The sequence below is a fragment of the Microbacterium bandirmense genome, assembly GCF_037204185.1.
GTDB lineage: Bacteria > Actinomycetota > Actinomycetes > Actinomycetales > Microbacteriaceae > Microbacterium > Microbacterium bandirmense.
The window spans coordinates 1-57,164 of sequence record NZ_JBBDGM010000008.1; the positions used below are offsets into that span (position 1 = coordinate 1).

At 69.3% G+C, this 57,164-nt stretch carries 51 protein-coding genes (1 of these 51 running past the window's edge); 11 read left to right on the forward strand and 40 right to left on the reverse strand.

Annotated elements, in window-relative coordinates; all coding sequences use genetic code 11:
- Positions 1-144: 144 nt before the first annotated feature.
- Positions 145-1,332 carry a PrsW family intramembrane metalloprotease gene (locus tag WDU99_RS10695; RefSeq protein WP_337332447.1) on the reverse strand — a complete coding sequence of 396 codons (1,188 nt, stop codon included), beginning with the start codon at positions 1,330-1,332 and terminating at the stop codon, positions 145-147.
- A 59-nt stretch (positions 1,333-1,391) separates the two neighbouring features.
- On the opposite strand from WDU99_RS10695, the gene WDU99_RS10700 reads away from it, so the two are divergent.
- On the forward strand, positions 1,392-2,261 hold the full coding sequence (locus WDU99_RS10700) for a fumarylacetoacetate hydrolase family protein (protein ID WP_337332448.1): 870 nt from the start codon (positions 1,392-1,394) through the stop codon (positions 2,259-2,261).
- A 75-nt stretch (positions 2,262-2,336) separates the two neighbouring features.
- On the opposite strand, the gene WDU99_RS10705 is transcribed toward WDU99_RS10700, so the two are convergent.
- From WDU99_RS10705 to WDU99_RS10720, 4 genes are read right to left on the reverse strand one after another with little or no spacing between them, the layout of a single operon-like run.
- On the reverse strand, positions 2,337-3,797 hold the full coding sequence (locus WDU99_RS10705; protein ID WP_337332449.1) for an aspartate ammonia-lyase: 1,461 nt from the start codon (positions 3,795-3,797) through the stop codon (positions 2,337-2,339).
- Between the two features lie 52 nt (positions 3,798-3,849).
- Entirely contained in the window at positions 3,850-4,767 is a 918-nt protein-coding gene (locus WDU99_RS10710) for a phosphodiesterase (protein WP_337332450.1), read from the reverse strand.
- Between the two features lie 52 nt (positions 4,768-4,819).
- Positions 4,820-5,155 (reverse strand): peptidase, encoded by a 336-nt coding sequence (locus tag WDU99_RS10715; protein ID WP_337332451.1) that lies wholly within the window; start codon positions 5,153-5,155, stop codon positions 4,820-4,822.
- Positions 5,152-6,615: an inorganic phosphate transporter gene (locus WDU99_RS10720; protein WP_337332452.1), complete on the reverse strand. Its 1,464-nt coding sequence runs from the start codon at positions 6,613-6,615 to the stop codon at positions 5,152-5,154. Before WDU99_RS10720 ends, WDU99_RS10715 begins: the two co-directional genes overlap by 4 nt.
- Before the next feature lie 163 nt (positions 6,616-6,778).
- On the opposite strand from WDU99_RS10720, the gene WDU99_RS10725 reads away from it, so the two are divergent.
- Entirely contained in the window at positions 6,779-8,884 is a 2,106-nt protein-coding gene (locus WDU99_RS10725; protein WP_337332453.1) for a S9 family peptidase, read from the forward strand.
- A 201-nt stretch (positions 8,885-9,085) separates the two neighbouring features.
- Complete coding sequence (locus WDU99_RS10730) at positions 9,086-9,934, forward strand: type IV toxin-antitoxin system AbiEi family antitoxin domain-containing protein (protein ID WP_337332454.1); 849 nt, start codon at positions 9,086-9,088, stop codon at positions 9,932-9,934.
- Between the two features lie 167 nt (positions 9,935-10,101).
- On the opposite strand, the gene WDU99_RS10735 is transcribed toward WDU99_RS10730, so the two are convergent.
- The 7 genes from WDU99_RS10735 to WDU99_RS10765 all read right to left on the reverse strand — a co-directional run bounded on the left by WDU99_RS10735 (position 10,102) and on the right by WDU99_RS10765 (position 17,030).
- A complete protein-coding gene (locus tag WDU99_RS10735; RefSeq protein ID WP_337332576.1) occupies positions 10,102-11,130 on the reverse strand; it encodes an ATP-dependent 6-phosphofructokinase in 1,029 nt (342 codons plus the stop codon).
- A gap of 224 nt (positions 11,131-11,354) precedes the next feature.
- A complete protein-coding gene (locus WDU99_RS10740) occupies positions 11,355-13,493 on the reverse strand; it encodes a DEAD/DEAH box helicase (RefSeq protein WP_337332455.1) in 2,139 nt (712 codons plus the stop codon).
- Between the two features lie 203 nt (positions 13,494-13,696).
- Entirely contained in the window at positions 13,697-14,641 is a 945-nt protein-coding gene (locus tag WDU99_RS10745; RefSeq protein ID WP_337332456.1) for a bifunctional riboflavin kinase/FAD synthetase, read from the reverse strand.
- Positions 14,638-15,057, reverse strand: coding sequence for a hypothetical protein (locus tag WDU99_RS10750; protein WP_337332457.1), 420 nt, complete (start codon positions 15,055-15,057; stop codon positions 14,638-14,640). The genes WDU99_RS10745 and WDU99_RS10750 overlap by 4 nt, the downstream gene beginning before the upstream one ends.
- 44 nt (positions 15,058-15,101) lie before the next feature.
- Entirely contained in the window at positions 15,102-15,470 is a 369-nt protein-coding gene (locus tag WDU99_RS10755) for a hypothetical protein (protein WP_337332458.1), read from the reverse strand.
- Entirely contained in the window at positions 15,467-16,360 is an 894-nt protein-coding gene (truB, locus tag WDU99_RS10760) for a tRNA pseudouridine(55) synthase TruB (RefSeq protein WP_337332460.1), read from the reverse strand. The genes WDU99_RS10755 and truB overlap by 4 nt, the downstream gene beginning before the upstream one ends.
- A 19-nt stretch (positions 16,361-16,379) precedes the next feature.
- Positions 16,380-17,030, reverse strand: coding sequence for a hypothetical protein (locus tag WDU99_RS10765; RefSeq protein WP_337332461.1), 651 nt, complete (start codon positions 17,028-17,030; stop codon positions 16,380-16,382).
- A gap of 36 nt (positions 17,031-17,066) precedes the next feature.
- Between WDU99_RS10765 and WDU99_RS10770 the strand changes: the two genes are divergently transcribed.
- The gene (locus WDU99_RS10770; RefSeq protein ID WP_337332463.1) at positions 17,067-17,960 is read left to right on the forward strand and encodes an HhH-GPD family protein; all 894 of its coding nucleotides are present in this window, start codon (positions 17,067-17,069) and stop codon (positions 17,958-17,960) included.
- A 19-nt stretch (positions 17,961-17,979) separates the two neighbouring features.
- Here WDU99_RS10770 and rbfA read toward each other — a convergent pair whose 3' ends face one another.
- The 4 genes from rbfA to nusA all read right to left on the reverse strand — a co-directional run bounded on the left by rbfA (position 17,980) and on the right by nusA (position 22,715).
- On the reverse strand, positions 17,980-18,408 hold the full coding sequence (gene rbfA, locus WDU99_RS10775; RefSeq protein WP_337332464.1) for a 30S ribosome-binding factor RbfA: 429 nt from the start codon (positions 18,406-18,408) through the stop codon (positions 17,980-17,982).
- Between the two features lie 133 nt (positions 18,409-18,541).
- A complete protein-coding gene (infB, locus tag WDU99_RS10780; RefSeq protein ID WP_337332465.1) occupies positions 18,542-21,310 on the reverse strand; it encodes a translation initiation factor IF-2 in 2,769 nt (922 codons plus the stop codon).
- Positions 21,311-21,404: 94 nt separating this feature from the next.
- Positions 21,405-21,677, reverse strand: coding sequence for a YlxR family protein (locus tag WDU99_RS10785; protein ID WP_337332466.1), 273 nt, complete (start codon positions 21,675-21,677; stop codon positions 21,405-21,407).
- A gap of 48 nt (positions 21,678-21,725) precedes the next feature.
- Positions 21,726-22,715 (reverse strand): transcription termination factor NusA, encoded by a 990-nt coding sequence (nusA, locus tag WDU99_RS10790; protein WP_337332467.1) that lies wholly within the window; start codon positions 22,713-22,715, stop codon positions 21,726-21,728.
- A 124-nt stretch (positions 22,716-22,839) separates the two neighbouring features.
- Here nusA and WDU99_RS10795 point away from each other — a divergent pair, with 124 nt between their 5' ends.
- A complete protein-coding gene (locus WDU99_RS10795; protein ID WP_337332468.1) occupies positions 22,840-24,180 on the forward strand; it encodes a flavin monoamine oxidase family protein in 1,341 nt (446 codons plus the stop codon).
- Positions 24,181-24,187: 7 nt separating this feature from the next.
- On the opposite strand, the gene WDU99_RS10800 is transcribed toward WDU99_RS10795, so the two are convergent.
- The 4 genes from WDU99_RS10800 to WDU99_RS10815 form a co-directional block, all read right to left on the reverse strand.
- Complete coding sequence (locus WDU99_RS10800; RefSeq protein WP_337332469.1) at positions 24,188-25,222, reverse strand: LOG family protein; 1,035 nt, start codon at positions 25,220-25,222, stop codon at positions 24,188-24,190.
- An 81-nt stretch (positions 25,223-25,303) separates the two neighbouring features.
- Positions 25,304-26,590, reverse strand: coding sequence for a glycosyltransferase (locus WDU99_RS10805; protein WP_337332470.1), 1,287 nt, complete (start codon positions 26,588-26,590; stop codon positions 25,304-25,306).
- Positions 26,591-26,693: 103 nt separating this feature from the next.
- Positions 26,694-28,448, reverse strand: coding sequence for a proline--tRNA ligase (locus WDU99_RS10810; RefSeq protein ID WP_337332471.1), 1,755 nt, complete (start codon positions 28,446-28,448; stop codon positions 26,694-26,696).
- Between the two features lie 9 nt (positions 28,449-28,457).
- A complete protein-coding gene (locus WDU99_RS10815) occupies positions 28,458-29,228 on the reverse strand; it encodes an isocitrate lyase/PEP mutase family protein (RefSeq protein WP_337332472.1) in 771 nt (256 codons plus the stop codon).
- Between the two features lie 73 nt (positions 29,229-29,301).
- Between WDU99_RS10815 and WDU99_RS10820 the strand changes: the two genes are divergently transcribed.
- Both WDU99_RS10820 and WDU99_RS10825 read left to right on the forward strand, forming a co-directional pair.
- Positions 29,302-30,720, forward strand: coding sequence for an RNB domain-containing ribonuclease (locus tag WDU99_RS10820; RefSeq protein WP_337332473.1), 1,419 nt, complete (start codon positions 29,302-29,304; stop codon positions 30,718-30,720).
- Positions 30,717-31,580, forward strand: a complete 864-nt coding sequence (locus WDU99_RS10825; RefSeq protein ID WP_337332474.1) for a phosphotransferase family protein — start codon at positions 30,717-30,719, stop codon at positions 31,578-31,580. Before WDU99_RS10820 ends, WDU99_RS10825 begins: the two co-directional genes overlap by 4 nt.
- A 7-nt stretch (positions 31,581-31,587) precedes the next feature.
- Here the strand turns inward: WDU99_RS10825 and WDU99_RS10830 are convergent, their stop codons facing one another.
- From WDU99_RS10830 to ispG, 4 genes are all read right to left on the reverse strand, one after another.
- Positions 31,588-32,307: an alpha/beta fold hydrolase gene (locus WDU99_RS10830; RefSeq protein WP_337332475.1), complete on the reverse strand. Its 720-nt coding sequence runs from the start codon at positions 32,305-32,307 to the stop codon at positions 31,588-31,590.
- A gap of 4 nt (positions 32,308-32,311) precedes the next feature.
- Complete coding sequence (locus WDU99_RS10835; RefSeq protein WP_337332476.1) at positions 32,312-32,818, reverse strand: hypothetical protein; 507 nt, start codon at positions 32,816-32,818, stop codon at positions 32,312-32,314.
- Between the two features lie 63 nt (positions 32,819-32,881).
- Positions 32,882-33,742, reverse strand: coding sequence for an alanyl-tRNA editing protein (locus tag WDU99_RS10840; protein WP_337332477.1), 861 nt, complete (start codon positions 33,740-33,742; stop codon positions 32,882-32,884).
- Between the two features lie 26 nt (positions 33,743-33,768).
- On the reverse strand, positions 33,769-34,920 hold the full coding sequence (gene ispG, locus WDU99_RS10845) for a flavodoxin-dependent (E)-4-hydroxy-3-methylbut-2-enyl-diphosphate synthase (protein WP_337332478.1): 1,152 nt from the start codon (positions 34,918-34,920) through the stop codon (positions 33,769-33,771).
- A 218-nt stretch (positions 34,921-35,138) separates the two neighbouring features.
- Here ispG and WDU99_RS10850 point away from each other — a divergent pair, with 218 nt between their 5' ends.
- On the forward strand, positions 35,139-37,019 hold the full coding sequence (locus WDU99_RS10850) for a chorismate-binding protein (RefSeq protein ID WP_337332479.1): 1,881 nt from the start codon (positions 35,139-35,141) through the stop codon (positions 37,017-37,019).
- A 20-nt stretch (positions 37,020-37,039) separates the two neighbouring features.
- On the opposite strand, the gene WDU99_RS10855 is transcribed toward WDU99_RS10850, so the two are convergent.
- Positions 37,040-38,356 (reverse strand): M50 family metallopeptidase, encoded by a 1,317-nt coding sequence (locus WDU99_RS10855; RefSeq protein ID WP_337332480.1) that lies wholly within the window; start codon positions 38,354-38,356, stop codon positions 37,040-37,042.
- A gap of 96 nt (positions 38,357-38,452) precedes the next feature.
- Between WDU99_RS10855 and WDU99_RS10860 the strand changes: the two genes are divergently transcribed.
- Positions 38,453-40,084: a Mur ligase family protein gene (locus WDU99_RS10860; RefSeq protein ID WP_337332481.1), complete on the forward strand. Its 1,632-nt coding sequence runs from the start codon at positions 38,453-38,455 to the stop codon at positions 40,082-40,084.
- Between the two features lie 9 nt (positions 40,085-40,093).
- On the opposite strand, the gene dxr is transcribed toward WDU99_RS10860, so the two are convergent.
- Together dxr and WDU99_RS10870 are read right to left on the reverse strand one after the other, a co-directional pair.
- Positions 40,094-41,176 carry a 1-deoxy-D-xylulose-5-phosphate reductoisomerase gene (dxr, locus tag WDU99_RS10865; protein WP_337332482.1) on the reverse strand — a complete coding sequence of 361 codons (1,083 nt, stop codon included), beginning with the start codon at positions 41,174-41,176 and terminating at the stop codon, positions 40,094-40,096.
- 35 nt (positions 41,177-41,211) lie between these two features.
- Entirely contained in the window at positions 41,212-42,195 is a 984-nt protein-coding gene (locus WDU99_RS10870) for an FKBP-type peptidyl-prolyl cis-trans isomerase (protein ID WP_337332483.1), read from the reverse strand.
- Positions 42,196-42,300: 105 nt separating this feature from the next.
- Here WDU99_RS10870 and WDU99_RS10875 point away from each other — a divergent pair, with 105 nt between their 5' ends.
- Positions 42,301-43,095, forward strand: a complete 795-nt coding sequence (locus WDU99_RS10875) for a lysophospholipid acyltransferase family protein (protein WP_337332484.1) — start codon at positions 42,301-42,303, stop codon at positions 43,093-43,095.
- Positions 43,096-43,098: 3 nt separating this feature from the next.
- Here WDU99_RS10875 and WDU99_RS10880 read toward each other — a convergent pair whose 3' ends face one another.
- Positions 43,099-43,572, reverse strand: coding sequence for an OsmC family protein (locus WDU99_RS10880; RefSeq protein WP_337332485.1), 474 nt, complete (start codon positions 43,570-43,572; stop codon positions 43,099-43,101).
- A gap of 40 nt (positions 43,573-43,612) precedes the next feature.
- Here WDU99_RS10880 and WDU99_RS10885 point away from each other — a divergent pair, with 40 nt between their 5' ends.
- Positions 43,613-44,608, forward strand: coding sequence for an asparaginase (locus WDU99_RS10885; protein WP_337332486.1), 996 nt, complete (start codon positions 43,613-43,615; stop codon positions 44,606-44,608).
- A gap of 26 nt (positions 44,609-44,634) precedes the next feature.
- Here WDU99_RS10885 and WDU99_RS10890 read toward each other — a convergent pair whose 3' ends face one another.
- The 12 genes from WDU99_RS10890 to atpE all read right to left on the reverse strand — a co-directional run.
- Entirely contained in the window at positions 44,635-47,424 is a 2,790-nt protein-coding gene (locus WDU99_RS10890; RefSeq protein ID WP_337332487.1) for an FtsK/SpoIIIE domain-containing protein, read from the reverse strand.
- Between the two features lie 58 nt (positions 47,425-47,482).
- On the reverse strand, positions 47,483-48,289 hold the full coding sequence (locus tag WDU99_RS10895; protein ID WP_337332488.1) for a PP2C family protein-serine/threonine phosphatase: 807 nt from the start codon (positions 48,287-48,289) through the stop codon (positions 47,483-47,485).
- 72 nt (positions 48,290-48,361) lie between these two features.
- Positions 48,362-49,345, reverse strand: coding sequence for an aldo/keto reductase (locus tag WDU99_RS10900; RefSeq protein WP_337332489.1), 984 nt, complete (start codon positions 49,343-49,345; stop codon positions 48,362-48,364).
- 71 nt (positions 49,346-49,416) lie between these two features.
- Positions 49,417-50,280, reverse strand: coding sequence for a DUF5684 domain-containing protein (locus WDU99_RS10905; RefSeq protein ID WP_337332490.1), 864 nt, complete (start codon positions 50,278-50,280; stop codon positions 49,417-49,419).
- A 130-nt stretch (positions 50,281-50,410) separates the two neighbouring features.
- Positions 50,411-51,151, reverse strand: a complete 741-nt coding sequence (locus WDU99_RS10910; RefSeq protein ID WP_337332491.1) for a YaaA family protein — start codon at positions 51,149-51,151, stop codon at positions 50,411-50,413.
- A gap of 92 nt (positions 51,152-51,243) precedes the next feature.
- Positions 51,244-51,504, reverse strand: a complete 261-nt coding sequence (locus tag WDU99_RS10915) for a F0F1 ATP synthase subunit epsilon (RefSeq protein ID WP_337332492.1) — start codon at positions 51,502-51,504, stop codon at positions 51,244-51,246.
- A gap of 2 nt (positions 51,505-51,506) precedes the next feature.
- Positions 51,507-52,961, reverse strand: coding sequence for a F0F1 ATP synthase subunit beta (gene atpD, locus WDU99_RS10920; RefSeq protein WP_337332493.1), 1,455 nt, complete (start codon positions 52,959-52,961; stop codon positions 51,507-51,509).
- Positions 52,962-52,987: 26 nt separating this feature from the next.
- On the reverse strand, positions 52,988-53,884 hold the full coding sequence (locus WDU99_RS10925) for a F0F1 ATP synthase subunit gamma (RefSeq protein ID WP_337332494.1): 897 nt from the start codon (positions 53,882-53,884) through the stop codon (positions 52,988-52,990).
- A 19-nt stretch (positions 53,885-53,903) separates the two neighbouring features.
- On the reverse strand, positions 53,904-55,544 hold the full coding sequence (gene atpA / locus WDU99_RS10930; protein ID WP_337332495.1) for a F0F1 ATP synthase subunit alpha: 1,641 nt from the start codon (positions 55,542-55,544) through the stop codon (positions 53,904-53,906).
- A gap of 50 nt (positions 55,545-55,594) precedes the next feature.
- A complete protein-coding gene (locus tag WDU99_RS10935; RefSeq protein ID WP_337332496.1) occupies positions 55,595-56,383 on the reverse strand; it encodes a F0F1 ATP synthase subunit delta in 789 nt (262 codons plus the stop codon).
- Positions 56,383-56,922 (reverse strand): F0F1 ATP synthase subunit B, encoded by a 540-nt coding sequence (locus WDU99_RS10940; protein ID WP_337332497.1) that lies wholly within the window; start codon positions 56,920-56,922, stop codon positions 56,383-56,385. Before WDU99_RS10940 ends, WDU99_RS10935 begins: the two co-directional genes overlap by 1 nt.
- Before the next feature lie 27 nt (positions 56,923-56,949).
- A protein-coding gene (atpE, locus tag WDU99_RS10945) for an ATP synthase F0 subunit C (RefSeq protein ID WP_337332498.1) crosses the window boundary here: on the reverse strand, positions 56,950-57,164 show its 3' portion. 22 nt of this gene lie beyond the right edge of the window; the window shows 215 of its 237 coding nt (coding positions 23-237); its start codon lies off the right edge, out of view; its stop codon occupies positions 56,950-56,952.

Here is a 57,164-nt window from a genome sequence, read left to right on the forward strand (position 1 = left end):
AACCCTTGACTTCCGCGAGCAGTGGAGGCACCCTGTGTGTAGACCAACTCAGCGCCCGGGAGACTCGCAGGCATCGCCGCAGCACCGGGCGCTGAGTCTGTGTCGCGCTGTCATCGATGCAGGGCGGATGCCTGGACACCGGCGTCAGTAGGCCAGAAGCTGCGCCCTGGTGTGTCGGGTGCGCATCAGCAGCGCATGCTCATCCGCGGTGGCGTGAGGGTCCCTTCCGGTGAGCGCCCGCTGGCGCACGGCGGCGAGCGCGGTCGCGTCCTTGATGAACGAGCGCATCAGCGCGCGGCGATCGCCGCGCAGGTCGCCCGCCCACTGCATTCCGGCCTTGCGTCCGGCGGGCGTGGCGAGCATGACGACCTCCTGCGGGGTGAACCAGCCGGCAGCGGCGTAGTCACTGAGCCGCTGCCGCGTCAGTCTGGCCTCCTCCCGTCGCAGCGCGGCGATGCCGAGGATGAACCCGACGAAGAGCGGGATCTGCGTCGTCAGGTACAGCGCGAAGAAGTCTCCCAGCAGCGATGAGGCGTTCCAGTACGCGTGCAGCGCGATCGCACCGACGAGGCCGATCGCCCCTGAGCCCATCGCCTGTGCGGGCGTGGCGCCGCGTCGTGCGGCCAGCCCCACGGCGAAGCCGGTCAGCGCGGTGAACATCGCGTGCGCGAACGGCGACACGAGCCCCCGCAGGATGAACGTCAGGGTCAGTTCACCCGCCCCACCGCTGATCAGGCTGATCCCGAAGTACTGGATGTTCTCGGTGAACGCGAAGCCCGCGCCGATCAGGGCACCGTACACGACCCCGTCGACGGGACCGTCGAAGGCGCGGCGCCCGATGACGAAGACCAGGAAGACACCGAGGCCCTTCGCGATCTCCTCCACGACCGGTGCCTGGACCACACCGCTGAACAGCTCGCTGCGCTGCCCGACGGCGATCAACAGCAGCAGATCGACCAGCAGCGAGATGCCCACCGAGGCCACGGCACCCCATCCCAGTGCGAAGACCACCAGGCTCTTCGGCTCGGGCTCCCAGCGGTCGATCAGCCGCACCCCGGTCAGCACGATGCCCAGCGGCACCAGCGCGAGAACCAGTCCCACTGCGGCCGCGCCGGCGCCGATGAACACGGCGAAGTACGCGATCAGGGCCAGCAGCGCGAACGCCAGCACGCCGAACACCCACAGTGACACCGTGCGCCCCTTGCGTGCCGGAAGCGGGAGCGCGGGCATGGCCGGTGCCGGCGACGGAGCGGGCGGGGTGGACGGGGCGTGGGCGGTGGGGCGGTCGAATGCCGACACGAACCCCGTGCGGGGTTCTCCTCCAAAGCTCATGGGGAAAGCCTAGAGGGAGCCGCGACCGCGTCCGACGGTGCGGCCGGTAGCGTAGAGGCATGCGATTCGCCCACTTGAGCACTCGCGCGTCCGAGACCCTGCACCTCGCCGTCATCGACGGTGAGGAGGCGATCCTCGTCAGCGACCTCGTCTCCCCTGCCCCGGCCACGCTTCAGCAGCTCATCGAGGGTGGTGACGAGCTGCTCGGCCGCGTACGCGCCGCCGTCACCCAGAACGGCGCACCGCGGCATCCGATCGGTGAGTTCGCGTTCGGCTCAGCCGTCATCGCACCACCGGCGGTGCTCGCGGTCGGTCTGAACTACGCCGCGCACTCCAGCGAGCTGGGGCTGAAGACCGACACCGCACCGACCGTGTTCACACTGTGGCCGAACTCACTCACCGGGCATGAGGGCACCACGTCCTGGCCGCGCTCGCTCAGCGAATCGATCGACTACGAGGCCGAGCTGGGTGTGCTCATCGGCCGTCCCGCCAAAGACGTCACGGCCGACGATGCCCTGGACTGCGTGTGGGGCTACACCGTCGTCAACGACATCACCGCGCGCGACATCCAGTTCGCCGAGGCGCAGTGGTCGCGCTGCAAGTCTTTCGACGGGTTCACGCCCACGGGTCCGGTGGTCGTCACCGCCGATGAGATCCCCGATCCGCAGGACCTGCACATCTGGGCCGTGGTCGACGGGCACACCGTGCAGGACGCGAGCACCGGCCAGATGGTGCGCTCGGTCGCCACGCTGATCGCGCACCTGTCGACCTCGATCACCCTGCAGCCGGGCACCCTGATCTCCACCGGCAGCCCCGGCGGGGCGGGATACTCGCGCGATCCGCAGATCTTCCTGCGCGATCACTCCACCGTGACGGTGGGGGTCGACGGCATCGGCGAGTTGACGACGCACTGCCGCATCATCGACTGAGACCCGCCGAACAGCACGAAGGGGCGCTCCGCGGAGCGCCCCTTCGTGATCGTGGCGGTCAGTCGTCGTGCGGGGTCACTTCTCGGGAAGATCCTCGGCAGCGATCACCGGGATCGCCGCCGTGACGGCCTCGAGCCCCGACAGGCGCGCAGGCGAGATCTGCTTCATGACCTCTTCGCGGGTCATCAGACCGGCTTCGACCACCAGGTCGGCGACGTTGCGGTTGGTCAGCAGGGCGGTCTTCGCCAGCGCCGCCGATGCCGCGTAGCCGATGAACGGGGTCAGTGCGGTCACCACACCCACCGACGCACCGACCATGGCGCCGAGGCGGTCGCGGTTGGCCGTGATGCCGTCGACGCAGTTCACCCGCAGAGTCCACATCGCCTGACGCATCCAGGTGATCGACTGGAAGATCGAATGCGCGATCACCGGCTCGAAGGCGTTCAGCTGCAGCTGGCCACCCTCCACGGCCATGGTGACGGTCATGTCGGCGCCGGCCACCGCGAAGGCCACCTGGTTGACCACCTCGGGGATGACCGGGTTGACCTTTCCGGGCATGATGCTGGACCCGGCCTGCTTGGCAGGCAGGTTGATCTCGCCCAGACCCGCCTGCGGCCCCGACGAGAGCAGACGCAGGTCGTTGCAGATCTTCGACAGCTTGATGGCGTTGCGCTTCAGACTCGACGAGAACGACATGAACGAGCCGGTGTCACTGGTGGATTCGACCAGGTCGACGGCCGTCTGCAGCTCGAGCCCGGAGATGTCGCGCAGGTGGTGCAGCACGGCGGGCGCGTAACCGGGGTGCGTCGTGATGCCGGTGCCGATGGCCGTGGCGCCCATGTTGATCTCGAACAGCAGCGACGCGTTCTCGGTCAGCCGGCTGTGGTCCTCCCCGAGTGTCGTCGCAAAACCGTGGAACTCCTGCCCGAGGGTCATCGGAACGGCATCCTGCAGCTGCGTGCGCCCCACCTTGAGCACGTCATGGAACTCGCCGGCCTTGCCGAGGAACGCCCGACGCAGCAGGTCGAGCTCATCCAGTAGCGAACGCAGGTTCAGCGACAGGCCGATCTTGATCGCCGTCGGATACACGTCGTTCGTGGACTGGCTGCGGTTGGTGTGATCGATCGGCGAGAGGAACGCGTAGTCGCCCTTCTCACGGCCGGCCATCTCGAGCGCGATGTTGGTGATCACCTCGTTCGCGTTCATGTTGGTCGAGGTGCCGGCCCCGCCCTGGATGACACCGACGATGAACTGTTCGTGGAACTCCCCGTCGATCACACGCTGCGCTGCGGCGTCGATGAGATCGGCGCGCTCGGCATCGAGGGTGCCGATCTGCTTGTTCGCCCGCGCGCTGGCCTGCTTCACCATCGCCAATCCGCGGATCAGATCGGGGTAGACCGAGATGGGCCGCTTGGTGATCGGGAAGTTCTCCTCGGCGCGGGCGGTGTGCACCCCCCAGTACGCGTCGGCGGGGATCTCGAGGCTTCCCAGCGAGTCGGTCTCGGTGCGGGTCGGGGCAGGCGCAACAGCGGCCATGTCACATCCTTGTGGGTAGTGGCGAAAGGTGGTTACGGGGGATGAGTCCAGTCTACGCCGTACCGCGCGGGCGCTTCCGCGAGAAGACCTCGAGTCGCTCTTCGGCGGTGAGCTGCGCCATCTTCTCCGCCCACTCCGCCGAGAAGTACTCCCCCGTCGGCGCTTCGACGACGGGCACGACGGTGTGCGTGATGGTGTCGGAATGCACATGCGCGAGCTGGAACGACTGCGCGGCGTCCATGCCGTTGACCTCGAGAGCGGGCCGGGCGACGTTCATCGTGTAGCAGGTGGCTGAGGCGACGCTCACCGGGATGCCCGCGAACGTGCCGTGCGAGGAGTAATGCAGATGGCCTGCAAGGATGCCCCGCACGTCGGTGCCGCGGATGACGTCGGCGAGTTCGTCCTGGTGGCGCAGCTCGAGGATGTCGAACAGCGGCAGATGGCTGGGCAGCGGTGGGTGGTGCATCGCCAGCAGCGTCCCGTGCGGCGCGGGTTCGCGAAGCTGCTCGCGCAGCCATTCGAGCTGCTGGCTGTCGAGGTCGCCGTGGTGCCAGCCGGGCACCGTGGTGTCCAGGGCGATCAGACGCAGCCCATCGAGGTCCCACACCCCGGTGATGGGCTGCTCCGTGGCATCGAGGTCGAACAGGTGCTCCCGCATGGCCGGTCTCTCGTCATGATTGCCGGCCACCCAGACCACCGGGCAGCCGAGCTCGGTCGCGACCGGCTCGACCGCCGCCCGCAGCCGACGATACGCGTCCGGTTCGCCGAGGTCCGCGAGGTCGCCGGTCACGACGATCGCCGACGGCGATGCCTGTGCGCGGCGGATCGCCTGCAAGGTCACTGCGAGGGTGCTGTCGACGTCGTACACACCGCCCAGCCGCGCACCGCCCGCGAGCAGGTGCGGATCGCTCACGTGCACGATGACGTGGGATGCCGGAGCGTGCCTTCCGAAGACATAGGGCGCGGCCATGCGCCCAGCCTAGGACGCCATGGCGTCGGCCGCAGGCTGCGGGCCGCTCCGTTCAGTGGCCGATGACGATGATCAGCACGCCGGCGACGACCGCGGCGCCGCACAGCACGAAGCATGCGTATGCGCCCATCAGTGCCAACCGGCGCTGCGCGGGCGTCAGCTCGCTGCGCTTGGCCGCCTTCGCCGCCGCCTTCTCGGCACGACGGATCTCCTTGTCGGTGACGATCGTGATCGCATCGGTGAACTCCGCCGGTCCGACCACGGGCGCACGACCGCCGCGCACCAGCAGGCGGAGGCCCACCGCGTAGAAGGTGACCACGAGCCCTGCGCCGATCAGGGCCGCGACGAACACGCCGACGAACGCCAGCCAGTCGATCTCGATGCTCATCGCTGCACCTCCTCATCCATCGACAGGTCCCACGAGGCGAGTTCGGCGCGCGCACGACGGCTGGCGCTGAGCACCTCCCACTCCTGCGCGGCCTGCTGGGCCTCGGCGAGCTTGTGCGCGGCCTTCTGAGCCGCTTTGCGCGCGGCCTTGACCTCGGCGGGCGTGCCACCGGACTTCTTGAGCTTCTTCGCACGGCGCGCGGCCTTCTCGGCCTCGTCCGCCTTGCGCTCCGCGCGATCGAGGGCGCGTACGAGCTCCATGCGGCTCGTGCGACGCGTCGGACCGGGCACCTCGGGCACGTCCACCGCATGCCCCGAATCGGCGACATCGCTCATCGCGTTCGACGCGTTGACCGCATCGCGGCGCGAGTACAGGTACAGACCGACGATGATGACAACGGCGAGGATCGCGTCGATCAGCACGCCGAAGTTGCCCCACCACACCACGAGGAGTGCGGCGAGACCGCCGACGGCGCCGGCTGCCGGAAGCGTCAGCAGCCACCCGATGCCGATGCGACCCACGGTCTTCCAGCGCACGATGGCCCCGCGGCGCCCGAGGCCCGAGCCGATCACCGACCCCGAGGCCACCTGGGTGGTCGACAGTGCGAAGCCGAGGGCGCTCGAGGCGAGGATCGTCGCTGCGGTGGAGCTCTCGGCCGCGAATCCCTGCGCGGGCTTGACCTCGGTCAAGCCCTTGCCCAGGGTGCGGATGATGCGCCAGCCGCCCAGGTACGTGCCGAGGGCGATCGTGAAGGCACAGGCGACGATGACCCAGAACTCGGGGTTGTGGTAGTCGTCGGCATTGGGATCGCCGGTCTGCCACCCCACGGTGATCAGGGCGAGCGTGATCACGCCCATCGTCTTCTGGGCGTCGTTGGTGCCGTGTGCGAGCGCGACCATCGATGACGTGAAGATCTGCCCCCAGCGGAATCCGTCCCGCCCGTCGGGCTTGCCGTCGTAGCGACGGGTGATCGAGTACGCCAGCTTCGTGGCTGCGAAGGCGATGATGCCCGCGGTGAGGGGGGCGATCAGCGCCGGCAGGATCACCTTCGACATCACCACGCCGAAGTTGATGCCGCTCAGTCCCACTCCCACGAGCGTGGATCCGATCAGGCCGCCGAACAGCGCGTGCGAGGAGCTCGAGGGAAGGCCGAGCAGCCAGGTGAGCATGTTCCAGGTGATCGCGCCGATGAGCCCCGCGAAGATCAGCTGGGGCATTATCGCCAGGTCGATCTGATCCTCGCGGACGATCCCGCCCGAGACGGTCTTGGCGACCTCGGTGGAGAGGAAGGCGCCGACGAGATTCAGCAGCGCGGCCAGCAACACGGCCGTCTTGGGCTTGAGTGCTCCGGTGGCGATGGGGGTCGCCATCGCGTTCGCGGTGTCGTGGAATCCGTTGGTGAAGTCGAAGAACAGTGCCAGTGCGATGACCAGCACGACGATGAGGGCTGCGGTTTCCACCGATCTCTTTCGTTGGGACTGCCAGGGAAGGGCCGAGGGGCTCGGCGTGACGAACGAAGAGTTCACCGTGGGTTCAGCATCCGTTTACGGACCCGTGAGAATCCTCCCACCCGGACCGGCCGTGGTCAACTCGCCGCGAAGCGGCTCGGGGTAGCGTGGAGCGGTGAGCGAATCCAGCATCCGACCGCCTGTCGCGGCCCGCCGTCCCACCACCCGCACCCACCACGGCGACGTGTTCGAGGACGACTACGAATGGCTGCGCGAGAAGGCCGCCGGCGAGGTCACCACCCATCTCGAGGCGGAGAACGCTTACACCGATGCCAGGACCGCGCACCTCGCCCCGCTGCGCGAGACCCTGTTCGACGAGGTGCGCTCCCGCGTGCAGGAGACCGACCTGTCGGTGCCCACACGACGCGGCGACTGGTGGTTCTACGGACGCACCGAAGAGGGTGCGCAGTACGGAATCCAGTGCCGCACCGCGGCGTCCGGCGACGATTGGACTCCCCCGCTTCTCGAGCCCGGAGTGCCCGTGCCCGGTGAGGAGGTGCTGCTCGACGGAAACGTCGAGGCCGAAGGGCACGAGTTCTTCTCGCTCGGCGCCTTCGACGTGTCCGACGACGGCACCCGCCTGCTCTGGTCGGTCGACGTCGAGGGGTCGGAGCTGTACACCGTGCGAGTGCGAGACCTGGTCAGCGGTGAGCTGTTCGACGATGTGATCGCCGACACCGGTCAGGCCTTCTTCACGCCCGACGGCACGGGCATCCTCTACACCACGCGCGACGATGCCTGGCGGCCAGACACCCTCTGGCTGCACCGCATCGGCACAGCACGCGACGCCGACGTGCAGCTGTTCCACGAACCCGACGAGCGCTTCTGGCTCGGCGCGGGGATCACTCGCAGCCGCAGGTACCTGCTGATCGATCTGGGCTCGAAGGTCACCAGCGAGGAGCTGCTGCTCGACATCGCCGACCTCACCGCCGAGCCGCGCGTGATCTGGCCACGCCGCGACGGCGTGGAGTACTCCGCCGACCATGCCGTCGTCGACGGCGAGGACCGCCTGCTGATCCTGCACAACGAGGCCGCCCTCGACTTCGAGCTCGTCTCGGTGTCGGCATCCGACCCGCAGGGCGAGCGTCAGGTGCTCGTGTCGCACTCCCCCGGCCGCCGACTGCTCGACGTCGACTGCTTCCGCGACTTCGCGACCGTCGAATACCGCAGCGAGGGCCTCGCACGCACCGCCCTGATGGACCTGCGCACCGGCGCCCTCGACGAGATCACGTTCGACGAGCCGCTGTTCGAGGCGTACTTCGGCGGCAACCCCGAGTGGCACGCACCCTTCCTGCGGATGGGCTACACATCGTTCGTCACGCCGTCGACCGTGCTCGAGCTCGACGTCGCGACCGGCGAGAAGCACGTCCGCAAGCAGCAGCCTGTGCTGGGCGGCTACGACTCCGCAGAGTACGGGCAGCAGCGGGTGTGGGCGACCGCGACCGACGGCGTGCAGATTCCCGTCTCGCTGGTGTGGAAGCGCTCGTTCGGCGAGCCGGGCGACGGGCTGCGCCCCGTGCACCTGTATGGCTACGGGTCGTACGAGCACTCCATCGACCCCGGCTTCTCGACCATGCGCCTGTCGATGCTCGACCGCGGCGTCGTCTTCGCCGTCGCACACGTGCGGGGCGGCGGCGAGATGGGCAGGCACTGGTACGAGGACGGCAAGGAGCTGCACAAGCGCAACACCTTCACCGACTTCATCACCTGCGCACAGCACCTGATCGACAACGGCATCACGACACCTGCGCGCATGATCGCCGAAGGGGGCAGCGCAGGCGGGCTGCTGATGGGCGCCGTCGCGAACATGGCACCCGAGCTGTTCGCCGGGATCCTCGCCGGCGTGCCGTTCGTCGACGCGCTGACCTCGATGCTCGATCCCTCGCTGCCGCTGACGGTGGTCGAATGGGATGAGTGGGGCGACCCGCTGCACGACGCCGAGGTGTATCGCTACATGAAGTCGTACACCCCGTACGAGAACGTGCGCGACGGCGTCGCCTACCCGCGCATCTTGGCGATGACCTCGCTGAACGACACCCGCGTACTGTATGTCGAGCCGGCGAAGTGGGTCGCGCGCCTGCGCGAGGCCGGGGCCGCCGATGTGCTGCTGAAGTGCGAGATGTCGGCAGGTCACGGTGGTGTGAGCGGCCGCTACAACGCCTGGAAGGAGCGCGCCTTCGAGCTCGCCTGGATGCTGGACGTCTTCGACCTGGCCGACTGAGCCGAGGGCCGAACTGCAAGCCGAGATCAGGTGATTCGATCGGGATCAGGCCGTTTTCCGCGGAATCGACCTGACGCGGGGATGATCGCCTGATACCGGCCGGCGCGACTGTTCCTGCACAGACGATCGCATCCGGGGAATTGTCCACATCGGCGAGTTCTCGACCCCATGGGCCGCCGTCGCACGGGCATCCTCGGGCCTATGGAAACGCGCCTCGAGAAGTGGCTGGCTGCGCACAACGGCATCGCGCACAGCGCGCAGCTGCGCGCAGTCGGCTTCACGAAACATCAGATCGGTCGCGCTGTGGACGCCGGGTCACTCACCCGCGTGCGCCGTTCGTGGTTGCTGTCGGCGGAGTGCTCGCCGCAGCGATGGCTGGCTGCCGAAGTCGGCGGGCGGGTGACCTGCATCACGGCGGCACGCGAGTTGGGTCTGTGGACGCAGACCTCGGATGCCACCGTGCACGTCGCGGTCGCATCGAACGCCTCCAGGATTTCGGCCGACGGGGTCGACCTGCACTGGGCACAGGGGCCTGCCTCGACGGCGCCCCACGCGACCGATGAACCGCTGCTCAACGTCCTGTTCCAGACGGCGCGTTGCGCGGAGCGTCAGAACGCCGTCGCCATCTGGGAGTCGGCGGTGCGACTGCAGTTCGTGACGCTGGATGAGCTGAGTCGCGTCCGCTGGCGCAGCACCGCGGCGACGGATGTGCTGGCGGAGGTCGGGGCACTGTCGGACGCCGGCACCGAGACCCGCTTCGCGCTGATCATGCGCTCATGCGGCGTGGAGTTCCGACAGCAGGCGTGGCTCGACGGGCATCCGGTCGATGCGCTGATCGGCGAGCGCCTCGTCGTGCAGATCGACGGCTATGAGTTCCATCGACGGGCGAAGGACCGTCGACGCGATATCCGTGCGGATGCGCGCCTCGTGCTGCAGGGGTACACAGTGCTGCGCTTCGACTACCAGCAGGTCATGCACGACCCGGAGTACGTGCGTGAGACGGTGCTGCGGGCCATCGCCCAGGGGCTGCATCGCGCTCCGGCACGCTGACGGGGCCCGTGAGTGTGGTGCTCGAGTCCGCCGCCGCCTGCCGAAATCAGGTGATCCGCTCGAGATCAGGCCGTTTTCCCCGGAATCGACCTGACGCGGGGCTGATCACCTGATCCCGGGCACGCCAGACCGGCCGGTTCAGGCGCGCAGTCGGGCAGCCCCTCCCCTCAGCCGAACAGCGCAGCGGCCTCGTCGTAGCGGTAGCGCGGGACGGTGTTCAGTTCTCCGAGCGCCTCGGCGAACGGCACGCGCACGATGTCGGTGCCGCGCATGGCGACCATCTGCCCCCAGTCGCCTTCGACCACCGCATCGGCGGCATGCAGCCCGAGTCGGGTGGCGAGCACCCGGTCGAATGCTGACGGCGACCCGCCGCGCTGGATGTGGCCGAGGATGGTCGCGCGCGTCTCGATGCCGGTGATGCGCTCGATCTCGGGAGCGAGTTGATCGCCGATGCCGCCGAGCCGCGGACGGTTGAAGGCGTCCAGGCCCTTGTCGCTGTACGCCTCGGTCATGCCCTCGAGGGTGAAGCCCTCGGAGACCACGACCAGGGGTGCGCGGCCACGGTCGTGCGCTCGGGTCACGCGCTCGGCGACCTGCTCGAGCGACTGCGGCACCTCCGGGATGAGGATCGCGTGCGCGCCGGCGGCCATGCCCGCATGGAGGGCGATCCAGCCGACATGCCGCCCCATGACCTCGGCCACCATGCAGCGCTGGTGGGAGTCGCCCGTGGTGCGCAGGCGGTCCATCGCGTCGGTGGCGATGTTGACCGCGGTGTCGAAGCCGAAGGAGTAGTCGGTGGCGCGCAGGTCGTTGTCGATCGTCTTCGGCACGCCGAGCACCTTGATGCCGTCCTTGGCGAGTCGGTCGGCGGCCGCGAGCGTGCCCTCCCCGCCGATCGCGATGATGCCGTCGATCTTGTGTCCGTAGAGCGTCTTCGCGATGTTCTCGGCGCCGCCGCGCTCGCCCTCGTACGGGTTGGTGCGGCTGGTGCCGAGGATCGTGCCGCCGACCTTCGACAGCCCCTTCACCTCGTGCCTGGTGAGCGGGAAGAAGTCGCCTTCGACGACGCCGCGCCAGCCGTCGCGGATGCCCACGAACTCGAGGTCGTAGCTGGTGGTGCCCTTGAGCACGATGCCGCGGATGACGGCGTTGAGTCCGGGGCAGTCGCCGCCGCTGGTGAGGATGCCGATCTTCATGCTGCTGCCTTCGTGCTTCGGGAGGGGAAAGGACATCAGGCGACGCTGCCTGCTCTCGACACTAGTGGGGAAGACGGGCGGATGCTATTCCAGACCGCGCGAAAACCGATGATCTTGCCGGCACGGACCGGTCGATTCCCTGATCTTGAACAATCAGCCCACCAGAAGGATGAAGAGGGCGCCAAGAACTCGTGTTCTTAACGCCCTCTCTCGGAGTGTGACGGTCAGCTCTCGCCGAGCGCCTCGCGCAGCAGGTGCATCAGCGCCGCCATCTGCACCGACTCGCTCGGCTCCTCCACAACCGCCTCGCCGTCGAGGGCGCGGGCGGCGAGGCCCTGCTTCTGGTCGATCAGCTCGGCGATCTTCGTGTCGAGCGTGTGCGCCGCGATGATGCGCCACGCGGTCACCGGCTCGTCCTGACCGATGCGGTGCACGCGGTCGATCGCCTGGGTCTGCTCGGCCGCCGTCCAGCTCAGCTCGGCGAGCACGACGTTCGAGGCGGCCTGCAGGTTCACACCCACACCCGCCGCCGTCAGCGAGCACACCGCGATGCCGACCTCGGGGTCGGTGTTGAACGCGTCGATGGCCTGCTGCCGCGCGGGAGTGGACTGCTCGCCGCGGATCGATACCGACCTGATGCCCGCGGCGGCGAAGTGCTCCTCCGCGCGATCCATGACGTCGACGTGCTTGGCGAAGAAGACCACCTTCTGCACCGACCGCTGCAGCTGCACCGCGTAGTCGGCGGCGAGCTGCGCCTTGGCCTGGCCGATCTTGCGCACCATGGTGAAGACGTTGTCTCCGCCGGCGCCGGCGGCCTTCGACTCCTCGAGCTCGTTGTGCGCGACCAGACGCACGATGTCGGCGTCGATCTCGCCGTGCCGCAGTCCGCGATCACCGCGCGCCTCGATGATGCGGCGGTACTTGGCGGCCATCCGCTCGCCGAGTTCGCGCTCGGCCTCACGGATGCCGCGCCCGAATTCGTCGTCGAGCTGCACGGGCAGGTCGGCGACCATCTTGTCCGGCAGGTCTGCGGCGACGTCCTTCTTCTTGCGACGCACGATCCCCATCGAGATCACGGCCTCGCGCGCCTCGGCGTAGAACGACTTGTCGGCGGGAGTCAGACCGGTGGCATCCAGCTTCTCCATCAGCTCCGCACCCGGCTTCTCACCGTTGGTCCAGCCGAGGAACCGCCAGATCGCGTCGAAGTCCTCGACGTCGTTGATCAGCGGCGTTCCCGTCAGGGCGAGCATGAGCGGGTCGCGCTCGCGCTCCCGGATGCGCGACGCCAGCGCCAGCACGTTCTGCGAACGCTGCGAGGACAGGTTCTTGATGAAGTGCGCCTCATCGACGACCATGCCCTTCAGGCCGATCGAACCCAGCCAGGACAGGTGGCGGTCGAGGATCTCGTAGTTGACGATGAAGACGTCGGCGAAGGCGTCGATGTCGGTGCCGTCTCCGGCGATGACCGTCGCACGGCGCTGCGGGGTCCACCGCTCGACCTCACGCGCCCAGTTCATCTTCACGACGTTCGGCACGACGACCAGCAGCGGATAGGCGTCGGCGACCGACGCGGCGAGCACGGACTGTGCGGTCTTGCCCAGGCCCGGCTCGTCGGCCAGCAGGAAGCTGCGGTGCCCCTCGCGCACCGCTTCCACGAAGCGCGACTGGTGCACCATGACCTCGCGGCCCTTGGGCGAGATATGGTCGAACTCCGGGGTCGGGGGCAGCGGCATCGTGGCCGCTCCCCCGCCCGCGCCCGATTCGAACGCCTTGTACAGCGGGCCCATCAGCTCCCAGCCGTCAAGACGCCGACGCGGCACGGCGGCGGGCCGCGGGGTGAGGTCGGGCGCGAGGAACGGATTCGCGAGCTGACGCGATTCGACCGAGGGCGGGGTCACCTGCTTCTCGGCGATCGCCGCAGGCACGATCGGCGCGCGGGTCGGTGCGACATCGGTGATGACGAGCTCCTCCGGGGCGAGCTCGGCGCCCGACTCGAGCAGCCAGTCGCGGCGCATCCGCTTCGCCACCGGCGAGGTGGCCTGGTCGGCCTCCAGCAGCTGGATCAGAGACGTGTCGCGCGCGGCGGTCTTCGCCAGGATGGTGGCGACGCCGTCGAGACGCTTGAGCAGCTCAGCGCGCGCGGCGTCGGCGAGTTCGCCGTCAGCCTTGACCCTGGCTCGCTCCTCGCGCACGAGGAAGGCGATCACCTGGAATTTGACGCGATTGGTCGGGCCCAGCTTGGATCGCTGCGCCTTCGCCTCGACCTCGCGCACCTTGCGCGCGAGGATCGGGATCAGCGGCGCCTCTTCGTCACGACGAGACGTCTTCTTGCGCCGCGGTGCGGCGGTTGCCGTGGTCGGCATGCTCCTCCTGAGCGTGAGTGCCGAAGCGCCGAAGTGGCCTTCGGTTCCGTTACGGTGATCCGCGTGTGGCGCCAGCCAGGACCGTGCGGATACACGTGCTCGATCTGCGCGGGTCGCGTACATCGATGAGCACCGGTGCCCAGTTTACGCCATCGACGGCGGATGCCGACGGATGCGACGTCATGACGCGCCGTGAGCGCCGTTCAGAGGCCCAGTCGCGCGCGTGCCTCGGTCACATCGGCCGCGATCTGCGCGGTGAGCGTCTCCATGCCCTCGAAGGCGACCATGCCGCGCAGGTGCTCGGTGAACTCGACCGTGACGTGGTGGTCGTACAGGTCGAGCGCGGTCTCGTCGAGCACGTGCGCCTCGACCTGCCGGCGCTGCACGTCGTCGAACGTCGGGTTGGTGCCGACCGAGATGGCCGCCGGATGCCGTATGCCCGTGTCGTGATCGATGAGCCACCCGGCGTAGACGCCGTCGGCGGGCACCAGCGAGTCGACGGTCTCCGACAGGTTCGCGGTCGGGAAGCCGAGTTCACGTCCGCGCTTGAGGCCGTGCACGACCTCGCCCGCGACCGAGACCGGGCGACCGAGCACACGGGCCGCGTGCGCGACGTCTCCCTCGGCGAGCAGCTCGCGGATCCAGGTGGACGACACGCGCCTGCCCTCGCCCTGCGGGAACACGTCGTCGAGCACGTCGACGGTGAAGCCGTACTGCGGAGCCAGTCTGCGCAGCAGTTCGGGTGTGCCGGCGCCGCCCTGCCCGAACCGGAAGTCGCGCCCCACCAGCACGGTGGTCACGTGCAGCGCTTCAACGAGGATCCTGCGGACGAAGTCCTCGGCGGGCACGGCGGCCAGTGCCTCATCGAAGGTGAGCACGAGGGTGGCATCGAGACCGTGTTCGGCGAGCAGCGCGAGCTTGCGCTCGAGCGCCACGACGTTGTCGGGGCAGAGCTCAGGGCGCAGCACTTCGAGCGGGTTGCGATCGAAGGTCACCGCGACCGCGCGCGCGTCGACCGCCGCGGCGTCTTCGCGCATCCTGCGGATGATGGCCTGATGCCCCACGTGCACGCCGTCGAACTTGCCGATCGCGACGACGGTGCGACCGAAGTCGGCCGGCACCTCGGAGGGATCGCGGAAGACGATCACGACGACTCCCCCTGCGGGCGGGTGCGGCGCAGCCACCAGAGACCGAGCACCGGAAGCACGAGCGGGATGAAGACGTACCCCATGCCGAAGTACGACCACACGCTGTCGTGTCCGAACAGCGAGGGCGCGAGCAGGCTGAGTGCGCCCACGACGATCACTCCGGTCAGCTCGAACACGATCGCCACCCAGGCGACGCGGTACCAGCCGGGTCTGTCGGCGAGGATGAGGGCGAGTGTGGCGAGGATGTAGACGACGGCGGCCATCGCCGAGAGTGAATACGCCAGCGGGGCCTCGTCGAATCTGCGGACGATCTGCACGAAGCTGCGTCCGGTGGCGCCGACGGCCATCACGGCGTAGACGATGACGAGAACGCGACCGATGCCCGTCATCCGGGTGCGCGAAACGGTGTGGGACATTGCGCCGTCCATTCTATCCGCGTCGGGTGACGTCGATCGCAGGCTCACGCGACCTGCACCGTCCAGATCACCTGCATCCGCCACAGCATGATCGCCAGCGAGATGGCGACGACGCCGAGCACCACCGTGCTCCAGCGGCCGCGCTCGAGCAGCGCCCAGGCGATCCCGCCGATCGGCAGCAGCACGGCGGCGATCAGATACACCCAGAACTCGAGCAGGTCGCCGGTGGGCGGATTGCCGGTCAGCGGCGCGACGATCCCGATGACGACCTGGGCGAGCAGCAGCAGCTCGACGAGCAGCAGACTGCCGACGGTGTAATCGCTCGGGCGCCGGCCGATGAGACCTGCGATCAGACAGAACAGCCCCGCCGCGCACGCGACGGCGATCTGGACGATGGTGAACCACAGGATCATTCCTGCACCTCCGGCATGTTCATCGCGCTCTTGATGTCGGCGCCGCGCGCCTCGACGATGCCGACGAGCGCGCCGTCGGGGTCGATCGCGGCGACTTCGGATGCTGTCAGCCGACCCGCCTGCCCGTGCAGGCGCTTGCCGTGCCGCAGATCGCGCGCCTCGTCCTGCGAGACCTCGAGCACCGGCATGACGCGGGCCGCAGCCTGAGCCGGAGTCAGCGTGGTCGCGCCGTCGAGGTCGTCGATGCCGACGGCATCCGACAGCGAGAAGCCGCCGACCCGCGTGCGACGCAGCGCCGTGAGATGTCCGCCGACGCCGAGGCCCGCCCCCAGATCGCGCGCGAGCGCACGGATGTACGTGCCCGAGGAGCAGTCCACGATCACATCGAGATCGATGCCGTCGCCCGCTTCGCGCTGCGCGAGCACCTCGAACCGGGAGACCGTCACCTGACGCGCGGCGAGGGCGACCTCCTCGCCGGCGCGCACACGTTCGTAAGCGCGACGACCGTCGACCTTGATGGCCGACACGGAACTGGGCACCTGGGCGATCGCGCCGGTGAGCGCCTCGACCCCTGCGGCGATCCGCTCCGAAGTGACGGCTGCCAGGGCATCCGCCTCCGCCCGGCTGAGCTCCTCACCATCGGCATCGTCGGTCGTCGTGCTCGCACCGAGGCGGATGGTCGCGGTGTACGTCTTGTCGGCGCCGACGATGTAGGTCAGCAGCCGCGTGGCGCCCTCGATGCCGAGCACGAGCAGACCCGTGGCCATCGGGTCGAGCGTGCCGGCGTGACCGACCTTGCGGGTGCCGAACGCGCGCCGTGTGCGGGCGACCACGTCATGACTGGTCAGGCCACCGGGCTTGTCGATGAGCAGGATGCCGGGCGGTAGCATCCCTCCAGCTTAGAGCGCGTCAGGCGCACACCTCGTACGGCGGCTCGTCGAGTGAGGTCACGGTGATCGCGTCGACCGTCTCGGAGCCAGGCTGGAAGGTGAAGAAGATCGTGCCCTGCACTCGCAGCAGACTCGCGCCGCCGATCGTCGCCGTCTGCTCGACCGCATCCGGGTACGCCTGCTCCACGTCGTCGCGGGTCGATCCCACGCCGACGCCTTCGGCTGTTCGCGGGGCATCCGAAGGCTCCACGGTGTCGGTCAGGGCTGCGACATCGATCGTCGTCACGCCGTCTCGAGACTCACTGTCCTCGGCGAGGTACGCCGTCAGCGATCCCTCCTGGTCGTTCCAGAACGCCGTCCACGAGCACGCGTCCTCGACGGTCCAGGCCGGCACCTCGGCACGTGCCTCGTCGAATCCGGTCCCCAGCTCGATCGGTCCCATGCCGGTCTCGCTGACGACCCACGTCGATACATCGCCGGCATCCACCGTCGGCGTCGGCGTCTCGTTCGCCGTCGGCGTCTCGACGGGAGTCGACGGCGCGCTCGAGGTCGTCGGATCCGCCGGCGTCGTCGCCGTCGCGCATCCGGCGATCATCACGCTCATCAGCATCGCGCCCAGCACCACCGTCGGGCGACGGGCCGTCGCCCGCCTCACTGCAGTCTCGCTCATGTCGCACCTCCGAGATCGGCCGCATAGGCTAACACGATGCCCCTGTCCGCTGAACCCTCCTGGCGTTCCGTCCTGTTGGAGTGGTACGAAAGCGACGCCCGCGACCTTCCGTGGCGCCGCAGGGAGTTCGCCGATCGGTACGGCGCCTGGGGAACGCTGGTCAGCGAGTTCATGCTGCAGCAGACCCCAGTGGCTCGCGTGATCCCGCACCTGCAGGCGTGGTTGGAGCGGTGGCCCTCCCCCGCGGCGATGGCGACGGCCACGCCGGCGCAGGTCGTGCACCAGTGGGCCAACCTCGGGTATCCGCGCCGCGCGCTGTGGCTGCATCGCGCTGCAGTGCAGGTCGTCGAGAAGCACGGCGGTGTCGTTCCGCGCGAGGTCTCCGATCTGCTCGCCCTGTCGGGCATCGGCGATTACACCGCGCGCGCCGTGGCGGTCTTCCATTACGGCGACACGCATCCGGTCGTCGACACCAACACGCGCCGGGTGATCGCCCGGTTCATCGACGGCCGCTCGCAGCCGGCGTCGCCATCACCGCGCGACCTGGTGCGGATGGGCGAACTCCTTCCCGGTGCGCGCGGAGAGGCGGCCGTGTTCAACGCGGCGATGATGGAGCTCGGCGCGGTCGTGTGCACAGCTCGCGCCCCTCGGTGCGAGGAGTGTCCGGTGGCGGCACAGTGCGCCTGGCTCTCCGCCGGGCGCCCGGACACGGGCGACCGACGACGACGCCAGCCCCGTTACGAGGGCTCGGACCGGCAGGCTCGCGGTGCGGTGCTTCGGATGCTGCGCGATGCGCCCGACCACGTGCTCGGCGCCGATCTCGTCGTGCCGGACTGGCCAGACGCCGTGCAGCGGGATCGCGCGATCGACTCGCTGATCGCCGACGGTCTCGTCGAGGCGTCAGACGGTGTGCTCGCCCTGCCCCGCTGACCGCTGAGAGCCACCGAGTTCAGGCTTCGGGTTCTTCGTCCCGACGGTACGGGTCGGCCTCGCCCGCGTGCGTCGCTGAGGAGGCGAGCTTCGCCACCTCGGCGTCACGCTCATGCGCTTGACGCAGAAGGTCGGCGATGTGCCCGGCGTTCTCGGGGAGGGCGTCCGGGATGAACTCAAGGGTCGGCACGAGCCGCACATTCAGCTGGCGGCCGACCTCCTTGCGCAGCAGACCGGTCGCGGAGGTCAGCGCCGCGCCACTGGCGGTGCGCTCCTCATCGGTGCCGAGCACGGTGTAGAACACCGAGGCGTGCTGAAGGTCGCCGGAGACGCGGACGTCGGTGATCGTCACGAAGCCGAGCCGCGGGTCTCGCAACCCCTTCTCGAGACGCTCGGCGAGGATCACGCGGATGCGGTCCGCAAGGCGTGCCTGTCGTTCTCCAGCCATGTTCCAATTCCTATCCCATCTGAGCGGTGATCGGTTGCGAACCGCGGAGGCGGCTGCGTCCTCTTCGTGAGCATTGGGGTAGGGGCCCCACTCTGCGAGCGAAGAGGACGCAGCCGCCGTAGCAGCACACAGATCAGCCGCGCGGCTTCTCCACCATCTCAGTGGTCTCGATCTCGTCGCCCACCTGGATGTCGTTGTACTTGCCGAGGCCGATACCGGCTTCGAAGTCGGTGCGGACCTCGGTGACGTCGTCCTTGAAGCGACGCAGCGACTCGATGGCCAGGCCATCGGCGAGCACGACGCCGTCGCGGATGACGCGCGCCTTGGCGTTGCGCGTGATCGTTCCGGACCGGACGATGACACCGGCGATGTTGCCGAACTTCGAGGAGCGGAACACCTCGCGGATCTCGGCCACACCCGACTGGACCTCTTCGAACTCGGGCTTCAGCATGCCCTTCAGCGAGTTCTCGATCTCGTCGATCGCAGCGTAGATCACCGAGTAGAACCGCACGTCCACGCCCTCACGGGCCGAGGCCTCGCGGGCCTTGGCGTCGGGACGCACGTTGAAGCCCACGATGATCGCGTTGTCGATCGTCGCCAGGTTCACATCCGACTCGGTGATCGCACCGACACCGCGGTGGATGATCCGCAGCTGGACTGAGTCGTCGACCTCGATCTTGAGCAGCGATTCCTCGAGCGCCTCGACGGCACCCGAGACGTCACCCTTGATGATGAGGTTGAGCGTCTCGACCTTGCCCTCTTCGAGAGCGCGGGTGAAGTCCTCGAGCGAGATGCGCTTGCGTGCCTTGGCCAGCAGGGCGTTGCGCTCGACGGCCTCACGCTTCTCAGCGATCTGGCGCGCCATGCGGTCTTCCTCGGTGACGATGAAGACATCACCTGCGCGCGGCACGGAGTTCAGTCCCTGCACCTGCACGGGACGCGACGGTGCGGCGGCCGTGACGGCCTCACCGTTCTCGTCGAGCATCGCACGCACGCGGCCGTAGGCGGTGCCTGCGACAATCGCGTCGCCGATGCGCAGCGTTCCGGACTGGATGAGCACCGTGGCGACCGAACCGCGACCCTTGTCGAGCTTCGCCTCGATGGCGACGCCGCGAGCGTCCTTGTTCGGGTTCGCCGTCAGGTCGAGGCCGGCATCGGCCGTCAGCAGGACGGCGTCGATGAGGTCCTGGATGCCGGTGCCGGCACGAGCCGAGACATCCACGAACAGCACGTCTCCGCCGTACTCCTCGGCGACCAGACCGTACTCGGTGAGCTGCTGACGCACCTTGGCCGGGTTGGCCTCGGGCTTGTCGACCTTGTTCACCGCGACCACGATCGGCACATCCGCCGCCTGAGCGTGGTTCAGCGCCTCGACCGTCTGCGGCATGATGCCGTCGTCGGCCGCGACAACGAGGATCGCGATGTCGGTCACCTGCGCACCACGGGCACGCATGGCGGTGAACGCCTCGTGACCAGGGGTGTCGATGAAGGTGACCGCACGCTCGACGCCCTCGTGCTCGGTCCAGATCTGGTAGGCACCGATGTGCTGGGTGATGCCGCCGGCCTCACCCTCGATCACGTTGCTCTTGCGGATCGCGTCGAGCAGTCGCGTCTTACCGTGGTCGACGTGACCCATGACGGTGACGACAGGGGGACGGATCTCGAGGTCTTCGTCGCTCTCCGCCTCGAGCTCGGCGTCGAGGTCGAGGCCGAAGCCCTCGAGGAGCTCCTTGTCCTCGTCCTCGGGCGACACCATCTGGATCTTGTAGCCCAGTTCGGCGCCGAGCACCTCGAACGTCGCCTCGTCCAGCGACTCGGTGGCCGTGGCCATCTCGCCGAGGTTGAAGAGGATCGTGACGAGCGTTCCGGGCTGAACGGTGTAGCCGTTCAGCGCTTCGAGCTTGTCGGCGAAGTCGGCGATCGACGCGCCGCGGCGCAGTCGGATCGTCTCGCCGTTGCCCTTGGAGACGTTGACGCCGCCGACGACCGGCGCCGACCGCATCTCGAACTCCTGCCGCTTCGCCCGACGCGACTTGCGCTGCTTGCTCTTGCCGCCGCCCTTGCCGAACGCGCCGGCGGTGCCACCGCCGGGACCACGACCACGACCGCCGCCGCCACCGGGGCGACCGGCGAAACCGCCACCGGGACGCGCGCCGGGGCCGGCACCGGGACCACCCGGACGACCGGGACCGCCGGACCGCTGCTGGAACGGTGCACCGGGACGACCGCCGCCCTGACCACCGCGGGCACCACCACCGGGACGACCGGGGCGAGGTGCGCCGACGCGGGGCGAGCCCGGTCGCGGAGCCTGGGGCCGCGGGATGTTACCCGGGGTCGGGCGCTGCCCCATCCCCTGCTGGGAAGCGAACGGGTTGTTCCCCGGACGAGGTCCGGAGGGGCGCTGACCCATGCCCTGTGTCGCCCCGAACGGGTTGTTGCCCGGGCGCGGAGCGCCGGGCTTCGGGCCGCCGTCGTCCGGCTTGGGTGCGCTGCCACCTGGCTTGGGCGCGTTGCCGCCCGGCTTCGGTGCGCTGGCACCCGGCTTGGGTGCCCCGCCGGGCTTGGCTGCGTCCGGCGTGGCCGGAGCGGGCGCGGCCTCAGCCGCCTCGGGCGCGGGGGTCTTCTTGGCCGGAGCGGGCTTCGGTCCGGGGGTGGGCGCCTTGGGCGCGGCGGCACCGGGCTTCGGTGCGGCCTTCGCCGCCGGCTTTGCCTCGGCCTTGTCTGCGGCCTTCGCGGTCGGGTCGGCCTCGATGGCAGCGCGCAGCTTGCGCGCGACCGGGGGCTCCACCGTCGAAGACGGGCTCTTCACGAACTCGCCGAGCTCCTTGAGCTTCGCGAGTGCGAACTTGCTGTCGACGCCGAGTTCAGCGGCGATCTCATGCACACGTGGTTTGGCAGCCACAATTCTCCTGTCTGGGTCGGTCCACCCAGGCAGGGCAGACCACTAGTCGCGGACGGGTCTCATTTCGAGCCGTTCACTTTGTTTCCATAGCCGTTCAGCCTTTGTTTCGCGGACTGTGTCGTTCGATGGTCTGCGCACCCTCTGCCTCGGAGAATCCCAGGGATGTCGAGACACGGAGTGCACGTGCGAATGCCCGGCGCCGCAGCGCGGCCTCCAGACAATCCGATGTCGGGTGCAGCCATGCGCCTCTCCCTGGCAGAACCGCTCGCTCGTCGAAGACGAGTTCACCGTTCTGCACTGCCACCCTGATCAGGGCGGATCGAGAAGCACGATCGCGGCAACCGACACACGTTCGTACGGGTTCCATCCTACACCTCGCCGTTGATCGCCCGAATCAGGCTCACCGCGCTCGCGCTCAGGCGTCGCCCATCACGCTGTCGGGCTGGATGTCGATCTTGGCGCCGGTCAGCTTCGCTGCGAGGCGGGCGTTCTGACCCTCCTTGCCGATGGCCAGCGAGAGCTGGTAGTCGGGCACGAGCGCGCGCACGGCCTTCGTCGCGGCATCCAGGACGAACGCCGAGGTGACCTTGGCGGGCGAGAGCGCGTTGGCGACGAAGGTGGCGAGGTCGGGGTGGTGGTCGACGATGTCGATCTTCTCCCCTGCCAGCTCTTCGGTCACGGCGCGCACGCGTCGCCCCATCTCGCCGATACACGACCCCTTGGCGTTCACCGAGGGGTCGTTGGCCTTCACGGCGATCTTGGTGCGGTGGCCCGCTTCACGGGCCAGCGAGACGATCTCGACGAGGCCCCCGGCGATCTCGGGCACCTCCAGGGCGAACAGCTTGCGCACCAGTCCGGGGTGCGTGCGCGAGACCGTGATGGCCGGTCCCTTCATGCCCTTGGCGACGCTGGTGACGTAGACGCGCAGGCGCTTGCCGTGCGTGTACTCCTCGCCGGGCACCTGCTCCTCCGGCGGCAGGATGGCCTCCACCGTGCCGAGGTCGACGTGGATCATGCGCGGGTTCGGGCCCTGTTGGATGACACCGGCGACGATGTCGCCCTCCTTGCCCCGGAACTCGCCGAGCACGGCGTCGTCGGCGATGTCGCGCAGCCGCTGGCCGATGACCTGCTTGGCGGCGTAGGCGGCGATGCGACCGAAGTCCTCGGGAGTTGTCTCCTCCTCGCCGATGATCGCTCCTTCGTCGTCACGCACCGGCTGCAGCACGGCGACGTAGCCGCTCTTGCGGTCGAGTTCGACGCGCACGCCCTCGGGCACGGTGCCGTCCTCGGAGACGTGCTTGCCGTAGGCGGTCAGGATCGCCTGCTCGATGATCGACACGAGTTCATCGAAGGGGATCGCCTTCTCCTTCTCGATTCCGCGCAGCAGTGCGAGCTCGATCTTCATCAGCGGCCTCCCTATTCAGCTCTCCCCGCGCGAGAACGCTCCGCGGGCATCAGAAAAGAATAGCCGAAACCACGGCCGCCCGGATGGTGGACGTGCCGCCGCCCCTCCCCGCATACTGAGCGACATGGAGGATCTCGACACGATCGTCGTCGGTGCGGGCATGGCCGGGGTCGCCTGCGCGCGGATGCTGGCCGATGCCGGCCGGCGCGTGGTGGTGCTCGAAGCGCGAGACCGGGTGGGAGGTCGGATGCTGACCGATCGCACCGAGGGCTTCCCCGTCGACCTCGGCGCGTCGTGGATCCACGGCATCGACGACTCTCCGCTGTGGGAGCTGGTGCGGTCGCTGCGCATCCCCACCCGGGAGTTCACGGTGGGCAGCTTCCAGGCCGGCGGTCGCCCCATGTCGCACTTCGACGGCGATGGCGTGGAGATGGATGCCGCGGCGAGCGCGCAGTGGACAGCCGACGTCGAGATGGTGGATCGTGCGCTGACCGGGGTGATCGCGGCCTCCTCCCCCGGCGACACGTACCGGGACGTCACCGAGCGCGCTCTCGACGCCTCGGGGCTCGCTCCGGAGCGCATCGATGAGATCCGCGAGTTCTTCCGGCACCGCGTCGAGGAGCAATGCGGCGCGTGGATCGCTGATCTCGACGCGCATGGTCTCGACGAGGACGCCATCGACGGCGATGAGGTGATCTTCACCCGCGGCTACGACGAGCTCCCCGCGCGCATCGCCGCCGGCCTGGACATCCGTCTCTCTCATCTCGTCACCCGGGTGAGCCGCGCGGCCGCGGGGATGACGGTCGACACCCCTCAAGGCCGCTTCGCCGCAGCATCCGTCGTCATCACGGTGCCTCTCGGCGTGCTCAAGGCGGGCGTGATCGAGTTCGCGCCGGCGCTGCCCGATGCGGTCGCAGGCCCGATCGGCCGCCTGGGGATGGGCGTTTTCAACAAGGTCTTCCTGCAGTTCCCCGAGCGATTCTGGCCGGACGACAGCTACGTGATCCGCGCGCTCGGCGAAGCCGGTGAGCGGTGGCACTCGTGGTACGACGTGTCGGCCATCAGTGGCATCCCCACTCTGCTCACCTTCGCGGCCGGTCCATTCGGCCGGCATGTGCAGGGACTGACCGACGACGAGACCGTCGCCGATGTCGTGCTGGCGCTGCGCGCGCTGTACGGGGATGCGGTGCGTGAGCCGATCCGGCACTGGGTGACGCGCTGGGGCGACGATCCGCTGTCGCGGGGGTCGTACTCGTACATCGCCACCGGTGCCACGCACCACGACCACGATGCACTGGCAGGGCCGGTGGACGGGACGCTGCATTTCGCGGGGGAGGCGACCTGGGGTGCGGAGCCGGCGACCGTCGGTGCGGCGTACTACTCGGGGCACCGCGCCGCCGAGAGGATCCTCGGGCGGCCGGTCGACCTGGACGCGTTCGCCGTGGGCGTGGCCGCCCGGCGCTGAGCGCGGCTCAGCCGGCGGACGGCAGCTCGTCGATCGCGCGGATCAGCGCGAACAGCGAACCGACGCTGCGCTGCTCGAGGTGCAGCGCGAGCCGCGGAAGCTCGACGACGTCCCCGTCGGTGCGCTCGACGTCCAGTGCCTCGGTGCGCTCGATCCGGCCGTGCACGCACATGTGCCCGAAGCGTTCGTTGAGGTCGTCGATCTCCGCGTCCGTCGGCTCGTGCACGAGGCGCAGCACCAGGCGATCGCCCACCCAGCGCAGCGAGTCGTAATTGCGCCAGAAGCCCGTGATGTTCGCCACGGCCTCACTGACCGAATCGGTGATGAGCACGCGATCCATGTCTCCGGGTGAGATCACCCCCGCCGGCACCAGATGATCGTCGACATAGGTCTTCAGCCCCTGCCAGAACGAGCCGCCCGGCGCGTCGAGCAGCACGATCGGCATCGGCTCGGCCTTGCCGGTCTGCTGCAGCGTGAGCAGCTCGAACATCTCATCCATCGTGCCGAAGCCGCCGGGCAGGCAGATGAACCCCCTGGACTCCTTGATCAGCATGAGCTTGCGCGTGAAGAAGTACTTCATCGCGACGGTCTGCGCGCTCTCTTCGACGATCGAGTTGGCCTTCTCCTCGAACGGCAGCCGGATCGACACGCCCAGCGACATCTTCGCCCCCGCACCCTCCGCGGCGGCGTGCATGATGCCGGGCCCCGCCCCGGTGACGACCATCCAGCCGTCATCGGCGAGCGCGCGTGCGACGTCGCGCGCATGCAGGTAGAGCGGATCATCGTCGCGGGTTCGCGCCGACCCGAACACCGTCACCTTGGGCACGTCGTGGAAGGGCCGGAACAGCCGGAAGGCCTCGTGCATCTCACGAAGCGCGGCGGAGGCGATCTTCAGGTCGAGGCGGTCGGTGTGCTCCATGCCGAGCATGAGCGAAGTCTCCAGCATCCGCGTGATCAGGCCCCGCTCGGTGCGGACGCCCGCAAAGTCGAGGAGGGCCGCGATCTCGCCGCGCAGTTCTTCGTCCAGCGATGCATCCGTCATGCTCCCAGCCTGTCACAACGACGGGATTCCCCGGGGCCGCCGCACGCGTCCGGCGGCCACGGCGGTGGGCGCACATCGTGCTCACGACGTGAGCGTGTGCTCCAGCACGTCGGCGACGGCGGATGCACCGCCGAGCCCTCGCAGCTGCTCCCCCAGCCGCGACGCGGCGGCGACGATGACGGGATCCGAGAGAGCACGGTCGACGGCCGCCGACACTGCGTCCGCCCGCGGTGTGCCGGTCCGCAGGTCGATGCCGGCGCCGCTCCAGGCCACCCGCGCGGCGACCTCCGGCTTGTCGAGGTCGCCGCCGGCGACGATCAGCGGAATCCCGTGCGCGAGCATCGCCAGCGTGCCGCCCCAGCCGCCGTTCGTGATCGCCAGGTCGACGAGCGGGAGCAGCTCCGCAAACGGCGCGAACCCCATCACCCGGGTGTTCTCAGGCACGGGGAACGGGAGCGAGTCCCTGCCCGGCACGCCCGTGGTCGCGATCACGATGACGTCCCGCCCGGCGAGTGCCTGCAGAGCGGGTCGGACGAGATCGTCCGGGTCGATGTTCTGCGTGCCCTGTGTGACGAGTACGATCCTGCGATCGCCGCGGACACGCTCGTCGAGCTCACACCACCAGTGCGGCAGCTCGGCTCGCGGCGAGGACGATTCCGTCCGGATCTCGCCCACGAATCGCAGATGGCCGGGGCGATCGGTGCGTCCGTAGTCCAGCGCGGGCGAACCGCTCGCAGCGATCGCGGTCGGCGAGAAGACGACCTGATCCATGCTGCGGCCGCTGACCGGCAGTGCAAGCGCGCGTTCGGCTTCGGCGAGGGCCTTCACGATCGGGCGCGACAGCACGGGTACGAGCGCGCGCAGTGCGGCGTCCCTCGCTCTTCCGACGGGGCCCGTTCCGGGGACGATGCCCATTCCGCTGGGCGGACCCTCCGGTCCGGCGAGGTTCAGCGGCAGGACGCCGACCGTGGTCCACGCGGTCCCGCGTCTTTCGCTGTACAGCGCCGTGCCGACGGAGGTCTCATCGGCACCGATGGCGTCCCACGGCTCGCGCTCCCACTCCGAGCTGAGATCCGCGACCTGGGCGGGCGCGGTGCGGACGAAGCAGTCCACGACGTTCGCGAGCAGCTGTGAGAAGCCCTTCCTGCCGACCAGTCGGGGAAAGGCGGATGCCAGATCGTTCTCATCGAAGTCGGGTGCGCGCACCCAGGGCACGAGTTGCGCTCCTGCGCGCTCGACGCGGTCACGAAAGCGGGTGCCCGTGTAGACCCGCACATCGTGCCCGCGGCGCACGAGCTCGGCGGCGACCGCCGTCAGCGGCGCCACGTGGCCGGTGAACGGCATCGCCGTGAGCAGAAAGCGGCTCATGACCCGATGATGGCGCAACCACCCCCGCTTGCGCCATCATCCCGGCCCGTGCACTTCGCTGCGACCTCCGCGCTCCCGCGCGACGCGCTGCCGACGGGCGGCCTCAGCGGGTCAGTCGGGCGACGGCATCCGATGCCGACATCGTCTCGCGGTCGCCGGTGGCACGATCCCACAGCTCGACCTGACCGTCGGCCGCGCCTCGGCCGACGATCACGATCTTCGGCACGCCGACGAGTTCGGCATCGCCGAACTTCACCCCGGGCGACACCTTCACACGGTCGTCGTAGAGCACCTCGAGGCGCGCGGTCTCGAGCTGGTTCGCGAGGTCCTCCGCGACGTCGAAGGCGACCTGATCGCGCCCCGCGGCGACGACCTGAACGTCGAAGGGCGCCACGGACGCCGGCCAGATGAGTCCCTTGTCGTCGTTGTTCAGCTCGGCGATGATCGCGAGGATGCGCGTCACGCCGATGCCGTAGGAGCCCATCGTCACGGTGACGAGCTTGCCGTTCTGGTCGAGCACCTTCAGACCCAGCGCCTCGGCGTATTTGCGGCCGAGCTGGAAGACGTGACCGATCTCCATGCCGCGGGCGATGGTCACGGGACCGGAGCCGTCGGGCGCGGGGTCGCCGTCGCGCACGTTCGCGATCTCGACGGTGCCGTCGGCGGTGAAGTCGCGGCCGGCGACGACCGAGTGCGCGTGCTTCTGGTCGATGTTCGCGCCCGTGATCCACCGCGTGCCGTCGGCGACGCGCGGGTCGAGCAGATAGCGGATGCCCGTGGCCGACTCCTCGCCGAGCACCGCTCCAGTGTCAGACCAGGGCCCGATGTAACCGCGCACCAGCAGCGGGTGACGGTCGAAGTCGGCGTCGGTGGCGGGCTCGACCTCGGCGGGACCGAAGGCGACCTCGGCGCGCTTCATGTCGACGTCGCGGTCGCCGGGGACGCCGACGACGACGATCTCCCGGGTGCCGTCGAGGTGCTTCAGCGCCAGGACGACGTTCTTGAGGGTGTCGGCGGCGGTGTACTCGCCGTCGAGCACCGCGTTGGAGTGCGCGACGAGCGTCTCGATCGTGGGCGTGTTCGGCGAGTCGAAGACCGTCGCCGCAGGCGCGCCGTCCCACGAGACCGGCGCGGGCGCCGCGGTCGTGTACGCCTCGACGTTGGCCGCGTACCCGCCCTCGCTGCGCACGAACGTGTCTTCGCCCACGGGCGTGGGGTGCAGGAACTCCTCGCTGCGCGAGCCGCCCATGGCGCCGGCGTCGGCCTGCACGATGACGTACTCGAGTCCGAGCCGCTGGAAGATGCGCTCGTACGCGTCGCGCTGCGCCATGTAGCTCGCGTCGAGGCCCTCGTCAGACGCGTCGAACGAGTACGCGTCCTTCATCGTGAACTCACGCCCACGCAGCAGGCCGGCACGAGGACGCGCCTCATCGCGGTACTTGTCCTGGATCTGGTAGATCGTCAGCGGCAGATCCTTGTACGACGAGTACAGGTCCTTCACGAGCAGGGTGAACGCCTCCTCGTGCGTGGGGGCGAGCAGGTAGTCGCCGCCCTTGCGGTCGTGCAGGCGGAACAGCAGGTCGCCGTACTCCTCCCAGCGCCCGGTCTCTTCATATGCCTCGCGCGGCATGAGCGCGGGGAAGTGCACCTCCTGGGCGCCGGCGGCCGCCATCTCCTCGCGCACGACCTTCTCGATGCGCGCCTTCACCCGCAGCCCCAGCGGCAGCCAGGCGAAGATGCCCGCGGCCTGCGGGCGGATGTAGCCGGCGCGGATCAGCAGCTTGTGACTGGCGACCTCGGCCCCGGCGGGGTCTTCACGGAGCGTGCGGAGGAAGAAGTTCGATAGACGAGTGACCACGAGACGATCTTAGTTGAGGGCGCGGGTGCCCTCGGGGATCACCCCGTTCGCGTACAGATCGGTCGCCAGATCCTGCAGCCGCGTGAGCGCCACGCGCTGCGTGACGGGGCCGTACGAGATGCGACTGACGCCGAGCGCCTCGTACTCGGCGGCGGCGAGCGCGCCGGGCAGTCCGATCACGCTGACCTTGTTGACGCCGATCCCGTCGACGAGCGTGCGCGTGGCGTCGGCGTCGAGCACACCCGGTACGAAGACCGCGGTCGCGCCGGCGTCGAGGTAGGCGCGGCCGCGCTCGACGGCATCCGACAACTTCTCGGAGAGCGGCTTGTCACCGCCGCGCACGATGGCGTCCGTGCGCGCGTTGAGTGCGAAGGCGATGCCCTCGGCCTCGGCGGCCCTGACGATCGCCTCGACCTGCGCGACCGATTCCGCGAGCGGCTTGAGCCGATCTTCGATGTTGGCGCCGACGATGCCGGCGCCGATCGCGAGGCGGGTCGTCTCGCCCGCGTCGCCGTAGCCGTCGTCGAGGTCGGCGGAGACGGGCAGTTCGACGGATGCCGCGATGCGGCCGACCATGTCGATCATCAGCTCCCGCGGGATCTGGCCGTCGGGATACCCGAAGGTCGCGGCGATCGAGTGGCCGGCGGTGGCGAGCGCCTTGGTCTCGGGCAGTGCCGCGATGGCCTTCGCCGAGACGACGTCCCAGACGTTGACGACCCGGAGGATCTCCGATGCCTCGTACAGTCCGGTCAGGGTTCGTGCCTTCTCTGCATTCGTCATGACTTCACGGTAGCGCGCCCTGACCCGGGTGGCACGGGCGGGCGTCACATCCGGTGATGCGTAGGGTGGTGGCATGCCTCAGCGCCGATCGCACGTCGCCCCGTCCGCCGCACAGAGTGAGCTGGCCGCCGCCCTGGCCGAACTGCGTGCCGAGATCGACGCGCCGACGCAGTTCTCACCCGAGGCGATCGCCGAGGCCGAGAGGGCCAGCGCGCCGCCGCCGGAGCTCGACCTGCGGGACGTGCCGTTCGCCACGCTGGACCCGATCGGGTCGAAGGACCTCGATCAGGCGTTCCACCTCGAGCGGCGCGGCTCGGGTTTCCAGGTGCGGTACGCGATCGCCGACGTGCCGTCGTTCGTGACACCCGGTGGCGCGGTGGATGCCGAGGCGCGCCTGCGGGGACAGACGCTGTATCTGGCCGACGGCAGCATCCCGCTGCATCCGCGCGTGCTGTCGGAGGACAGGGCGTCGCTGCTGCCGGATGTGGAGCGCCCCGCCCTGGTGTGGACGTTCACGCTCGACGAGGCGGGCGCGGTGGAGGACTTCCGACTGGAGCGCGCGCTGATCCGCTCGCGCGCGCAGCTCGACTACGTCGCGGCGCAGCGGGCGCTGGATCGCGGAGATGACGGCCCGCTGGCGCTGCTGCCGGCGATCGGCGCGGCCCGGCAGGCGCAGGAGCAGCAGCGCGGCGGCGCGAGCCTGAACCTGCCCGATGAGGAGGTCGTGCAGCGGCCGGACGGACACTACGACATCGAACGCCGCCACCCGCTGCCCATCGAGGACTGGAACGCGCAGCTGTCGCTCATGACGGGCATGGCCGCCGCCGAGCTGATGATCGACGCGAAGGTCGGCGTGCTGCGCACGATGCCAGAACCCGACGAGCGGGCGTTCGAGCGGTTCCGACTGCAGACCGAGGCACTCGGTCGTCCCTGGCGCGAGGGCCGTTACGGCGAGTACCTGCGCGGACTGGACAGGTCGGATCCGATGACGCTGCCGGTGCTCGAAGCGGCGGCCTCGCTGTTCCGCGGCGCGGGGTACGTGACCTTCGACGGCGCTGTTCCCGACGACATCGAGCAGGCCGCGATCGCCGCCCCGTACGCGCATGCCACCGCTCCCCTGCGCCGTCTCGTCGACCGCTGGTCGCTGGCGATCTGCCTGGCCGTGTCCGCGGGCGGGCAGGCGCCGTCATGGGCGCGCGAGTCGCTGACCGAGCTGCCCGAGCTGATGCAGCAGTCGGGGCAACGCGCGTCACGACTGAACGCCGACACGGTCAACCGGGTCGAGGCGGCTCTGCTGCGACCGCTGGTCGGGCAGCGCGTCGAGGCGACGGTGATCGAACTGCGCGGCGACGATCGCGCAGCGGTGCAGCTCGCCGACCCGGCGGTGACCGCCACCGCTCCGGTGCCGGCCGGCACCGCACCCGGCTCGACGGTGTCACTGACGCTGGTGCGCACCGATGTCGCGAAGGGCACCGTGGAGTTCGCCGCGTGACCGACTGGCACGGCGGCCGGCTGTCGGCGGCGCAGTCGGCGTGGGTGGGCGAGCGGATGCCCGATGCCGTGCTCGTGCGCGACATGTCGTGGCACCTGGTGGCCTCGACGGTGCTGCATGTGCGCGGTTCGCTCGGCGGCGAGGAGGTGGATGCCGTCGTGAAGGCGGGCGATGCGACCAATCATCACATCGACCGGGAGATCGCCGCACACGCGGGGTGGACCGACGAGCTGGTGTCGACGCGACACGCGGCGCGGCTGCTCGATGCCCACGACGGCGAGCGGGTGATGCTGCTCGACTACCTGCCCGGTGCGCTGGTCGAGGGCACCGACGCCGAAGCACACATCGGCACGTATGCGCAGGCCGGGGCGCTGCTGCGGCGACTGCATGACCAGGAGCGTCGAGTGGATGCCGAGTACGAGGCGCGCGTGAACGCCAGGGCCCTGCGGTGGCTCGACGGCGAGCACCGGGTGGATGCGGTCGTGGCGGCGCGAGCGCGCAGCATCCTCTCCCGCGATCCGGCACCGCCGGTCGAGGTCGTGCCCACGCACGGCGACTGGCAGCCGCGCAACTGGCTGGCCGACGGCGATGTCGTCAGGGTCATCGATTTCGGCCGATTCGCGTTCCGTCCTGCCGCGACCGACCTCGTGCGGCTGGCCGCACAGCAGTGGCGCGGCCGACCCGACCTCGAAGCGGCGTTCCTCGCGTCGTACGGCGATGACCCTCGGGATGCGGACAGATCGCGCATGAACGCTCTGCGCGAGGCCATCGGCACCGCCTGCTGGGCGTTCCAGGTCGGCGATGCGCCCTTCGAGGCTCAGGGGCACCGCATGCTGGATGCCGCGCTGCGGGCGTTCTGAGTACGATTCAGGTGCTGCCGAAGAACTCCGGCAGGGCGGCACGGAACTGTTCGAAGTGGCTGTACCAGATGGTGTGGGCGGCTCCGGGGATGTCGCGCACGTCGACTCCCGCTGCCCGCAGGCGGGCCGCCGTGGAATCCGAGACGAAGGCGCTCGGCTCGGCGCGCACCAGGATCGATCCGGACCCCGGCTCGTGCGCGACGTCGTCGCCGACCGAGATCGAGGCCATCGTCATGGGATCGAAGCGCTCGGCCGCGCGGGCCTCGACCTCAGCATCCGTCGCACTGTAGAACGGGCGGCTGCTGAGCAGCCAGGCGGGGTCCCTGCGATTGCGGCGGTCGTGCTCGTACTGCTCCGCGAGAGCGCGCTGCTCGGCGCCGCCCTCGAACGCACAGGCGGAGTCGACGTAGACGACCTGCCCCATGGGCATCCGCTCGGTGACCGCGGCGAGCACGGTGCCGCCGTACGAATGACCGATGCCGTGCACCGCGGCGTCGGGTGCGCATGCCGCGAGCGTGGCGACGACGGCGTCGGCGGCGGATGCCACGGTGCAGCGCTCATCGCGGGGAGAGCACCCGTGCCCGGGCAGATCGAGCGCGATCACACGGAAGCCGTTGGCGACGAGCAGGGGCGCGACACGCCACCAGCTCTCCGCCGACCCCATCATGCCGTGCAACAGCACGACCACGCGATCACCGGTTCCGGTCTCGATCGCGTTCAACCGCATCGGTTCAGGGCGTCTGCATCGACGAGATCACCATGTCGACCGAGCCGAACGGGAATGGATAGAAGAACGCGCCCGTGCCATCCCAGTCGGTGATGGGAATCAGCGCGAACCAGATCTGGCTGATCGCGACCGATGCGACGGCGACGATGATGATCGCCGCGGCTGACCGGTCGATCACGCGGATCGCGGACGGAACATCGGCGGCATGGCGCATCACCCGCGTCAGCGCCCAGAACGCGATCACCGCGATGGCCGCGAAGATCAGCGGGCTCGGCTGCAGCGTGAGACTCACGCAGCTCGGCGCGACATCGGTCGGATCGCCGGCAGCGTCGATGAAGCCTTCGGCGGTCACACCTCCCGGGCAGTATCCCTTGCTCGCCGGCATGAACATCGAGTAGCCAAGGGCTGCGATCACCCCGACGACCAGCAGTCGGCGGATACGCGCGACGACCTCGACTCCGGGCAGCGACGTCGCCGGCGACGACGCGTCCCGATCAGTGAGCAGCGACATGTGGGCTCCTGTCTGCGATCGACGGTGAAGAGCTGATGACACGGCGGGCCGCCGCGGTGCGGTTCAGCCTAGCGCGGGCGTGGCGCGCGTCGTCATCACGAGCAGCTGCGGATCGCCCAGATCCAGCGAGACGGTGATCGAGGCGAACTCCGCCAGCGAGTGCACGTGCGTGCCGCCGCACAGGAAGCCGACCTCCCCTTCGGGCAGCTCGCAGCGCCACGAGCGTCGATCGATGATGCGCGGCCCCTCGACGTCCACGCAGCTCGCCGCCGCCGAGGCGACCCACGATGCAAGCTGCTCATTGATGCGCTCCTCGCGCTCAGCGAGCGACGCCGCGAATCCTTCCGAGTCGAAGCCGGCTTTGCGCAGGCTCTTGCCCAGACGGTACTCGTCGACGCTGCCGTCGGCGTGGATGCGGCTGGTCTGATTCGCCCGGCCCTCGAAGTCGGGGTTCCCCAGCGGATCGGTGCCGATCTGCTTGCGCCACAGATCGGCGAGCACGGCGTCCAGAGCCAGCGACGCGAGGTGGCACGCCGTGTGGCCGCGACTCAGGGCGGCCCGGCGGCCGGCATCCACCTCCAACGTCACCGGCGCGCCAACAGCCACCTGCTCGGGGATCCCACCCTCGATGCGGTGGCCGACCAGCCAGGTCCAGCCCTCTCCCCCGCGCTTCACGGGTATGTCACCGCCGACAGCGAGTACGCCCTCGTCGCTGACCGCCGCCATCACCGCCTCGCTCACAGTGGCACGCACGTCGCCGCTCACAAGACTGCCGACATCCCCGGGCTGGTCAGGCCAGGTGTGATCCTCCGGGTGGAACGGCGTGACATCGACCACCACGACGGATGCGTCGCGGTCGACGAGGAGCACCTCGCCCTCGCCGGTGGTGGATCCGTCGGGGAACGTGACGCGGGTCGACTGCATGTCGTCCACGCTACGCGACGGTGCGGTCAGCCCGTGACGACCTGCGCCGTCCCGGTGGGCGCGTCGACGCCCATCTCGTCTGCGATGCGGTTCGCCTCTTCGATCAGCGTCTGCACGATGTGCTCTTCGGGCACAGTCTTGATGACCTCGCCCTTGACGAAGATCTGACCCTTGCCGTTACCCGATGCGACGCCGAGGTCGGCCTCGCGCGCCTCACCTGGCCCGTTCACGACGCAGCCCATCACGGCGACGCGCAGCGGCACGGTCATGTCCTTCAGCCCCTCGGTCACCTCGTCGGCGAGCGAGTACACGTCGACCTGCGCACGACCGCACGACGGGCAGGAGACGATCTCGAGCTTGCGCTCACGCAGGTTCAGCGACTGCAGGATCTGGTGCCCGACCTTGACCTCCTCGGCCGGCGGCGCCGACAGCGAGACGCGGATCGTGTCGCCGATGCCCTCGCCGAGCAGGATGCCGAACGCCGTGGCGCTCTTGATCGTGCCTTGGAACGCGGGGCCTGCCTCGGTGACGCCGAGGTGCAGCGGCCAGTCGCCCCGCTCGGCGAGCTGCCGGTAGGCCTGCACCATCACGATCGGGTCGTTGTGCTTGACCGAGATCTTGAAGTCGTGGAAGTCGTGCTCCTCGAACAGCGAGGCCTCCCACACGGCGCTCTCCACGAGGGCCTCGGGGGTCGCCTTGCCGTACTTCTGCAGCAGTCGGGGGTCGAGCGATCCCGCGTTCACGCCGATGCGCAGCGACACACCGGCATCCTTCGCCGCCTTCGCGATCGCACCGACCTGGTCGTCGAACTTGCGGATGTTGCCCGGGTTCACGCGCACCGCGCCGCAGCCGGCGTCGATGGCCTGGAAGACGTACTTCGGCTGGAAGTGGATGTCGGCGATCACCGGGATCTGGCTCTTCTTCGCGATGATGTGCAGCACATCGGCGTCGTCCTGGCTGGGCACGGCGACACGCACGATCTCACAGCCGGATGCCGTCAGCTCGGCGATCTGCTGCAGGGTGCCGTTGATATCGGTGGTCTTCGTCGTGGTCATCGACTGCACGCTCACCGGGGCATCGCCGCCGACGAGCACCTTGCCGACCCGGATCTGACGGGACTTGCGACGAGGGGCGAGGACTTCGGGGATGCGCGGCATCCCAAGATTCACTGCGGGCACTCCCCCAGCCTACGACGCCCGCGCTGGACGATGGCCGAGTCCTGCCGTCACGCAGCGACGGCTCGGCGCGCGGATGTGATAGCTTCAGCGCATGTCCGCGACCTCCCGCAGCTGGTGGCCCGCCTGCTAGGCGGTGTGTTCGCGAACCCAGAACCAGACCGCCTTCCGGGGCGGTCTTTCTCTTTCCCGCACCGGATGCCCGAACTCAGGAGCCATCGATGACCTCTGCTCTGCCCGCTCGCATCCGGGATCTCGCCGCAGACCCCGACGCCTCTTTCGTGCTCATCGCCCGTGATGGCGGCGCCGAGCTGCTCACCGGCGATGTCGTCGACGTCGAGGCCCTGGCAGAGATCCCGCTCGACGGACCCGATGGGCCCCGCGAGGTGTTCGCGATGGTGCCCTACCGCCAAGTGCGCGAGCGCGGCTTCGTCGCCCAGGACGACGGCACTCCCCTGCGCTGCCTGCTCGTCGACGGGCACGAGCGTTTCGAGGTCGATGCGCTCACCGCGGCGCTGCCGACGGATGCCATCGCGCTGCGTGGCGGCGGATTCGACATCTCCGACGAAGAGTACGCCGAGGTCGTGGAGCGCGTCATCGCCGAGGAGATCGGCCGCGGCGAGGGCGCGAACTTCGTCATCCGCCGCGACTATCGTGCGAGCTTCGAGGCGAACGACCGCGTCGCCGCCCTCACCTGGTTCCGCGCGCTGCTCGAGCACGAGCGCGGCGCGTACTGGACCTTCGCGGTCATCACCCCAGGCCAGATCGCCGTCGGCGCCAGTCCCGAGGCGCACGTCGTCGCGCGGGACGGCATCGTGACCATGAACCCCATCTCGGGCACGTTCCGCCACCCCGCGGGCGGCGCCACCCGCGAATCGCTGACAGAGTTCCTCACCTCGGCGAAGGAGACCGAGGAGCTGTTCATGGTCGTCGACGAAGAGCTGAAGATGATGAGCCAGGTGTGCTCGGACGGCGGACGCATCACCGGTCCGCATCTGAAGGAGATGTCGCGGCTCACCCACACGGAGTACATGCTCCGCGGGCGCAGCCGGCTCGATCCGCGCGACATCCTGCGCGAGACGATGTTCGCCCCGACCGTCACCGGATCGCCGATGCAGAACGCCTGTGCCGTGATCCGCCGGCACGAGCGCACGCCGCGAGGGTATTACTCGGGCGTCGCCGCACTGTTCACCCCGAACGACGAGGGCGGGCACGACCTCGACGCTCCCATCCTGATTCGCACGGTGTACGTCGAGGATGGCCACCTGCGCGTGCCCGTCGGCGCGACGCTCGTGCGCCACTCCGATCCGATCGGCGAGGTGAACGAGACGCACGGCAAGGCCGCCGGCGTGCTGGGCGCGATCGGCGCGATCGAGCGCGACCATGCCGCCGAGGCGCGCGACGACGACGCCCCCGGTGAGGGCCGTCTGCCCGCCGACCCGGAGATCGCCGCGCTGCTGGCATCCCGCAACACGCGCCTGGCCGACTTCTGGATCCAGCCTCAGGACCCGCACGCCGCCGAGCGCTTCACGGGGCGCCGCGCGATCGTCGTGGATGCCGAGGACCGCTTCACCACGATGCTGGCGCACCAGCTGCGCCACCTCGGCCTCGAGGTGGCGATCGTTGCCTGGGATGCCGTGAGCGATGAGATGGTCGACGCCGCCGACCTGGTGGTCGCCGGCCCCGGCCCCGGCGACCCGCGCGACGGATCGTCGGCACGCATCGCGCGCATGCAGCAGGTGGTCGCGCGGCGGCGGGATGCCGGCGCGCCGCTGCTGGCCGTGTGCCTGAGTCACCAGATCCTCGCCGACGGCCTCGGCATCGACCTGGTGCCGCTGGACGCCCCCTACCAGGGCGTGCAGAAGGTCGTTCCGGTGTTCGGCAAGGACGCGTCCATCGGCTTCTACAACACCTTCACCGCGCGCGTCGCTCCCGGCACCACCCACGTCGGCGACGTGGAGGTGTCGGCGGATGCCAGAAGCGGCGACGTCTACGCGCTGCGCGGCGCGCGCTTCGCCTCGATTCAAGGGCACCTGGAATCGATCCTGTCCCGCGACGGCATCGCGACACTGGAGCGCCTGGCTGCGCACGCGCTCGCCTGATTCCGGCTGGGGCCGAGGCGTCAGCCGCCGAGGATGTTCATCGGCTTGAAGATGTCGGCGAGCAGCAGCAGCGCACCCATGCCGATCAGCAGCACCGCGACGACCACCGTCAGCGGAACGAGCCGGGTCGCATCGACCGGCTTCGGCACAGGGCGCCCGGTCAGTTTCGCCCAGGCGCGCTTGAGCCCGTCCCAGAGCGCGACCACGATGTGTCCGCCGTCGAGTGGCAGCAGCGGCACCATGTTGAAGACGAAGAGGGCGATGTTGAGCGCCGCCAGCAGATTCATCAGCACCACGAGCCGGTTCAGCACGGGCGCGTCGGTGGCGGCCACCTCACCGGCGATGCGTCCCACGCCGACGACGCTCAGCGGTCCGTTCGGATCGCGCTCCTGGTCGGTGAACAGCGACACACCGACGTCCCACAGCTTCACCGGCAGGTTGACGATGAGTTCTGTCACCGCCCCCGCCTGCTGCATCGCGAGGTTCGTCCCCGTGCCGATCGGCTGACGCACGTACTCGAGCTGAGAATATATCCCCGCGTACCCGACGGTATGGGTCACCGGCTCGCCATCGTCATCGAGGACCGGCTGTCCGTTCGCATCGACCGCGCCGCGCTCGGCCGGTTCAGGGGTCAGCGTCAGACCCACCCGCTCGCCGTCGCGGTCGACGACGACGTCGAGGGGCTCCCCGGGGGAGGCCTGGATGATCTCGGACGCCTCGGCGAAGGTCTGCACCGATCGGCCGTCCATGCTCACCAGCACATCGCCCGGCTCGAACCCCGCCTCTGCGGCGGGCGCGGCAGGATCATCGGCGCCGCACTCCTGCTGTGAGGCACCGGCCGGCAGCATGCACTCGCTGATAGCGCTGACGGTCGTGCTCGGCTGCTGCACCCCGATTCCCGACGCCATCACCGTGAAGATGATGATCGCCAGCACCAGGTTCATCAGCGGTCCGCCGAGCATGACGATGATCCGCTTCCAGACCGGCAGCCGGTAGAACACGCGCTCCTCGGCGCCCTCCGCGATCGTCTCGTCGTTCGCGGAGCGGGCGTCCTGCACGAGGGAGGCGAACAGTCCCTTCGCCGGGCCGGCGTCCCGCGACGGCGGGTACATGCCCGACATCGAGATGAAGCCACCCAACGGCAGCGCCTTGACCCCGTACTCGGTCTCGCCGAAGCGCTTCGACCACACTCTCGGTCCGAAGCCGATCATGTACTGTCCGACACGCACGCCGAACAGCTTGGCGGGCACGAGGTGGCCCACCTCATGCAGCCCGATCGACACGCCCAGTCCGATGAGCATGAACACGATGCCGCCCAGGTACAGCAGGATCTCCACCCGACCACGCTAGTGCCCCGTGCTGAGGAATCACCTGTGCCGGGCGATCGCCAGGGCAGGGCGGAGGCGCCTCCGCGTGAGATCATGGATGACGATATGACCACCACATCACTGCCCCCCGTGCTCCGCCCCGCCGACCCACCCCGTCGCGCGCTGGCCGAGCTGGCCGACCGCTTCGCCCGAGACGTGCGCGGAGACGTCGCCGACGTGTATCTCAGCGGCATCACGCTCGCCACCGCCGACCTGCGCAGCGGCGAGGCCTTCGTTGCGATCAAGGGCCTGAACCGGCACGGCGCCGAATTCGCGCAGACCGCCGCCGAGCAGGGTGCTGTGGCCGTGATCACCGATGCGGAGGGCGCTGACATCGCGGCATCCGCCGGTCTGCCGATCATCGTCGTCGACAACCCGCGGGCCGTCCTCGGCGATCTCAGCGCATGGGTGTACGGCACGGGGGCGTACGGCGCCGAGGCATCCGATCCGCTCCCCCTGCTGCTGGGCACGACCGGCACGAACGGCAAGACCAGCGTCTCGCATCTGCTGCAGGGGCTCCTCGATCAGCTCGGAGTCGTCTCGGGTCTGTCGTCGACCGCCGAGCGGCACATCGCCGGTCAGGTGATCGTGTCGCGGTTGACCACGCCCGAGGCATCCGAGATGCACGCCCTGCTCGCGCTGATGCGCGAGCGTCACGTCGAGGCCGTGGCGGTCGAGGTGAGCGCGCAGGCGCTCTCGCGCCACCGCGTCGACGGCCTGGTGTTCGACGTCGCCGGCTTCACGAACCTCTCCCACGACCACCTCGACGACTACGCAGACATGACGGAGTACTTCGAGGCGAAGCTGCCGCTGTTCACTCCCGAGAGGGCACGACGCGGTGTGATCAGCCTCGACTCGCCGTCCGGCGCGCAGGTCGTGGAGCGCGCGACCATTCCCGTCGTCACCGTCGGCGCGCCGGCGATCGCCGCAGACCCGGATGCCGCGCAGCGGGCCGACTGGGTGGTCACCATCGACGACGAGCGTCAGGGCGGCACCGTCTTCACCCTCCGCGGGCCCGGGGAACGCACTCTGACCACGCTCGTGCCGGTGATCGGCCCGCACATGGCGGCCAACGCGGGGCTCGCGATCGTGATGCTGCTCGAGGGCGGCTACGACTGGCAGCGCATCACCGACGCGCTCGCCCGCGACGGACAGATCCTCGCCCACCTGCCAGGGCGAACCCAGTTCGTGTCCGGCGAGTCGGGACCGGCCGTGTACGTCGACTTCGGGCACACGCCCGACGCGTTCGAGAAGACACTCGCCGCCGTGCGGCGCGTCACGCCGGGCCGCGTGCTGATGCTGTTCGGCGCGGACGGCGACCGTGACGCCACCAAGCGACTCGACATGGGACGCACCGCTGCCCTGGGCAGCGACATCTTGGTGATCACCGACCACCACCCCCGCTTCGAGGACCCGGCGTCGATCCGCGCGACGCTGCTCGAGGGGGCGCGCCAGGCTCGACCCCACGAGGAGATCCACGAGATCTCACCGCCGGAGAAGGCGATCGTCGCCGCCATCGGAATGGTGGGCGAAGGGGATGCCATCCTGTGGGCGGGTCCGGGACACCAGGACTACCGCGACATCCGCGGCGTGCGCACACCGTACTCGGCACGCGAGCTGGCGCGACGCGCGCTGAAGGCCGCCGGATGGCCCGTGCCCGATTCGCACTGGCCCGTGCCGTACCCCGACGAGGAGTGACGCGAGTCGCTAGCAGGCTGCGATGAGGGCATCCGCCTTCTCGCGGGCCCACCGCTCGGCCTCGGCGAGCGTCTCGATGGTCAGCTCGTCTGGCGCGTCGTGCGCGTCGATCACCCGCGCGATCGTGTCGACGATGCCCAGGAACGTCAGCCGGCCGTTGTGGAAGGCGTGCACGGCCTGCTCGTTGGCGGCGTTGTAGACCGCCGGGAACGTCTTGCCGGCACGGCCGACGGACTTCGCCAGCGTGACGGCCGGGAACGCGGTGTCATCGAGCGGCTCGAACGTCCAGCTGGTGGCCTCACGCCAGTCCAGCGGCCGGCCGACACCGCCGACCCGGTTCGGCCAGTCCAGTCCGAGCGAGATCGGCAGCCGCATGTCGGGCGGTGAAGCCTGGGCGATCGTCGACCCGTCGACGAACTCCACCATCGAGTGCACGATCGACTGCGGGTGCACGACCACCTCGATGTCGTCGTACGTGACGTCGAACAGCAGGTGCGCCTCGATGACCTCGAGCCCCTTGTTCACCAGGGTCGCGGAGTTCGTCGTGACCATCCGCCCCATGTCCCACGTCGGGTGCGCGAGCGCCTGCTCCGGGGTGACGTCGGCGAGCTGCTCACGCGTGCGACCCCGGAAAGGACCACCGGATGCGGTGACGATCAGCCGACGCACCTCGCCCGCCATCCCCGAGCGCAGCGCCTGGGCGAGCGCCGAGTGCTCGGAGTCGACCGGGACGATCTGTCCCTCGGCGGCGGCCGAGCGCACCAGCTCGCCTCCGACGATGAGTGATTCCTTGTTGGCGAGCGCGAGCGTGCGACCGGCCTGCAGCGCGGCGAGCGTGGAGCCGAGCCCGATCGAGCCCGTGATGGCGTTGAGGACCACGTCGGCCTCCACGTCGCGCACGAGCTGCTCGGCGTCGTCCGCTCCCAGCGCGGTGTGCTCGACGTGGAACTCGTCGGCCTGAGCCGTCATGAGCTCGGAGTTCGTCCCCGCGGCGAGTCCGACCAGTTCGAAGCGTCTCGGATGAGCGCGGATCACATCCAGCGCCTGGGTGCCGATGGAGCCTGTGGAACCGAGGACGATGACGCGACGCATGTGCCCAGCCTATGCCGGGGACCCGCGTCCGCCTCTCACTGGGCGGCGGGCGCGTGCTGCGTCGCGAGGATGTCGATCACGAAGACGAGGGTCTTGCCGCCGAGGTCGTGCGCCTCGGGATCCTCGCCGTAGCCGAGTGCCGGCGGGATGACGACAAGCACCTGCGAGCCGACCTTCTGGCCGGCGAGCGCCTGCACGAAGCCGGGCACGTAGGTGTTGCCGGGGATGGCGATCGGCGCGCCCTTCGACCACGAGGAGTCGAAGCTCTCGCCGGTCTCCCAGTCGACGCCGTAGTAGTGCAGCAGCGTCGTGTCGCCGTCGGCGACCTCGATGCCGTCGCCCTGCTTGAGCACCGAGATCTTCAGCTCGTCGGGTGCGTCGCCGCCGGGGATGGCGATGTCGGGCTCACCGTTCTCGGCGAGCTTCACGCTGGGCATGCCTTCGCCGGCGTCCTGCTTCTCGCCCCACGCGGCCGGGGGCACGGTGTCGAGCACGTCGACGATGTAGATCTCGCTGGAGGCGCCGTTCTGGGCGGGGAAGGCCACCGCGAGACGCGAGCCGACGGTCGCGCAGCCGATGACCTGCGCGAGGGTGGGATTGCTGAGCACATCCTGCGGGAGCATCTCGGCGTCTTCGTAGCCGGCGTCACCGACTCGCTCGCCGCTGTTCGAGTCGAAGGCGCTGAGCGCGTAGGTGACGTACTCACCCTCGGCGATGCGGTCGCCATCGCCCTCTGAGATCACCGTGCGCTGCAGTTCAGGGACCTCCTGCTTCAGCTCGAACGAGGCCTGGGACGGCGTGCCGAACTCCCCCTCGACGGTAACGCTGTCGGAGACGGTGCCGGGCGCGGCCGCCTGCTCGCACACGTCGGCATTCGATGTCGGTGCATCCGTCGGCGCCGCCTCGGACTCGCCGGCGCAGCCGGCAAGCAGCAGCGCCGAGACGGCGACGGTGGACAGGAAGGCGATGGGGCGCAGGCGCACGATGAGACCTCGAAGCTGGGGATCGGAGATCTCCATCGTGTCGCATCAGGCTTTGTCAACCCTGAGTGCGATGCCACCACCCGTCACCCGCCCCGCGCAACCATTCCGGCGTCAGCATGTGTCGCTGGATAGGATCTTCTGATGACTTCTGAGCAAGCGGCGCCGTCCCCCGAAGAGTCGGAGCCCTCGGACGAGCAGGAGACGCATTCGCCTCGGCGGGCCGGGTTCAAGTACGCCGTCGGCCGCATGATCGCCCGCCCCCTGGCCCGCATGATCTATCGCCCCCGCATCGAGGGCAGTGAGAACGTGCCGCCCAGTGGGGCAGTGATCCTCGCGAGCAACCACCTGTCGTTCATCGACTCGATGGCGATCCCGGTGGCCGCCCCACGCCCCGTGCACTTCCTCGCCAAGTCGAGCTACTTCGAGGGCACGGGCTTCAAGGGCGCGCTCTCGCGGGAGTTCTTCACGTCGGTCGGCGCGATCCCGGTACGGCGCGGTGCCGGTCAGGCCGCACTCGACGCGCTCGACCAGCAGCGCCAGCTGCTGGAGGAGGGCCTGGCGGTGGCGCTGTACCCCGAAGGCACGCGCTCGACGGACGGTCGCCTGTACAAGGGGCGCACCGGTGTCGCGTTCCTGGCGCTGCAGACCGGCGCCCCGGTGGTGCCGGTGGGGCTGATCGGCACGGATCGCGTCATGCCGGTCGGAGCGAAGATGCCCTCGCTGAAGGAGCGCGTCACGGTGCGCTTCGGCAAGCCGCTCGATCTCTCCAGGCACGGCGCGGCGAACAGCGGCCGGGCGCGACGGCTCGCGACGGATGAGATCATGGCCGCGATCCACGCGCTCAGCGGCCAGGAACTGGCCGGCGTGTACAACGAGCCGCCGGCGGCCACACCGATCGAGAAGATCAAGCAGGCGCTCCCCCACGAGCGGCGGTGAGCCTCAGGCTGTGACGACGGCCTGGTGGTGCACCGGGAAGTTCACCGAATTGGCGATGAAGCACCATTCGTGCGCCTGATGGTGTGCCTTCTCCGCGGCCTCGATCATCGCGGCGTCGGCGACCGTCACCTCGGGGCGCAGCGTGACCTCGACGAACGCCCCGCCGCCCCGACCGTCCTCGCGCATCACGCCGGTGGCCACGTCGCGGTACTCGGTGACCACGACACCCGCGGTCACGCAGGCGTGCAGGTAGGACAGCAGGTGACATTCCGAAAGAGCCGCGATCAGCATGTCCTCGGGGTTCCACCGGCTGCTGTCGCCGCGGAAGGGCCGGTCGGCCGATGCCAGCAGCACGGGTTTGCCGTCCACCTCGATGGTCACGTCGCGCGCATAGTCGCGATAGCCCGAGGTACCGGTGCCCCTGTTGCCCGTCCAGGTGGTCGTGAGCTCGTAGTGGTGCTCTCCGAGAGGTGGCATGCCGCCAGTCTGCCACGCGCCGCCGCGTTAGGCTGGTCTGGTGCTGGAGACCCTGACTGTCCGTGATGCTGTCGAACTCGCCGTCGTGGAGCGCAGCGGCTTCGTGGAGTCCCGCCATGCCGGGGCCGCGGTGGTGCTGTCGCCGGAGGGCGAGGTGGTCGCCGCACACGGCGATGCCGGAGCGCTGATCCTCCCCCGCTCGAGCCTGAAGCCGCTGCAGGCTGTGGCCGCGGTGACGGCCGGCGCTGCGCTCGGCGGCGAGCAGCTCGCGCTGGGCACGGCGAGTCACAGCGGCACCGACCGTCACGTCGGCGTCGTGCGCGAGATGCTCGCCGACGGCTCGCTCACCGAGGACGACCTCGCCTGCCCTCCCGCGTGGCCGTCGGACGCCACGGCACGCCGCGACATGGTGCGGGACCATGCGGACGCCTCGCGCATCCGGATGAACTGCTCGGGCAAGCACGCGCTGATGCTGCGCGCATGCGTCGCCACGGGATGGCCCACCCAGGGTTACCTCGACCCGACCCACCCGCTGCAGGTGCACATCCGTGAGGTCGTCGAGCGCCTCGCCGGCGAGAAGGTCGCGCACACGTCGGTGGACGGCTGCGGTGCGCCCGTGCACGCGCTCACCCTGACCGGCCTGGCGCGAGCCATCCATCGCATCGGCACGGCCTCGGAGCGGTCGCCGTTCGCCCTGCACCGCGTGGCGGGAACGATGGTGCACGCCGTGCGCGAGAACCCGTGGACGATCGCCGGCCCCGGCGAGCCCGACACCATCGCGATCGAGACCCTCGGCGTCTTCGCCAAGGGCGGCGCCGAAGGCGTGATGGTGATGGTCGCTCCGAACGGCGCAACGGTCGCCCTGAAGATGCTCGACGGCAATGGTCGGGCGGCGACGCTGGTGGCTGCGCACCTGCTGGCCCGCGCCGGCGCGCTGACGGATGCTGACGTGTCGACCCTGGCGGCGGCGCTGCCGCTCGCGGTGCTCGGTGGTGGCGAGCCGGTCGGCACCGTGCGGCTGAGCCCGACGCTCTGAGTTCGAACCGCGCGACACCGGCGCCATCACATCAGCAGCACCCGTCGAGGTGGGCGTCCCGCCGTGACCGACCAGGCGCGGTCGGCGTGTGACAGCGCGAACGGCGGCAGCTCGCGCACGCCGACCAGCTGACGCAGCTCCGGCGCGTGCTCGGCGGCGATGATCATCTCACCGCTCATCCGCACGCTCTGCAGCAGCGCCCACTGGGCTCGCCACTCCTCGGGATCACCGACGACGATCACGGCTTCCCCCGCCGTGTCCGGCTCGATCGGCCCGGGGAGTTCGCCGAGCCGCGTGCGCTCGGCGGCTTGTCCCACGCCCAGCACGCGGCATCCAGGGTGCATGCCCTCCAGCGCGCGCCCCGCGTCCTCAGCGCGCCCCGTGACGACCCCGCTGAGTGCACGGTCCGGCCGCCATCGCGGCGGCAATGCGGCACCGTCTCGGGCGCGTGGAGCGGACGACGCGTCCGTGGCATCCGACGCCAGGCACAACTGCACCTCGCGCTCGCCGATCCGCGCCCGCCCGGCCGGGCGCGCCGCATCGAAGGTCACCGCATCGCCGCCCGCGGCGATGTGCTCGACCTTGCTCGACATGCGCAGCAGCGCCCGCTGCGGCAGGACGTCGATCAGACGCCCCGTGGGACCCGATACCCGCGACATCGTGATCACGACACCGCCGGGTGAACGGACGATGCGCTCCCACCGGCTCAGGAACAGCTGAGCGTAGTCGGGTGGGAAGGCCCCCGCGAGCAGATCGAGGTCGTCGCACAGCACGATGTCACGGTGCGGGTCACCGACCGAGCCGGCGAGGTCGGCCACGACATCCCACGCCCCCTCGGGGTCGGCGGGGACCACCACGGCCTCCCGATGCTGCGCGGTGATCAGGCGCAGTGCCGTGCTCTTCCCTGAACCGGGCCCGCCGATGATCGCCAGGCCGGTGCCGCTCGGCAGCGTGACCCAGGGCTGACGTTGGTGTTCGGGCTCATCCGCGAGGCCGAGCACGAGCGGACCGGGCGTGCTCGCGCCCTGCGCGTTCGCTTCGGGTTCGCCCGCGCCCGGCAGCGGGAGCGACACCGGCAGGGGCGGCAGCCACGGGCTGGTCGGGGCGGGGTGCCCGCGCCACCGCGCAGCGGTCGCGTGGAGGTCGTCCGGCGCGGTGAGCGCCACCCGCACCGCGTGAGCCTCGCCGTCCCGCGGTCGGCGCACGTACGCGAGACCGCGAGACTCCACTCCGCCCGGAAGCTCGGCGGCAGCATCCGATCCGATCACGAAGCGGCTGTCCGCGCGCTCGGCGACCCGCAGGCTCAGCCGCAGCGGGCAGTTCGCCGCGAGCGCGTCGCGGATGATTCCACTCGCCCGCTGCGTTCCCAGCACCAGATGCATGCCCAGGGCACGCCCCCGGGCCGCGACATCGGTGAACACTGCACCCAGATCGGGATGCTCCTGCAGCAGCGCCGCGAACTCGTCGACGACGATGACGAGCCGCGCGAGGTCGGGGCAGTCGCGGATGTCGCGCGCCCCGGCCCGTGCCAGCACGGCCTCCCGACGTCGCAGTTCCGCGGTCAGGCTCCCCACACCGCGTCGAGCGCCCTCGGCGTCGAGATCAGTGACCACGGCGACCACGTGCGGCAGTACCCGCAGCGGATCGAAGGCCGTACCGCCCTTGAAATCGACCAGGACGAACGCGACCCGCTCGGGAGAGTGCGCCGCGGCTATGCCCGCCACCCAGCTCGTCAAGAGCTCGCTCTTCCCCGTGCCGGTCATCCCGGTCACGATCGCGTGCGGTCCGTCCTCGACGAGGTCCATCGCGAGATCGCCGTGCTCCCCGCGGCCGAACACCGCATCGAGACCATCACCGCCCGAGACCCGCAGGTCACTGAGCGCGAGCCTGTCGGGGACGGCGTCCTCGGCATCCGCCTTCTCGGCGATTCCGGCGCCGATGGCGCGCGCCTGGCCCACCGACAGTACTTCGACCGACAGGTGCAGGCCACCCTGCGGTGTGCGCGCCCGCGCGCGGGCGGGCACACCGCAGTCCAGCACGGTCGTGATCCCGTCCGGCGGCTCCTCACCGGGCCGGCGGACACAGATCACCGCGTCAGCGCGGACCGCGTCGGCGCGAGCGTCGTCGCCGATCCGCAGACGGAAAGCCGTCCGCCGGCGACCGGCGTGTGGGAACCGCTCAAGCCCCCACGTCGCCACCCCGCCGCCGATCAACCCCAACTGGGCGGGACTGAAGCGCAGGCACAGCTGCGTGACCAGTGCACGGATCACCGCCGCGGCCACCGGCTCTGCGGCGCGCACGCACACCCCACCGCCGATCGGCACGCTGATCGGCGCGTCGTCCAGATTCTGCGCCCGCTCGTGGAACGCGCGCGAGCGCTCGTCGTCACCGCCGGTGGCGCGCACGCGGCTGCGCACGACGCCCCTGCCGATCACGATCGCGGTGTCACCATCGATGCCATCGTGCCCGCGCAGCGGCGGCTCCGCGAGGCAGCCCGCAACGTCCGGTTCCTGCCGCCATGCGGCCTCGTGCTCCTCCAGGTGCAATCGCACCAGTTCCGCCTCGGCGCGCTGCCACGCGGCATCCGTCTCGACACGCACCCGGCGTCGATCCCGACGCCGCGTGCGCAGTCCGTCGAGGAACGACGCCAGCAGCATCACCGGCCCGAGGGCTGCGAAGCACAGCGCGAAGACCGAGTCGGTGATCAGCCAGAGCACCACTCCCGCCAGCAGGGGCACGGTGGCCGCGAGCAGCGGGAGCGACGGCCTGCGGGACTCGCCCTGATCCGAGGGCAGAACGATCGTGGTCGCATCCATGCGCTCCATTCGAGCGCATGGCAGGCTCGAGAAACGGCCTGTCCACAGGCCGTGGGCGCTATTCCGCGTTCTCGTCTTCTGTGGAGGACGAGTCGTCATCCGGCGACGATAGCGCCACGCGCAGCACGATCATCGTGACGTTGTCGCGCCCGCCGTTCTCGAGAGCCGCATCGACCATCGCATCGACGGCGGCGCCGGGATCGGCATTCTCGCGGAGGAAGTGCAGGATGCCGTAGTCGGTGAGCTCCTTGGTGAGGCCGTCGGAGCAGATGATCAGGCGATCGCCATCCTGCAGACCGACCGTCACATAGTCGGGCGGCACCAGCTCGCTCGCGCCGACCGCGCGCGTGATGACATTGCTGTACGGGTGGCCGTCCGCCTCTTCCGGGCTGATCTTGCCTGAGGCGATCAGCTCCTGCACCACGGAGTGGTCTGTGGTGACCTGCAGCAGCTGGTTCTGGCGCTCGAGGTACACCCGTGAATCGCCGATGTTCAGCACGATCCACTGCCAGGCGCCGTCGTCGTCACGACCGAGGAACGCACCGGTGAGCGTCGTCCCGGTTCCCTCATCGGTGGCCTCGGGATGCGCGTGGATGTCTTCGACCGCCTGACGCAGTGCCTCTTCGATGGCATCCGTCGAGACCTCGCCGGCCTCGACGACCTCGGCCAGACGCGCCACCGTGCTCTGGCTGGCGATCTCTCCCCCGGCGTGTCCTCCCATGCCGTCGGCGACGACGAACAGCGGGAAGGCCGCCAGATACGCGTCCTGATTGTTCTCCCTGCGCCGACCGCGGTCGGTGATCCCCGCCCACGAGAGCTGCAGCTCGTCACTGACGCGATACGTCTGCGTTGTCGTCTCAGTCACGGGCGATCTCCGTCGGGCGGGCGGGCGGCACGGCGGCCGCGGGGAACTCATCCATCGTAACGGTGCGGGTGGTCACATCCGCGAAGCGGGATCCTCGACAAGCGGGAAGAACCCGTCGATGGCCTTCAGGTCGGCGGCGTCGGGCGTCCATGCGTCCGCGGCGGCCGCGTTCGCCTCCACCTGCGCGGGCGTGGTGGCGCCGGCGATCACGCTCGAGACGCCCGGCTGCGCGAGCAGCCACCCGAAGGTGGCCTGCAGCATGGTGATGCCGCGCTCATCGCAGAACCGCTGGTACGCCTCGAGGGCATCCCACGGCGCGTCGGCCCAGATGTGGGGGCGGGTTTCCATGATGCGACTGCCCTCAGGACCGCCCGCCCGAGTGAATTTTCCGGTCAGCAGACCGTTCTTCAGCGGGAAGTACGGGAAGAAGCCCAGCCCGAATCTGTTCACCGCGGGCAGCACCTCGCGCTCGGATGCGCGCGCCAGCAGCGAGTAGTGGTTCTGGGCCGAGATGAATCGGCCGGTCGAGCGCATGCGCGCAGTGAACTCGGCTTCAGCGATCTGCCAGCCGTCGAAGTTCGAGTGGCCGCAGTAGCGGATCTTGCCCTCGGCGACCAGTTCGTCGAGCGCGTCGATCGTCTCGGCGATCGGCGTCTGCGGATCGGGAAGATGCAATTGGTAGAGATCGATCCAGTCGGTGCGCAGGCGGCGCAGCGACTGCTCCACCGCCAGGCGCACGTAGCGGCGCGAGCCGCGGCCGGCCGGGAAATCGTAGCCCATGTCGCGCTCATGACCGAACTTCGTCGCCAGCACCACACGATCGCGACGCCCCTCGAGCGCCTCACCCATCAGCTCTTCGCTGCGGCCGGCTTCGGCCCCGTACATGTCTGCCGTGTCGAAGAAGGTCACCCCGTTCGCGAGAGCCGCATCGATCACGACCCGCGTGCCCTCGAGGGTCTCGGCAGCGGTGCCGGTCCGGCCGAAGTTGTTGCATCCGAGTCCGGTGGCCGAGACGACAAGACCGGATGCGCCGACGCGACGCTGCGAGATTGCCATGCCCCCACACTATCGGTGCGTCCACGCCGGAACGCGAGACGCCCCCGATGTCATCGGGGGCGTCTCATGCGTCAAGCCGGAGGCTGGTTGGGGCCCGCCGGATTGTCGGGGGCGTCCGGGCCTGCCGGCGGAGCGGCCGGGGGCGCCGGAGGAGCGGCCGGCGGTGCCGGCGGAGTCGCAGGCGGTGCCGGCGGCGCAGTCGGAGGAGCCGGCGGGGCGGCCGGCGGCGGCACCGGGGCTCCGGGAGCACCAGGAGCGGGCTGACCGGGGCCGGGCTGGGCCGGAGCACCGTAGCCAGGCTGACCGGGCTGACCGGGCTGCGCCGGAGCACCGTAACCGGGCTGGGCCGGCGGCTGGTATCCCTGCGGCGGCGCGTAGCCCTGCGAAGCTGCGCCGTAGCCGGGAGCCTGCGGGGCCACGCCCTGCGAGGGCTGCGGCGGAACGCCGTCCCAGACGGTGCGGTCGGCGAGGAAGGCGTTGCCTGCCCACGGGGCTGGAGCGATCGCCGGGTTCCAGCGCGACTTGTCGAAGGCGAGGATGCCCATCCACACGATCGACAGGAAGACGTAGAGGATGACCCAGGCGGCCTCCTTCTGCAGTTTGAGGCCCACACGCCAGGCGGCCATCGCCGATATCGCGAGCGTGGCAAGCGGCAGCAGCCAGCCGATGACGGGGATCCACGAGAGCACCAGGCTGGCACCGATCGCATAGAGCACCAGCCAGGGACTCATGTCGCCGAGCTTGAAGAGAATCATGGCGTTGTACACCGGCACCCAGGCCCGCCACTTGCCCTCGACGCCCGCCTTCTCGAAGATCTTCATCAGGAACAGCGAGAAGACCACGTACATGATGGGTCCGAGGATCAGCAGCATCACGCCGAGCACGGCGAAGAGCGCGACCATTCCCCCGTAGCCGTACGGATCGTAGTAATCCATGTGTTGCTCACATCCCTTGTTTGAAGGAAGCCGTAGCGCTCCCCGGCGACGTGCGTCGCACCCGTCATGCTACTGGTGCGCCGCCGCGACAGGCAACGACGCGTCCGGCGTTGCGGGCGAGCGCGTCTCGTCAGCCGGAGACGACGAGTTCCAGCTCCCCGGCAGCCGCAGACCGCTGCAGATGGATGCCCTGCTCCTGCGCCCACCGCAGCAGGCCGGGTTCGGTCCTCGCTCTGGGGCGCGTGACGGCCAGTGCACGCACGAGTTCGCCCTTGGCCTTCTTGTTGAAGTGATTGAGCGCGCGTCCGGACTCGGTGACGACGCGCACGTACGCCGAGGCGACGGATGCGGGAATCGGCCCCAGCGCCGCGTAGGCCTCGCTGCGAAGATCGAGCACGAACCCGGCATCCGACAGCGCCGTCGACGTCGCCGCCGCCCAGTGGCGTCGCAGCGGCGGGATGCCAGGAAGCGACGTCCCGGCCGCAAGGCGGTACGCGGGGATCGGATCCAGCGCGCCGACCGGGCCGAATGGCGCGGAGTGGATCAGCACGTGCTCGGAAAGCCAGCGCCGCGAGGTCACGTCCATGCCGCCGGCATCCAGCGCGTCGTAGAGCACGCCGGTGTACCTGTCGATCGCAGGCATCGTGGGCGCTGTGCGCAGCATCCGATTGTGTTCGATGTCGCCGAGCTGCCGGTCACTGAGCTTCAGCACCCGCTGTGCCTCGGCCAGGTCGTCCGAGAGCGCGATCAGAGCGTCGACGACGGCCACGCGCTGCGGCCGCAGCGCGGGCAGTGCGAGTGCATCCAGCTGCAGCGGTGCACCGACCCCACCTGTGTGCTTGGTCTCGGATGGCGGCAGCAGGATCTTCATGCTCTCTCCACGGTGTGGTCTCCCCACAGACGAAGGCGTCCGCCTCGGTCCCTGTACGGGGTCGAGGCGGACGTCTCAGTGATGACTTGGTGTCAGGCGATCAGTGCGGCGTTGCCGGCGACGATCGTCAGAGCGTCGCCCTCCATCGAGAGGAAGCCGTCCTGCGCGTTGGCGAGCACCTTGCTGCCGTCTGTCTGCGTGATCCGGACCTGGCCCTCGGCGAGGATGGCCAGCACCGGCTCGTGACCGGTCATGAAGCCGATCTCGCCCTCGACGGTCTTGGCGACGACGAGCGACGCCTCTCCCGTCCAGACCTCCGCGTCGGCGGAGACGAGGCTGACGTGCAGAGCCATGGTCAGCTGTTCTCCTTCTGGATCTTCGCCCACGCCTCTTCGACGTCGGAGATGCCGCCGACGTTGAAGAACGCCTGCTCGGCGACGTGGTCGAAGTCGCCCTTGGCGATCGCATCGAAGGACTCGATGGTCTCCTTCAGCGGGACGGTCGAACCCTCGACACCCGTGAACTTCTTGGCCATGTAGGTGTTCTGCGAGAGGAACTGCTGGATGCGGCGCGCACGCGACACGACGATCTTGTCCTCTTCGGAGAGCTCGTCGACACCGAGGATGGCGATGATCTCCTGCAGCTCCTTGTTCTTCTGGAGGATCTGCTTGACCGTGGTGGCTACCCGGTAGTGGTCGTCACCCAGGTAGCGGGGGTCCATGATCCGCGACGTCGAGGTCAGCGGGTCGATGGCCGGGTACAGACCCTTCGACGCGATCTCGCGGGAGAGCTCGGTGGTCGCGTCGAGGTGGGCGAACGTGGTCGCCGGTGCCGGGTCGGTGTAGTCGTCGGCCGGCACGTAGATCGCCTGCAGCGAGGTGATCGAGTGACCGCGGGTCGAGGTGATGCGCTCCTGCAGCACACCCATCTCGTCGGCGAGGTTCGGCTGGTAGCCCACGGCGGAGGGCATGCGGCCCAGCAGCGTCGACACCTCGGAACCGGCCTGCGTGAAGCGGAAGATGTTGTCGATGAAGAGCAGCACGTCCTGCTTCTGCACATCGCGGAAGTACTCCGCCATGGTCAGGGCCGACAGCGCGACGCGCAGACGCGTCCCCGGCGGCTCGTCCATCTGGCCGAAGACCAGCGCGGTCTTGTCGAAGACGCCGGCCTCTTCCATCTCGTGGATCAGGTCGTTGCCCTCACGGGTGCGCTCGCCGACACCGGCGAACACCGACACGCCGCCGTGGTCCTGCGCGACGCGCTGGATCATCTCCTGGATGAGGACGGTCTTGCCGACGCCGGCGCCGCCGAACAGACCGATCTTTCCGCCCAGCACGTACGGGGTGAGCAGGTCGATCGACTTGATGCCGGTCTCGAACATCTGGGTCTTGGACTCCAGCTGGTCGAAGTTCGGCGCCTTGCGGTGAATCGGCCAGCGCTCGGTGACCTCGAGGGTCTCGCCGGGCTCGCCGTTGAGGACTTCGCCGATCACGTTGAAGACCTTGCCCTTGGTGATGTCACCGACGGGCACCGAGATGGCCTCACCGGTGTCGCGCACCTCCTGCCCGCGGACGATGCCGTCGGTGGGCTTGAGGGCGATCGCGCGGACGAGATCGTCGCCGAGGTGCTGAGCGACCTCGAGCGTGATCTCGGTCGACTCCTCGCCGATCGTGATCGTGGTCTTCAGCGCGTTGTAGATGTCGGGGATCGAGTCGTGCGGGAACTCGATGTCCACAACCGGACCGTTGACGCGTGCGACGCGCCCGACGACCGCGGTCGCGGCCTGGTCAGCCGTTGCGGTGGGGGTCATTTCTTCGTCTCTTTCCTGAGGGTCTGTCAGCTGGATGCGAGAGCGTCGGCGCCACCGACGATCTCGGCGATCTGCTGGGTGATCTCGGCCTGGCGCGCGTTGTTGCGCAGGCGGGTGTAGTCGGTGATCAGCTTGTCGGCGTTGTCGCTGGCCGACTTCATCGCCTTCTGCGTCGCCGCCTGCTTCGCAGCGGACGACTGCAGCAGCGCGTTGAAGACGCGGCTCTGGATGTACACCGGCAGGATCGCGTCCAGCACGGTCTCGGCGTCCGGCTCGAACTCGTACAGCGGGTAGACGGTCTTGCCCGCTTCTGAGTCGTCGGACTCAGTGATCTCCAGCGGAAGCAGGCGCACGTTCTCGGGCGACTGCGTCATCATGCTGACGAAACGGTTGTACACGAGGGTGATCTCGTCGACACCGCCGGCTTCTCCCCCACGGGAGAAGGCGTCCAGAAGCGTCTGCGAGATCTCCTCGGCGGTGTGGAACGACGGGGTGTCCGTGTCACCGGTCCACTCGGCAGCCGACTCGATCCGACGGAACTGGAAGTACCCGACGGCCTTGCGGCCCACCAGGTAGAACACCGGCTCCTTGCCCTGCTCACGCAGCAGCTCCGCCACCTCGAGGCCCTCACGGAGGATCTGCGAGTTGAAGGCTCCTGCCAGGCCGCGGTCCGACGAGAAGATGACCACCGCGGAGCGGCGGATGTTCTCGGGCTCGCGGGTGAGCGGGTGATCGACGTTCGAGTGCGTCGCGACGGCGGACACGGCCCTCGTCACGGCTCGCGCGAAGGGGGTGGACGCCTTGACGCGTGCCATCGCCTTCTGGATGCGCGAAGCCGCGATGAGTTCCATCGCCTTCGTGATCTTCTTGGTCGTCTGAGCAGAAGAGATCTTCTGCTTGTAGACCCTGAGTTGAGCGCCCATGAATCAATACCTCACGCGATTACGCGCGACGACCCTTGACGATCTTCTCCTGGTTGACGTCCTCCGCACCCGCGGCGGCGTGCTCCTCGTGACCGGGGGCGCCGATGGCGTGACCCTTGCCACCCTGGAACTCCAGGATGAACGCATCCGTCTGCTTGTCGAGCTCCGCGACGGTGTCGTCGTCGAGCACGTTCGTCTCGCGCAGGGTGTCGAGGATGCCGGTGTTGCGACGCAGGTAGTCGAGCAGCTCGCGCTCGAAGCGCAGCACGTCCTCGACCTCGATCGAGTCGAGCTTGCCGTTGGTTCCGGCCCAGATCGAGACGACCTGCTCCTCGACCGGGTACGGCGAGTACTGCGGCTGCTTCAGCAGCTCGGTCAGACGCGCACCGCGTGCCAGCTGACGACGCGAGGCCGCGTCGAGGTCCGACGCGAACATCGCGAAGGCCTCGAGCGAGCGGTACTGCGCGAGCTCCAGCTTCAGCGTTCCGGAGACCTTCTTGATCGACTTGACCTGAGCGTCGCCGCCGACTCGCGAGACCGAGATGCCGACGTCGACAGCGGGACGCTGGTTGGCGTTGAACAGGTCGGACTGAAGGAAGATCTGACCGTCGGTGATCGAGATCACGTTGGTCGGGATGTACGCCGAGACGTCGTTCGCCTTGGTCTCGATGATGGGAAGACCCGTCATCGAGCCGGCGCCCAGCTCGTCGGACAGCTTCGCGCAGCGCTCGAGCAGACGCGAGTGCAGGTAGAAGACATCGCCGGGGTATGCCTCGCGGCCCGGCGGGCGGCGCAGCAGCAGCGACACGGCGCGGTACGCCTCGGCCTGCTTCGACAGGTCGTCGAAGATGATCAGCACGTGCTTGCCGCCGTACATCCAGTGCTGGCCGATGGCCGAGCCGGTGTAGGGCGCCAGGTACTTGAAGCCGGCGGGGTCCGACGCGGGGGCGGCCACGATCGTGGTGTACTCCAGCGCGCCTGCCTCTTCCAGGGCGCCCTTCACCGAGGCGATGGTCGAGCCCTTCTGGCCGATGGCGACGTAGATGCAGCGGACCTGCTTGTCGACGTCGCCCGACTCCCAGTTGGCCTTCTGATTGATGATCGTGTCGATCGCGATGGCCGTCTTGCCGGTCTGGCGGTCGCCGATGATCAGCTGACGCTGGCCGCGGCCGACGGGGATCATCGCGTCAATGGCCTTCATGCCGGTCTGCATCGGCTCGTGCACAGACTTGCGCTGCATGACGCCCGGAGCCTGCAGCTCGAGCTCGCGCACGCCCTCGGTCGCGATGGCGCCGAGGCCGTCGATCGGGTTGCCTAGCGGGTCGACGACACGACCCAGGTAGCCGTCGCCGACCGGAACCGAGAGGACTTCGCCCGTCCGGGTGACTTCCTGACCTGCTTCGATGCCGGTGAAGTCGCCGAGGACGACCACGCCGATCTCGTGCTCGTCGAGGTTCAGCGCGAGGCCCTTGGTGCCATCGGCGAAGGTGACGAGCTCGTTGGCCATGACGCCCGGCAGTCCTTCGACGTGCGCGATGCCATCGGCCGCGTCGATGACGGTGCCGACCTCGGTAGCCGCGGCCCCGGTGGGCTCGTAGGCGTCGGCGAAGTTCTTCAGCGCGTCACGGATGACGTCGGGGCTGATCGATAGTTCTGCCATTGTCTTCCCTTTATGTGTCTGGGTGTGCGCGGTTCCCCGCGGCGAGTTGTTCAGCTCGCGAGCTTCTGGCGAAGGTCGGCGAGTCGGGCGGAGATGCTGCCGTCGATGACGTCATCGGCGATCTGCACGCGCAGGCCTCCGACGACGGTCGGGTCGATCACCTGGTTGATGGAGATCTCCCCGCCGTAGCGGTGCGCGAGCGCCTCGCGGAGACGGGTCTCCTGCGGTGCGCTGATCGGGGTGGCGGTGTGCACCGTCGCAACGGTGCGGCCGTCCTGCGCCGACACGATGCGAATCGCACGGCTCAGCAGCTGGCGCACGCGACGCTCGCGCGGCTGGCGCACGAGCGACGACGCGATCAGTGCCGTGGCGGGGGCAGCGGCCCCTCCGAGCAGTCGCTCGACGAGCGCTCCCTTGGCGGGAGCGTCGCCCAGCCGGCTGCCGAGAGCGAGCTCGAGCTCGGGGTTGGCCGCGACGACGCGGGAGAAGCCGAACAGCTCCCCGGCGATGTCGGCGTCGGCTGAGGCGATCGCAGCGGCGCGTATCGCGAGCTCCTCGACACCGTCGACGAGATCGGATGCCGATGACCAGCGCTCTGCGGCCACGGCCGTCAGCAGCGCGCGCACCGGAGCCGAGGCCCCGGCGAACACGCGCTCGACGAGCGCGGTGCGCGCTTCGGCCGGAGCCGAAGGATCGGCCAGCGCGCCGCTCAGCTGAGCCGAGTCGCCGATGGCGCGAGCGGCTGCGAACAGCTCGGCCGCACTGTCAAGCGTCAGGCCCGACGCTGCGGCAAGCGCGTCCGTCGATGCCGCGAGTGCCTGAGTGGTCGCGCTGCCCATTACTTCGCCTTCTCGAGGTCGGCCAGGAAGCGGTCCACGACAGCCGTCGCACGGGCGTCGTCGGAGAGGGTCTCCCCCACGACGTTGCCTGCGAGGTCGATCGCGAGCGTGCCGACCTCGCTGCGCAGCGAGACGAACGCCGCCTGGCGCTCGGCCTCGATCTGCGTGTGCGCGGCAGCCGTGATGCGGCCTGCTTCGGCGCTCGCGGCGTCCTTGGCCTCGGCGACGATCTTCTTGCCGTCCTCACGGGCGGCCTCTCGGATCTCACCGGCCTCGGTGCGTGCCTCGGCGAGCTGGCGGGTGTACTCCTCCAGCGCCTCCTCAGCCTGCTTCTGGGCCTCATCCGCCTTGGCGATGTTTCCCTCGATCGCGGCCGAGCGCTCGTCGAGCATCGCGGTCAGGCGGGGAAGGGCGACCTTCCAGACCACGATGAGGATGATGATGAACCACAGACCCGACCAGATGATGTCGTACCAGGCCGGGATGAGCGGGTTAGGCGCTGCCTCCGCGGCGAGGTTCGTGACAAGAGCGTTCGGCATCCTGTCTCCTTCAGAACTCGGTGCGGATTACGGGAAGGGGATGAATCCGACGGCGATGCCGACGAACGCAAGCGCCTCGGTGAAGGCGATACCGATCCACATGAGGACCTGCAGGCGGCCGGCGAGCTCGGGCTGGCGGGCGACGCCCTCGATCGTCTTTCCGACGACGATGCCCACACCGATGGCCGGGCCGATCGCTGCGAGGCCGTAGCCGACAGCTGCGAGGTTACCGTTGATTTCAG

Excerpts from the sequence above, each read along its gene's own strand:
- WDU99_RS10900 (WP_337332489.1), bottom strand. The coding sequence starts at position 49,345 with ATGGCAATCTCGCAGCGTCGCGTCGGCGCATCCGGTCTTGTCGTCTCG.
- atpD (WP_337332493.1), bottom strand. The coding sequence starts at position 52,961 with ATGACCCCCACCGCAACGGCTGACCAGGCCGCGACCGCGGTCGTCGGG.
- rbfA (WP_337332464.1), bottom strand. The coding sequence starts at position 18,408 with ATGGCTGGAGAACGACAGGCACGCCTTGCGGACCGCATCCGCGTGATC.
- atpA (WP_337332495.1), bottom strand. The coding sequence starts at position 55,544 with ATGGCAGAACTATCGATCAGCCCCGACGTCATCCGTGACGCGCTGAAG.
- WDU99_RS10795 (WP_337332468.1), top strand. The coding sequence starts at position 22,840 with ATGGAGGATCTCGACACGATCGTCGTCGGTGCGGGCATGGCCGGGGTC.
- WDU99_RS10925 (WP_337332494.1), bottom strand. The coding sequence starts at position 53,884 with ATGGGCGCTCAACTCAGGGTCTACAAGCAGAAGATCTCTTCTGCTCAG.
- WDU99_RS10710 (WP_337332450.1), bottom strand. The coding sequence starts at position 4,767 with ATGGCCGCGCCCTATGTCTTCGGAAGGCACGCTCCGGCATCCCACGTC.
- WDU99_RS10910 (WP_337332491.1), bottom strand. The coding sequence starts at position 51,151 with ATGAAGATCCTGCTGCCGCCATCCGAGACCAAGCACACAGGTGGGGTC.
- nusA (WP_337332467.1), bottom strand. The coding sequence starts at position 22,715 with ATGAAGATCGAGCTCGCACTGCTGCGCGGAATCGAGAAGGAGAAGGCG.
- WDU99_RS10835 (WP_337332476.1), bottom strand. The coding sequence starts at position 32,818 with ATGTCGCTGCTCACTGATCGGGACGCGTCGTCGCCGGCGACGTCGCTG.
- WDU99_RS10935 (WP_337332496.1), bottom strand. The coding sequence starts at position 56,383 with ATGGGCAGCGCGACCACTCAGGCACTCGCGGCATCGACGGACGCGCTT.
- WDU99_RS10905 (WP_337332490.1), bottom strand. The coding sequence starts at position 50,280 with ATGGATTACTACGATCCGTACGGCTACGGGGGAATGGTCGCGCTCTTC.
- WDU99_RS10915 (WP_337332492.1), bottom strand. The coding sequence starts at position 51,504 with ATGGCTCTGCACGTCAGCCTCGTCTCCGCCGACGCGGAGGTCTGGACG.
- WDU99_RS10840 (WP_337332477.1), bottom strand. The coding sequence starts at position 33,742 with ATGCAGTCGACCCGCGTCACGTTCCCCGACGGATCCACCACCGGCGAG.
- WDU99_RS10765 (WP_337332461.1), bottom strand. The coding sequence starts at position 17,030 with ATGAGCGAGACTGCAGTGAGGCGGGCGACGGCCCGTCGCCCGACGGTG.
- WDU99_RS10785 (WP_337332466.1), bottom strand. The coding sequence starts at position 21,677 with ATGGAACCCGTACGAACGTGTGTCGGTTGCCGCGATCGTGCTTCTCGA.
- WDU99_RS10805 (WP_337332470.1), bottom strand. The coding sequence starts at position 26,590 with ATGAGCCGCTTTCTGCTCACGGCGATGCCGTTCACCGGCCACGTGGCG.
- WDU99_RS10860 (WP_337332481.1), top strand. The coding sequence starts at position 38,453 with ATGACCACCACATCACTGCCCCCCGTGCTCCGCCCCGCCGACCCACCC.
- dxr (WP_337332482.1), bottom strand. The coding sequence starts at position 41,176 with ATGCGTCGCGTCATCGTCCTCGGTTCCACAGGCTCCATCGGCACCCAG.
- WDU99_RS10750 (WP_337332457.1), bottom strand. The coding sequence starts at position 15,057 with ATGTCCCACACCGTTTCGCGCACCCGGATGACGGGCATCGGTCGCGTT.
- WDU99_RS10770 (WP_337332463.1), top strand. The coding sequence starts at position 17,067 with ATGCCCCTGTCCGCTGAACCCTCCTGGCGTTCCGTCCTGTTGGAGTGG.
- WDU99_RS10740 (WP_337332455.1), bottom strand. The coding sequence starts at position 13,493 with ATGCCGACCACGGCAACCGCCGCACCGCGGCGCAAGAAGACGTCTCGT.
- WDU99_RS10830 (WP_337332475.1), bottom strand. The coding sequence starts at position 32,307 with ATGCGGTTGAACGCGATCGAGACCGGAACCGGTGATCGCGTGGTCGTG.
- WDU99_RS10870 (WP_337332483.1), bottom strand. The coding sequence starts at position 42,195 with ATGGAGATCTCCGATCCCCAGCTTCGAGGTCTCATCGTGCGCCTGCGC.
- WDU99_RS10705 (WP_337332449.1), bottom strand. The coding sequence starts at position 3,797 with ATGGCCGCTGTTGCGCCTGCCCCGACCCGCACCGAGACCGACTCGCTG.
- WDU99_RS10695 (WP_337332447.1), bottom strand. The coding sequence starts at position 1,332 with ATGAGCTTTGGAGGAGAACCCCGCACGGGGTTCGTGTCGGCATTCGAC.
- WDU99_RS10715 (WP_337332451.1), bottom strand. The coding sequence starts at position 5,155 with ATGAGCATCGAGATCGACTGGCTGGCGTTCGTCGGCGTGTTCGTCGCG.
- WDU99_RS10700 (WP_337332448.1), top strand. The coding sequence starts at position 1,392 with ATGCGATTCGCCCACTTGAGCACTCGCGCGTCCGAGACCCTGCACCTC.
- WDU99_RS10875 (WP_337332484.1), top strand. The coding sequence starts at position 42,301 with ATGACTTCTGAGCAAGCGGCGCCGTCCCCCGAAGAGTCGGAGCCCTCG.
- WDU99_RS10755 (WP_337332458.1), bottom strand. The coding sequence starts at position 15,470 with ATGATCCTGTGGTTCACCATCGTCCAGATCGCCGTCGCGTGCGCGGCG.
- WDU99_RS10800 (WP_337332469.1), bottom strand. The coding sequence starts at position 25,222 with ATGACGGATGCATCGCTGGACGAAGAACTGCGCGGCGAGATCGCGGCC.
- WDU99_RS10815 (WP_337332472.1), bottom strand. The coding sequence starts at position 29,228 with ATGACGAATGCAGAGAAGGCACGAACCCTGACCGGACTGTACGAGGCA.
- WDU99_RS10730 (WP_337332454.1), top strand. The coding sequence starts at position 9,086 with ATGGAAACGCGCCTCGAGAAGTGGCTGGCTGCGCACAACGGCATCGCG.
- WDU99_RS10820 (WP_337332473.1), top strand. The coding sequence starts at position 29,302 with ATGCCTCAGCGCCGATCGCACGTCGCCCCGTCCGCCGCACAGAGTGAG.
- WDU99_RS10850 (WP_337332479.1), top strand. The coding sequence starts at position 35,139 with ATGACCTCTGCTCTGCCCGCTCGCATCCGGGATCTCGCCGCAGACCCC.
- WDU99_RS10880 (WP_337332485.1), bottom strand. The coding sequence starts at position 43,572 with ATGCCACCTCTCGGAGAGCACCACTACGAGCTCACGACCACCTGGACG.
- WDU99_RS10735 (WP_337332576.1), bottom strand. The coding sequence starts at position 11,130 with ATGAAGATCGGCATCCTCACCAGCGGCGGCGACTGCCCCGGACTCAAC.
- truB (WP_337332460.1), bottom strand. The coding sequence starts at position 16,360 with ATGCTACCGCCCGGCATCCTGCTCATCGACAAGCCCGGTGGCCTGACC.
- WDU99_RS10940 (WP_337332497.1), bottom strand. The coding sequence starts at position 56,922 with ATGCCGAACGCTCTTGTCACGAACCTCGCCGCGGAGGCAGCGCCTAAC.
- WDU99_RS10890 (WP_337332487.1), bottom strand. The coding sequence starts at position 47,424 with ATGGATGCGACCACGATCGTTCTGCCCTCGGATCAGGGCGAGTCCCGC.